Origin of the sequence: Arthrobacter sp. Soil736, from assembly GCF_001428005.1 — a bacterium.
Taxonomy (GTDB): domain Bacteria; phylum Actinomycetota; class Actinomycetes; order Actinomycetales; family Micrococcaceae; genus Arthrobacter.
This window is the reverse complement of record NZ_LMSB01000014.1, coordinates 1-57323: the sequence shown is the minus strand read 5'-3', so window position 1 is coordinate 57323 and position 57323 is coordinate 1. Positions and strand designations below refer to the sequence as shown.

Here is a 57323-nt window from a genome sequence, read left to right as displayed (position 1 = left end):
GAAGTCCGGGCCCCGATTGAGGTTATCCCGACAGGATCCATCGCCCTGGACGTGGCGTTGGGAATTGGCGGACTGCCGCGCGGCAGGATCGTCGAAATCTATGGACCGGAATCGTCCGGTAAGACCACCGTTGCGCTGCATGCTGTGGCCAACGCCCAGCGGCAGGGCGGCATCGCCGCCTTCATCGACGCCGAGCACGCCCTCGATCCCGAGTACGCGGCCAAGCTTGGCGTCGACACTGACGCCCTGCTGGTCTCCCAGCCGGACACCGGCGAGCAGGCGCTGGAAATCATGGACATGCTTATCGGCTCCGGCTCCCTTGACGTCATCGTCATCGACTCCGTGGCCGCGCTTGTGCCGCGTGCGGAAATCGAAGGCGACATGGGAGACAGCCACGTCGGCCTCCAGGCGCGCCTCATGAGCCAGGCCCTGCGAAAGATCACGGGCCGGCTGAGCCAGACCAAGACCACCGCCATCTTCATCAACCAGCTCCGGGAAAAGATCGGTGTCTTCTTCGGCTCGCCGGAAACCACCACCGGTGGTAAGGCGCTGAAGTTCTACGCCTCCATCCGTATCGACGTCCGGCGGATCCAGACGCTGAAGGAAGGTGCTGACTCCGTTGGCAACCGGACCAAGGCGAAGATCGTCAAGAACAAGATGGCCCCGCCCTTCAAGATCGCCGAGTTCGACATCATCTACGGCCAGGGCATCTCCCGCGAGGGCGGCATCATCGACATGGGCGTGGAGCACGGCATCATCAAGAAGTCGGGTTCCTGGTTCACCTACGACGGCGATCAGCTCGGCCAGGGCATGGAGAACTCCCGCCGCTTCCTGCGCGACAACCCTGAACTGGCTGCGGAACTGGAGCGGCTCATCAAGGAAAAGCTGGGCGTCGGGGTGGCCCCCGCGGCCGCTGACGCCGCGGCTTCCCCGAAGCTGAAGGCCGTTGACGGGTTCTAGCAGCAAGCGCCGCGCCGCGTCCGCCGGTCAGGAGTCAGCCCCGCCGTCAGCATTCGCGGAGGGCAGGTTCGCGGAGGACAGGGAGCCTGACCCTGCTGCGGTGGCGCGCGCCATCGTGCTGCGGCAGCTGACCAATTCGCCCAAGAGCAGGCTGCAGCTCGAGCGCAAGCTGGCGGAGCGCAACGTGCCCAAGGACGTCGCCGCCGCTGTCCTTGACCGCTTTGAAGAGGTCAGGCTGGTCGATGACGCGGAGTTTGCCGAGATGTGGGTGCGGAGCCGCTCACAGACCCGCAAGCTGGCCAAGGGTGCCCTCCGGAGGGAACTGGCGGAAAAAGGCATCGACGGGGACACCGCGGCGTCGGCCTTGGAACAGCTCAGCGACGACGACGAGGAAGCGGCGGCCCGCCAGTTGGTGGAACGCCGCCTCCGGGTGGGAACTGACCTGTCAGACCGCGCCGAGCGGGACAAGGCCACCCGCCGGCTGGCGTCCATGCTCGCCCGCAAGGGGTACCAGCCGTCGCAGGCTTTCCGCATCGTGGGCGAAGTGCTCGACGCCGCATCAGGCAGCTGAGGGTCCGGCAGCCAAGCTTTGCGCGGCTCAGTCGCCAGCAGTTCGGGCGCAGGCAGCTGGGGCATGAGGGAGCCGGGCGCAGCCGGTACGCTTAACGGGTGAGTCTGACCTATCCTTCCCCCGCATCCGGCACCGTTCCAGCAGCAACCGACGCTTCGGCCGCGCCCCGCACATACCAGGTGCGAACGTTCGGCTGCCAGATGAACGTCCACGATTCCGAGCGGATGGCAGGGATGCTGGAGGCCGCCGGCTATGTTCCGGCCGAAGGCGCCCAGGCCGACGTCGTCGTGTTCAACACCTGCGCCGTACGGGAAAACGCGGACAACAAGCTGTACGGCAACCTGGGCATGCTGGCGCCCATCAAGGCAGCCAACCCGGGCATGCAGATTGCCGTGGGCGGCTGCCTGGCCCAGAAGGACCGCGAGACCATCCTGAAGAAGGCGCCGTGGGTGGATGCCGTTTTCGGGACGCACAACGTGGGCGCCTTGCCGGCACTCCTGGACCGGGCACGCCACAACAACGAGGCCCAGCTCGAGATCCTCGAGTCTCTGGACGTCTTTCCGTCGACGCTGCCCACCAAACGCGACTCCGTGTATTCGGGCTGGGTGTCCATCTCCGTGGGCTGCAACAACACCTGCACGTTCTGCATCGTCCCGGCCCTGCGCGGCAAGGAAAAGGACCGCCGGCCGGGGGACATCCTCGCCGAGGTGCAGGCCCTGGTGGATGACGGCGCCATCGAAGTGACGCTCCTTGGCCAGAACGTCAACTCGTACGGCGTGGAATTCGGCGACCGCCAGGCGTTCTCCAAGCTGCTGCGCGCCTGCGGCGAGATCCCGGGCCTGGAAAGGGTCCGCTTCACGAGCCCGCACCCGGCAGCGTTCACCGACGACGTCATTGACGCCATGGCCGAAACAGCCAACGTCATGCCCCAGCTGCACATGCCGCTCCAGTCGGGCTCCGACAAGGTCCTCCGCGACATGAAGCGGTCCTACCGCTCCGCGAAGTTCCTCGGAATCCTGGACAAGGTCCGGGCGAAGATTCCGCACGCCGCGATCTCGACCGACATCATCGTCGGCTTCCCGGGGGAGACGGAAGAGGATTTCCAGGCCACCCTGGACGTCGTCGAAAAGTCACGTTTCGCCACGGCCTTCACCTTCCAGTACTCCAAGCGGCCCGGCACGCCGGCCGCGGACCTGCCGGATCAGCTGCCCAAGGCTGTGGTGCAGGAACGCTTCGAACGGCTCACGGCCCTGCAGGACCGCATCGCCGCGGAGGAGAACGCGAAGCAGCTCGGACGCCGCGTCGAGGTCATGGTCACCGCCCAGTCCGGCCGCAAGGCGGAGGAAACCCACCGGTTGTCGGGCCGCTCGCAGGACCAGCGGCTCGTCCACTTCTCCGTCCCCGACGGTGCCCCGGCGCCACGCCCGGGCGACCTGGTCACGGTCACCGTGACGGAAGCGGCAGCCTTCCACCTGGTCGCGGACCCGGCAACGCCCGCCGACTACGCCCTGCGGCGTTCGCGCGCGGGCGACGCCTGGGACAGGGCGCAGGCCGACTCCTGCGGCGCCCCCGCCCCGGGTGCCACGGGCACCGCGGGGAAGACCGGGGTCTCGCTGGGCATGCCGTCCCTTCCTGTCCGGAGCCGCCAATAACGTGGGCGACACTTCCGGAGCCGTGAGTTCCCGGACGCCCAGTCCGGACGGGCCGCCCGTCATTGCCGTCGTCGGGCCCACCGGCTCGGGAAAGTCCGACCTCGCCGTCGAGCTCGCCCTGGCACTGGACGGCGAAGTCATCAACGCCGATTCCATGCAGTTCTACCGGGGCATGGACATCGGGACGGCCAAGATCACCGATGCCGAGCGCAGGGGAGTGCCGCACCACCTGCTGGACATCCTGGACGTCACCCAGGAAGCGTCGGTGTCCGACTTCCAGCAACTGGCGAGGGCCGCCGTCGCCGATATCCACAGCCGCGGAAAGCGGGCCATCCTGGCCGGAGGCTCCGGGCTGTACGTGCGCGCCGCCCTCGATGTCCTGGAATTCCCGGGGACCGATCCGGAGATCCGCGGCCGGCTCGAGCAGGACCACGCCTCCGTCGGGACGGCTCCGCTGCTCGAACGCCTGCGGGCCGTCGACCCGGTGTCCGCCGGGCGGCTCGGTGACGGCCGGCGCATCATTCGTGCGCTGGAGGTCTTCGAGCTGACAGGGCGGCCGTTCAGCTCCTTCATGCCCACGCGCGAGTACGTCCAGCCAGCCGTGCAGATCGGTCTGGCGGTTGACCGGGAGGTGCTGCGCGGACGGCTGGCCGAACGCGTTCACCGGATGGTGGAGCGCGGACTGCTGGCCGAGGTTGAACGGCTCGAAGCAGCCGGGCTGCGCCGGGGCAGGACCGCGCCCCGCGCCCTTGGCTACGCCCAGTTCCTCAAAGTGCTCGACGGCGAGGCGGACGTCGCCCAGGCCACCGAGGAGACCATTGTGGCTACAAGGCAGTTTGCCCGGCGCCAGCTCACCTGGTTCCGCGCGGATCCCCGCATCAAGTGGCTCGACTGGCAGGACCCCGCCCTCACGGCCAAGGCCGCGGCGCTGTGCTCCTGAAGCCCGTTTTCCGGACCCCGGCGGCGTGAAGGTAACCTTGAACCATGGATGAAACCCTTGCAGAAACAGCCGAGTCAGCCACCTCGCAACTGAGCGGCCTCCGCTTCTCCAAGGGCCACGGAACGGGTAACGACTTCGTCCTCATCGCCGACCCCGAGGGCACGCACTCCATCTCCCCTGAGCAGGTTGCCCACCTGTGCGATCGCCACCGCGGCATCGGCGGCGACGGACTCATCCGGGCCGTCCCCTCCCGGCTCCTCGACGAAGGCCGGCAGCTTCTTGCCTTGCACCCCGACGCCGAATGGTTCATGGACTACCGGAACGGAGACGGCTCGCTGTCGGAGATGTGCGGCAACGGCGTGCGCGTGTTCGTCCACTTCCTCCTCGCCGAAGGCCTGGCGGAGCTCCCGGCGGGCGGTTCGATGGCCATCGGCACCCGCGGCGGCGTCAAGACCATTGTCCGCACGGGTGACGGATACGCCGTCGATATGGGGCCGTGGGAGTTCATCTTCCCGGCTGAGGCGGCGGCGCGCGCCATGGATTCCCTCGTCGGCGCCGACGGCCTGGAAGTGCCCCGCCCGGCGTTGTCCGTCAGCATGGGCAACCCGCACACGGTTGTCGCGCTGGCCGAACTCTCCGAGCTGGAGGGCATGCGGCTCTTCACGGCACCGCACGTTGACCCCAAGCCTGCCCACGGCACCAACGTCGAGTTCGTCGTCCCGGCGGAGCCGCTGGTCCATGACGGCGTCGGCACGGTGACCATGCGTGTCCATGAGCGCGGCGTCGGCGAAACGCAGTCGTGCGGAACCGGAGCGTGTGCTGCGGCGGTGGCAATCCGTCACTGGGCCGGACAGGGCGCACCGGACGCCTGGCGCGTGAAGGTGCCGGGCGGCGTCGTCGGGGTTAAATTCTTCACTGTGGCCGACGGCCGCGAGCACGTGGAGCTCAGCGGCCCGGCAACGATCGTTGCTACCGGGACGCTTTCCTGACGCGCAGGATCCGGAAAGCCTTCGACGTGCTCTCCCGGCTCACCGTGAACGAGTCATCGAGCACCTCGACCAGCCAGCGCTGAAGGGAATCCGAGCCCAGGTTCTTCTGCACCACGAGCCAGGCGGAACCGCCAGGGGCCAGCCGCGGCAGCCAGAGCAGCAGCAGTGAATGCAGTTCATCCTTGCCGATCCGGATCGGCGGGTTGGACCAGATCGTGTCGAAGCGCAGGTCCGGATCAACAGCCTCCGGAGTGCTGGCCGTGACGTTGTCCAGGCCAAGCAGGGCAGCGTTCCCGTTGGTGAGCGCGATGCAGCGCTCATTGACGTCCACGGCGTAAACCCGTGCATGCGGAGCGCGCAGCGCCATCGTCAGGGCAATCGGCCCCCACCCGCAGCCGATGTCCAGCAGGTTCCCCTGCGGGGCCGGCGCGGGCACGTCCGCCAGCAGGACCGCCGTGCCTTTGTCGATTCCGTCGGGGCTGAAGATGCCGGCGGAGGTCTGCAGGTTCCGCGTTTCACCCGCCAGTTCCACCGTGAGTGGCTTGCGGGTGAAAGGCCCCGCGGGCGAGGCGCTGAAATAGTGGGCAGACTCCATAACTGGCCAGATTAGTGGGCCAGCCGCCCACATGGGAAACCGGACCATGCGGTCTGCTAGGCTGGAACGCATGTTCTTGATCTTTGAGTAGCCGGCCCCGTCGGACCTCCCCGAATAGCCCGCCATTCCGGCGGTCGCCTCGGGCGCAGACGACCCCTCCCGGAGCGATGCAGGTATTGACCTTCCGCCCCGCGCGCCGCAGCACCCCCCACTCAGATCAACTAACCGGCCCCCGGGCGTACCCGCCGCGGCCTCACAGGAGCCTCTCCATGACCCCTCGCCGTCAGCCCAGCGCGAATACCGCGCCCAAGGGCAGCAATCAGCACTATTCTGAAGATGCAGAACCTTTTAAGGAGACCATGACCAGTCAGCAAAACTCCGGATCCGAGCCGGCAGCCCAGGACATGAGTCCTGAGGAAATCCAAGCTGTCATCGACCGGATTCTCGCCAAGGACGTCCCGGCGAAGAATGCCGCGCCGGGAAGCGGCGCCGGTGCCGGCAGCAGGGCAGTATTTGGCAAGGCCCAGGCGATTTCCCGGCTTGATGAGGAACACAGCCTGTTCGACGGCGATCAGCAGGATCTCGAGGAACGCCGGGCACTGCGCCGCACGGCGGGGCTGTCCACCGAACTCGAAGACGTCACCGAAGTCGAGTACCGGCAGCTTCGCCTGGAGCGTGTGGTCCTGGCCGGGCTGTGGACGGAAGGCACGCTGGCCGACGCCGAGAACTCTCTGCGCGAACTGGCCGCCCTGGCTGAAACCGCGGGCTCTGAGGTGCTCGACGGCCTAGTCCAGCGCCGCGCCAAGCCGGACCCCGGCACGTTCCTCGGCTCCGGCAAGGCCCTGGAACTCAAGGACGTGGTGATGTCCACCGGCGCGGACACCGTGGTGGTGGACGCGGAGCTGGCACCGTCGCAGCGCCGCGGACTCGAAGACATCGTCAAGGTCAAGGTCATCGACCGCACGGCGCTCATCCTCGACATCTTCGCCCAGCACGCCAAGAGCCGCGAAGGCAAGGCCCAGGTGGAGCTGGCGCAGCTGGAATACCTCCTTCCGCGCCTCCGCGGCTGGGGCGAGTCCATGTCCCGCCAGGCCGGTGGCCAGGTGGGCGGCGCCGGCGCCGGCATGGGGTCCCGTGGTCCTGGTGAAACCAAGATCGAACTGGACCGGCGGCGGATCCGGACGCGGATGGCCAAGCTGCGGCGTGAGATCGCCGCGATGAAGCCGGCCCGGGAAACCAAGCGGGCCAACCGCCGTCGCAATGCCGTGCCTTCGGTCGCGATTGCCGGGTACACCAACGCCGGAAAGTCCTCCCTGCTGAACCGGCTCACGGATGCGGGCGTCCTGGTGGAGAACGCGCTGTTCGCCACCCTGGACCCCACCGTCCGCAAAACCGAAACCGCTGACGGGCTGGGCTACACGCTGGCGGACACCGTGGGCTTCGTGCGTTCGCTTCCCACGCAGCTGGTGGAGGCGTTCCGTTCCACCCTTGAGGAGGTCGCGGATGCGGACCTGATCCTCCACATCGTGGACGTCTCCCACCCCGATCCCGAGGGGCAGATCGCCGCGGTGCGCTCCGTCTTCGCCGAGGTGGACGCCCGCAAGGTGCCCGAAATCATCGTGCTCAACAAGGCGGACGCAGCAGACCCCTTCGTCGTGGAGCGGCTCAAGCAGCGCGAACCGCGCCACGTGGTCGTGTCCGCGCGCACGGGCCAGGGCATCCCCGAACTGCTGAAGGCCATCAGCGAGTCCATTCCGCGGCCCAGCGTCAAGCTGGAACTGCTCGTCCCGTACCACCGTGGCGACCTGATCAGCAGGCTCCACGACTCCGATGCGGAGATCCTGAGCCTGGATCACGAAGAGGGCGGCACCCGCGCCGTGGTCATGGTCCGGGAAGGCCTCGCGGCTGAACTGGAATCCTTCATCAGCAATGACTGAGCGGGCGGCGGACCACGCCGACGCCACAGCCGGCGAGCAGTTCGTCATCGAACTGCTCGACCGCGCCGTGGCCGGCATGGGCGGTCAAAGCCGCAGCGGCCAGCACGAGATGGCGCGGCAGGTGGCGCGGGCGATCGAGACCGGGGACCACCTGCTTGTCCAGGCGGGCACGGGAACCGGAAAGTCGCTCGCGTACCTGATCCCGCTGATCGCCCACTCGCTGGAAAGCGACAAGCCAACACTGGTGTCCACCGCCACCCTGGCACTGCAGACCCAGATCGTGGGCAGGGACCTTCCCCGGCTGCTCAAGACCATCACGCCTGCCCTTGACCGGCCCGTCAAGATCGCGCTCGTCAAGGGCCGGTCCAACTACGTGTGCCGGCACAAGCTGGAGGGCGGCTTCCCCTCGGAGGAGCCCTCCGAAGGCCAGCTCTTCTCCCTGGGCGAAGACACCAGCGTGCCGCACTTCGCAGCCGCCATGGGCGGGCCGTCGTCGCAGCTCGGCAAGGAAGTGGTCCGTCTCCGCGAATGGGCGGAGAAAACCGCCACGGGCGACCGCGACGAACTCCTCCCCGGCGTGACGGACCGGGCCTGGCGCCAGGTCTCGGTCACCTCCATGGAATGCCTCGGGGCGCAGAAATGCCCTCTGGCGGCGGAGTGTTTCAGCGAACTTGCGCGGCACAACGCAGCCGAGGCCGACGTCGTGGTCACCAACCACGCGATGCTCGCGGTCAGCGCCTTTGAGGGCCTGGCCGTCCTGCCCGAATACGACGTCGTGGTGGTGGACGAAGCCCACGAGCTCCAGGACAGGGTCACTGGCGCCGTCTCCGGACAGCTGTCGGTGGCCATGGTCCATGCGGCTGCCTCGGGCGCCCGCAAGCACACCGGCATCACCGTGGACGCGCTCAACACCGCCGCCGCGAACCTGGAACTCGCCGTCGCCGGGGTGCCCAGCGGCCTGCTCCCGAACGGGCTCAATGCCGAGCAGCTGGACTGTGTGGACCAGCTCCGCGAGGCGTGCCGGGCCGCGTTGTCCGATTCCAAGGGGGACAGCAGCAACACGCCCGACGGCGGCCGGCAGCTCGCGCGGTCGCGCCTCCTGGTGATCCTGGAGCTGTGCGAGCGGCTGATCGCGGCGCGGGAAAACCGCGAGGTGGTGTGGTTCTCGCGGAACAGCACCTTTGACCCGCAGCAGGGCTATTCGGCGCCGGACGAATCGTCGCCCGCCCTCATCAACATCGCCCCGCTCAGCGTCGCGGGCCGGCTGCGGGAAGGCCTGTTCGCCGGCCACACCGTGGTGCTGACGTCAGCCACCCTTGCGATTGGCTCCGCCTTCGAACCCGCTGCCGGCGGGCTTGGCCTCGTGGGCGAGGGCGCGCCGAGCTGGACCGGAGTGGACGTTGGCTCGCCCTTCGATTATCCGAAGCAGGGCATCCTGTACGTTGCCGGCCACCTGCCCAAGCCTGGCAGGGGCACCTCGCCTGAGGCCCTCGACGAACTTGAGTCGCTGATCCGTGCCTCCGGCGGGGGAGCCCTGTGCCTCTTCTCGTCGAGGCGTGCCGCCGAGGACGCGGCCGAGGCGCTGCGGCCCCGGCTGGATGTCAGCGTCCTGTGCCAGGGAGATTCCACCATGACGGCCCTGGTCAAGCAGTTCGCCGACGAGCCGGACACGTGCCTGTTCGGGACCATGTCCCTCTGGCAGGGTGTGGACGTCCCCGGCGGATCCTGCCGGCTCGTGGTGATTGACAGGATCCCGTTCCCCCGGCCCGATGATCCGCTGATGACCGCACGCTCGCGTGCCGTGGCCCAGGCCGGCGGCAACGGGTTCATGTCGGTGTCGGCCACCCACGCGGCGATCAGGCTGGCCCAGGGCGCGGGACGACTGATCCGGTCCACTGATGACAAGGGCGTGGTGGCGGTGCTGGATTCACGGCTGTCCACCGAGCGCTATGGAGCTTTCCTCCGTGCCGCGCTCCCGCCGTTCTGGCCGACGACCGACCGGAAGATCGCCGTGGCTGCCCTGGAGAGGCTGGCCGGCGCACGGTCCTAGGGGTTTACGGGCACCTGCACGCTGACGGGTAGGCCCTACAGCGAACGCAGTACTGAGACCACTTTGCCCATGACCACGGCGTGGTCGCCCAGAATGGGTTCGTACTGGGTGTTTTGCGGAAGAAGCCAGGTGTGCCCGTCCCGCTGGCGGAACGTCTTGACGGTCGCTTCGTCGTCGAGCAGGGCAGCGACGATGTCGCCGTTGACGGCGTCGCTTTGCCGCCTGACCACCACCCAGTCGCCGTCGCAGATGGCGGCATCCACCATGGAATCGCCGGCCACCCTCAGCATGAACAGTTCGCCATGGCCTACGAGCTGGCGGGGCAGCGGCATGAAATCCTCCACCACCTGGTCCGCAAGGATGGGTCCGCCTGCCGCGATCCGGCCGACCAGCGGCACCATGGCCGTGTCCATGGCGCTGGGCAGTTCGGAGACTGATCCGCCTCCCACGCTGTGGAGTGCGGCGTCCTTCTCCGCCCCCTGGGCCTTTGCTCCGCCCGCGTCGAGGGTGAGCGGCATGAGGACTTCCATGGCCCGCGGGCGCTTGGGGTCCCGCCGCAGGTAACCGAGCTTTTCCAGCTGCGAGAGCTGGTGGGTGACGCTGGACAGGCTGGCCAGGCCAACGGTGTCGCCGATTTCCCGCATGGACGGCGGGTAGCCGTTCTCATTGACTGACCGCTGGATCGTTTCCAGGATCCTCTTCTGGCGGACGGTGAGTCCCTTGGGTGTCCGCTGAGACCGCTGGCTGCGCTGGGGAGCCGTGCCGCCGGAGGCTTGTGCTGCCATGTTTGCCAACGCCTTTCCATTCCACCCGGCATCCGTGGCTGCAGTCGCCGGGAACTTCCGGACTGAAATTGTCAGACCCTGCTGATCAACTGCAGATGTGGTTGTTCTTTGATTCCAAACGTAGGCCAGCCCTACGCGTTTTTCAAACATTTGTTCTAGCGAGTCTCGACTTAATTCGTTGATAGGTGCTAAAACTTAGGAAAGTAAAGTTCGAACATGTGTTCTAGTCCAGCTGCGAAGCGACCGGGTTATTCGAATATCCCGGCGACCGGCCGGCGGGCGGGCACAAACCGGGCAGCACAGATTGGTCCAGGAGGGCTCAGGTCATGTCAGCTTCAACAACAGTTCAGTGCTCACGTCCGCAGGGTATGAAAACAGCGGTGCGGCAAAGTTCCCGGCACAGTCCACAACAGGGTCCACAGCAGGGTCCACTGCACGGTGCGCCGGTCAGCGGCCAGGCGGTCAAGCCGCCGCGGCTCCGTCTCACGCGCCGCGGCCGGATCGTCCTGATTGGCCTGCCGATCGTTCTGCTGGCTGCTCTTCTGCTCTCCCTGGCCGGCCTGCTGAACTCGCCGGCCAAGGCGGCTGACACCGCCAGCGGATTGGCCGTCACGCCAACGGTGTCCGTCACGGTCCAGCCAGGGGAATCGCTGTGGGCCATCGCCGGGGCCGTGGACCCCAGCCGGGACCCGCGCGATGTCATCGCGGATATTGTCCAGCTGAATGATCTGGCAGGCGGCCGGGTCATGCCGGGTCAGCAGCTGTTTGTACCGTCCAAGTAGGCGGCGTTCCTGCGGAGTTCGGACCCGCCAAATCGTCACAGTTTCAGGCGTGCCGTTCGCGGCACTTAAACTGTTCAGGTGAGTGACCAGCTTGAGCGACTTAACCGATTGCCCCTCCGGACTAACCTGCGGGGGCTGACACCCTACGGTGCGCCGCAGCTTGACGTCCCCATCCTGCTCAATGTCAACGAGAACACTCACGGCGTGCCGGCTGATGTCAGGGCCGCCATCTCCGAAGCCGTGACGGTGGCCGCCGCGGGCCTTAACCGCTACCCGGACCGCGAATTCACCGAACTCCGGGAAGCCCTTGCCGAATACCTCGGCCACGGGCTCGGCGCCGAAAACATCTGGGCGGCCAACGGCTCCAACGAGGTGCTCCAGCAGATTCTCCAGGCTTTTGGCGGGCCGGGGCGTACGGCCCTCGGTTTCCCGCCCACGTACTCCATGTACCCGCTGCTCGCCAGCGGAACCGATACCGCCTACATTGTCGGCAAGCGCGCCGGGGACTACGGCCTGAGCGCTGAGGCCGCTGCCCGCCAGGTCCGGGAGCTGCAGCCGAACATTGTGTTCCTCTGCTCACCCAACAACCCCACCGGCACCGGCCTCGGCCTGGATGTGGTGGAGGCGGTCTACGAGGCCGGCGAGGCCAGCCAGACCATTGTGATCGTGGATGAGGCCTACCACGAGTTTGCCCACGACGGCACTCCCAGTGCCCTCACCCTGCTGCCGGGCCGCGAGCGGCTCATCGTGTCCCGGACCATGAGCAAGGCGTTCGCCCTCGCCGGCGCCCGGCTCGGCTACATGGCGGCGGCACCGGAAGTGACCGACGCCCTGCGCCTCGTGCGCCTGCCGTATCACTTGTCGGCCATTACCCAGGCAACCGCACTCGCGGCGCTGCACCACCGCGAGGCGCTCATGGCGGACGTCCAGGACATCAAGCGGCAGCGCGACCGCATCGTCACCGAACTGACGCGGATGGGACTGCGACCGGCGGCATCGGATTCCAACTACGTCTTTTTCGGCGGGCTGGACAACCCCCACGAGGTCTGGCAGGCGCTGCTGGACGCGGGCGTGCTGATCAGGGACGTCGGCATCCCCGGGCACCTGCGCGTCACGGCCGGAACTGAGACGGAAACCACAGCTTTCCTGGAGGCGCTGGAGAGCATCCTGGCCAGGCAGGCTGCCCTTCCGGCCTAAACTTGAGCGTAGACCAAGCAACGTCTGAACTCTCCTTCGTCAAAAGGACACCTATCACCATGAGCGACACCGGAATCAAGGCTGCCGAGGCCCGGACTGCACGCCTGGAGCGTGCCACCAGCGAATCTTCCGTGCTGGTGGAGATCAACCTCGACGGCACCGGAGTGTCGGACATCAGCACCTCGGTCCCGTTCTATGACCACATGCTGACCGCGCTGTGCAAGCACTCACTCATTGACATGACGGTTAAGGCCACCGGCGACATCCACATCGACGTGCACCACACCGTCGAAGACGTCGCCATCACCTTCGGTGAGGTGCTGCGCACGGCCCTCGGAAACAAAGCCGGCATCCGCCGCTTCGGCGAGGCCACGGTGCCGCTGGACGAAGCGCTTGCGCACGCCGTCGTGGATGTTTCCGGCCGGCCGTACCTGGTGCACGGCGGTGAACCCGCGGGGCAGGAGTACCACCTGATCGGCGGCCACTTCACGGGATCACTGACCAGGCACGTCTTCGAGGCCATCACGCTGCACGCGGGCATCTGCCTGCACATGAACGTCATCGCCGGACGCGATCCGCACCACATTGTCGAGGCCCAGTTCAAGGCCTTCGCCAGGGCGCTGCGTGCGGCCGTGGAGCCGGACCCCCGTGTGGAGGGCATTCCGTCCACCAAGGGTGCCCTGTGACCGGCAAAGTGCTGCGGGAGGGCGCCATCATCGATCCCTCAGCCACGGTCAAGCCGGCGTCCCCGGAAGGCAAGCCGACTGTCACGGTCCTGGATTACGGTTCCGGCAATGTCCGTTCAGCCGTCCGTGCCCTCGAGCGCGCCGGCGCCGAGGTCATTCTGAGTTCCAAGCCCGAAGACGTTCTCAACGCGGACGGGCTGCTGGTGCCGGGCGTCGGTGCCTTCGAGACCGTGATGCGCGAACTCAAGGCAGTGGACGCCATCAGGATGATCGGTCGCCGGGTAGCCGGAGGCCGTCCTGTCCTGGGCATCTGCGTAGGCCTCCAGGTGCTGTTCGAGGCGGGCGTTGAACACGGGACCGAAGCCGAGGGCATGGGGGAGTGGCCCGGCAAAGTCGAACTCCTGCCCGCAGACGTCGTTCCGCACATGGGATGGAACACCGTGAAGGTCCCCGAAGGCTCCAGGCTCTTCGAGGGCGTGGAGTCCGAGCGCTTCTACTTCGTGCACTCCTACGGTGTCCAGAGCTGGGACTTCGACGTCGTGCAGCCCCGCATGGCCGCACCGCTCGTGACGTGGTCGGAGCACGGCGCGCCCTTCATCGCCGCCGTCGAGAACGGACCGCTGTGCGCCACCCAGTTCCACCCGGAAAAGTCGGGGGATGCCGGCGCACGGCTCCTGAAGAACTGGGTGGACGGGCTCCGCAGCCACCACCAGCGGCACGCATCGCCAGCGGCGGATGCCACGCCGGCGGACACCACGCCGGCTTCGCCAGCGGCGGATGCCTAGATGTGGTCCATCGTGCTGATGGGCCTGGCCGGCCTGCTGGTCGGCGGCGCGCTGTCCTTTCGGCAGCAGAAGAAGCCGTTCTGGACGCAGATCAGCTTCTACGTGCTGGCAGGCATGTCGCTGCTGGCCGCGTACCTGCTGACCCTGCCCGCCCAATAGCAGCAACGGCCGGAACCACCCGCCACAGCGCTGGACGGAAACAACAGCGCTTCATGGAAATCAGCGCCACACGAGAACCGAGGACACGAGATGATCAGCCAAACCGAGCTTCCTGTACTGGAACTGCTCCCCGCAGTCGACGTCGTGAACGGCCAGGCTGTCCGCCTGGTGCAAGGTGAAGCCGGCAGCGAGACGAGCTACGGCACACCGCTGGAGGCGGCCCTCAACTGGCAGGAGCAGGGCGCGGAATGGGTCCACCTGGTGGATCTGGACGCTGCGTTCGGCCGCGGCTCCAACGCCGAGCTCCTGCGTGAAGTGGTGGGCCGGCTGGACATCAAAGTCGAGCTGTCCGGCGGGCTGCGCGACGACGAGTCGCTGGAAAAGGCGCTGGACCTGGGCGTGGCCCGCGTGAACCTCGGCACTGCCGCCCTCGAAAATCCGGACTGGACGGCGCGGGCCATCGAGCGCTTCGGCGACAGGATCGCCGTCGGACTGGACGTCCGCGGCACCACGCTCGCGGGCCGCGGCTGGACCAAGGAAGGCGGCGACCTCTGGGACGTCCTGGGCCGCCTCGAGGAGGCCGGCTGCGCCCGTTATGTGGTCACCGATGTCACCAAGGACGGCACGCTCCAGGGCCCCAACGTCGAACTGCTGCGGCAGATGGTCGAGAAAACCGGCAAGCCCGTGGTGGCGTCCGGCGGCATCTCCAGCCTTGATGACCTGAAGGTCCTCCGCTCGCTGGTTCCGCTCGGCGTCGAGGGTGCCATTGTCGGCAAGGCCCTGTACGCCGGGGCATTCACCCTGCCGCAGGCCCTCGACGTCGCCGGCCGCCGCTAGGCAGCGCCCCGTCATGGCCGAGCACGGGCGGATGCCCGACGGTGCGGAAGGCACTGAGGAGGAACAGTCTCCGGTACGCCGCCTTCCCGGGCACATCCAGGCTGCCCTTGCGGGCGCCGGCGGCGCTACCGATTCTGCCGGCCAGCCCTGGGCGGGCCGCAGCCTCGAGGGTGAGAACGCCAGCATCCACAACTTCGAGGACGACGACGGCACGGCGGACGCAGGGTATCTCGCCGCCGTTTCGGGCCTCCTCACGGCCGACGGCGACGAGGCCGCCGTCGTAGCTTCGCTTGCCACGGCGCGCGTTTTCGTTCCGATTGTGGCCCAGCTGGCCGAGGAAGCCGAAGGCGTGGACGGGCTCCATGCCGACAAGCAGGCGGACATGGCACTCGTGACGCTGAAGGCGCCCGACGGGCGGCTGGCCATGCCGGTGTTCAGCTCGGCCGAGGCCCTGGCCGCGTGGCACCCCGAAGCGAGGCCTGTTGCGGTTTACGCGGCGCGGGCGGCGCTGTCCGCCGTGGCCGAAGGCGCTGAGTTGCTGGTCATGGATCCGGGGTCCGAGGTGACCTTCGTCGTGCGGCGCCCGGCCGTCTGGGCACTGGCTCAGCAGAAGCAGTGGGTTCCTGCCTACCGCGATGCCGAGCTGGCGGCACTGCTGCGCTCCGCCGCCGAGACCCGGCCGGCCGTCCGCGGTCTTGAAGTCCTTCCCGGCGGTGGCGTGGCGGCATCGACCGCCTCAGGCCGCCGGATTGACGGTGGCGGACCGGGGCCGGAACTGCGCGTCGTGCTCTACCTTGAGGACGGACTGGATGCCGCCGCGGTCCAGTCCCTCGTTGCCGGGCTGCAAAACGACTGGAGCCGGAATGTATTGTTTGGTGAGCGTGTTGACTCGATCGAAGTCAAGCTAAGGCGCGCCGCGCAGTAACCGGCGGTCCCAAGATGGTCCGTCCTGCTGCTGCCCGGCCGCGGAACTAAGGACCTACCTGTGAATTTCACCCTGTACCGGGAGCTGCTGGCCGTCAGGCCCATCCGGCGGCTCCTGGTCGTCGGCATGATCGCGCGCATACCTCATTCGGCAGCCGGCGTGCTCCTGACCCTGCACATCGTTCTGACCCTTGGAGAGGGCTACGCCGCCGCCGGGGCAGCAGCGGCCGTCATGACCATCGGCATTGCGCTGGGCGCCCCGTGGCGGGGGCGGCGCGTGGACACGGCGGGACTCCGGACGGCGCTCATACCGTCTGTCGTGTCCGAGACCGTCATCTGGTCCATCGTGCCGCACGTCTCCTACCAGTGGCTGTTGCCGCTCGTGTTCGTCGGGGGACTGCTCACACTCCCCATTTTCAGCGTCGTCCGCCAATCGCTGGGCGTGCTGGCGGACGGTGACCAGCGCAGGACCGCCTTCGCCCTGGATGCCATCAGCACGGAGGTGGTGTTCATGATCGGGCCGGCCGCCGGAGCGATCGTCGCCACGAGCGGCCATTCGGTCGTCGGACTGACCATCGTCGGCGTCTCTACCTCCCTGGCCGGCCTGTTCCTGATGTGGTTCAACCCGCCCACCCGCAGTGCGGACCGCGATGAGGCGTGCGAGGCGGACGAGCAGGAGGCGGCCGAAGTTGCCGTCGTGGCGGCCGCCCCCGCCCACCTCCACGAAGCTGCCGCCGAGCTCGGGCCCGCGGCCGCCGGCAGCCGCCGCCGGGCGGGTCTCCGGCGCAAGGTCGCCCACAACTTCACCTGGTTTACCGCGGCCGTAGCCGCGGTCTTTGCCGTCGCCTCCGGGGCGGGCATGGTGCTGAGCGGCACCGATGTGGGCATCGTGGCAGCACTGGAGACCGGAGGGCACCAAAGTGAAATCGGGGTTGTGTTCCTCTTCTGGTGTGCGGCGTCGGTCATCGGCGGCCTCGTCTACGGTGCCATGCACCGCCCCGTGTCGCCGATCCTCCTGCTCCTGGGGATGGCGGCGCTGACCATCCCGATGGGGTTCGCCACAGACACGTTGACGCTGAGCCTGCTCTCCCTGCTCCCGGGCCTCCTCTGCGCGCCGGTGCTCTCGGCGGCGTCGGAAAAGGTCGCTGACCTCGTGGACGAGGCGCGGCGCGGTGAGGCGATGGGCTGGTACGGATCGGCGCTCACGGCCGGAGTCGCCCTGGGCGCGCCGCTCGCCGGAGTGTTCATCGACGGCGTCGGCCCGTGGGGCGGGTTCGTTTCAGTGGGTGTGGCCGGCGTTCTGCTGTGCGCCGTCGGACTCAGGCTGCAGCGCCGCCGCCGGCGGCGCGCCGCCAGGGCCTAGCCGGGCGCCAAGCGCCAGCCCTGCACCAGCCCGAGTCCAAGGTCAGCCCGCCGCCAGTCTGAGGCGATTGCTTCCCGACACAGAACGACGGCGGGCCGCCCCTCTCAAGGTCAGCCCGCCGTCGTCGTGGTTTGTTCGTGCGGAACTTAGTTCACGGCTCCCGTGTATTTTTCACCCGGGCCCTTGCCCGGAGGATCGGGGATGATCGACTCTTCACGGAAGGCGAGCTGCAGGGAGCGCAGGCCGTCGCGCAACGGTCCGGCGTGCTGGGAACCGATCTCCGGGGCGGCGGCGGTCACGAGGCCGGCGAGGGCCGTGATGAGCTTCCTGGCCTCGTCCAGGTCCTTGAGCTCTTCCGCATTCTCTTCGGCAGCCAGGCCGAGCTTCACGGCAGCGGCGCTCATGAGGTGCACGGCGGCAGTGGTGATGACCTCGATGGCCGGAACTTCGGCGATGTCCCGGACCTGCTGTGAAACATCGGCCTGGTCACCGGGGGCCTGGTAAACGTGTGAATTACTGTCTGGAGTGCTCATACGGTAAGCTTGTCACAGACCGACTGGATGTCGTTATTTTGCCGTGGATGAGACCCACTGCCGCAATGTGCGGTAAGCGGGTATCGTTCTGTAGAATTGATAATCAGTTTGCAAGCGGAGTTCTCTCCCACCCGCGTCAGCCGTTTACCCGAGTAGTTACGGGAAGCAAGGTTGCCGGGTAAAGGTCGGGCGTTTTCATCAGGCAGGAGCCTGGGAAACCGCGTGCAGTCCCTGCGGGGCCTGCACATCCGATCCTCGAGGCCTTCGATTGCTCCGGCAATTGGGGGCCTTCTCTATTTTGCCGGTGGAATACCCATCACAAACACAGGAGCTTTAACATTAGCGAGCCAAGAATCAATGAGCGTATCCGCGTCCCAGAGGTGCGGCTGGTCGGCCCTGCCGGCGAACAGGTAGGAATCGTCCGTATTGAGGATGCCCTGCGTCTGGCTGCCGAGTCCGATCTTGATCTCGTTGAAGTTGCACCGCAGGCCAAGCCTCCGGTGTGCAAGCTGATGGACTTCGGCAAGTACAAGTACGAGGCCGCAGTCAAGGCCCGTGAGGCCCGCAAGAACCAGACCAACACGGTTCTGAAGGAAATCCGGTTCCGCCTGAAGATCGACACCCACGACTACGAGACCAAGCGCGGCCACGCCCTGCGCTTCCTTGGATCCGGGGACAAGGTCAAGGCCATGATTCAGTTCCGTGGCCGCGAACAGCAGCGCCCGGAAATGGGTCTGCGCCTGCTTCAGCGTTTCGCGGAAGATGTCAATGAAGTCGGCGTGGTGGAGTCAAGCCCCCGCATCGACGGCCGCAACATGGTCATGGTGATCGGTCCGCTGAAGAACAAGGCGGAAGCCAAGGCCGAAGCCCGCCGTGCAACGCAGCGCGCTGAAGCCAAGGCCCAGAACGAAGCCAAGGCATCCGGACGCATCGACACCTCAGGTGACGATCAGGCACCCCTGACGCAGTCCCTTGCTGACCTTCTGCCGGAAGGCTTCCAGGTTTCCACGGAGGAAACTGTGCAGGAAGCCCCGGCAGCAGCTGAAGCGGCCGCTCCGGAAGCCGCCGTCGAAGCGCCTTCCGCTCCGGCCGAAGCAGCTCCGGCTGCCGAAGCTCCCGCCGCGGAAGCACCCAAGGCTGCCAAGGAGGCCGAGCCGAAGCGCGAGGCACCCCAGGCTGCTGCTCCCAAGGTCTCAGCGCCCGTCGCTCCCAAGGCGGCAGCGCCCGTGGCTCCCAAGGCTGCAGCGCCTGCTGCTCCCAAGGCGGCAGCGCCCGTGGCTCCCAAGGCCGCAGCGCCTGCTGCTCCCAAGGCGGCTGAGGCTGAGAAGGCTGCTGCTCCGGTAGCGCCCAAGCCTGCAGCTGTTCCTGCTCCGCCCAAGCCGGTGGCCAGGCCGGCCGCGCCGAAGCCCGCTGCGCGCCCCGCGCCGCGTGCCATGCCGAAGCCGGCAGGTAAGAAGACCACTTAGTTCACAACTGCGGAAGGTATCGCCTTCAGGCAGTCAGCAACCAGCATGCCGCCCGCAGGGGCGGCTGCACGAAAGAACTGCGGACATTGTCCGCGGATACGTTAGGAGATCGGTTCCCATGCCGAAGATGAAGACCCACAGTGGTGCTAAGAAGCGCTTCAAGCTGACCGGCAGCGGCAAGCTGCGCCGCCAGCAGGCCAACCGCCGCCACTACCTCGAGCACAAGTCCTCCAGGCTGACCCGCCGCCTCGCCGGCGACAAGATCGTCTTCAAGGGCGACGCCAAGGTCATCCGGAAGATGCTCGGCATCTAATTTCCAAGCACTCTGACTGACTGCCACCTGGCACCAGTCAACTACCAATAAGCCTTCTCAGGCCGGCCGGGTTACCGGCAGTAGACGCTTGGGATCAGAATTTTGAAGGAGTACGCACGTGGCACGTGTGAAGCGGGCGGTAAACGCCCACAAGAAGCGCCGGGTTATCCTCGAACGCGCCAAAGGTTACCGTGGACAGCGCTCACGCCTGTACCGCAAGGCCAAAGAGCAGCTGCTGCACTCGTTTGTGTACAGCTATGGCGACCGCAAGAAGAAGAAGGGCGACTTCCGCCGCCTGTGGATCCAGCGCATCAACGCTGCATCCCGCGCCAACGGCCTGACTTACAACCGCCTGATCCAGGGCCTGAAGGCCGCTGAGGTCGAGGTTGACCGCCGCATGCTGGCCGAGCTGGCCGTCTCCGACGCCAACGCCTTCGCCGCGCTGGTCAACGTCGCCAAGGACTCCCTGCCTGCCGACACGTCAGCTCCCGCCGTGAAGGCTGAAGCGGCTCCGGCCCCCAAGGCAAAGGCTGCTAAGAAGCCCGCCGCCAAGAAGCCTGCTGCGAAGAAGCCGGTTGCCGAAGCTGCCGAGTAGTACAGCAACTGGTGGTTCAAGGACCGGTGGCAACTGCCACTAAGGTTCTTATATGAACGAAACCGGGCGCCCGCAAGACTTTCCACTCTCCAACCCCCGAGCCGATCGGGTGAGGGATGTGGCTAAGCTTGCAGGGCGCCCGGCCCGTTTAAGGCGCCGCCAGTTTTTGGCCGAGGGCCCGCAGGCGGTCCGTGAAGCCTTGATTTTGGACCGCAAACGGACAGCGGCGGGAGAACCGGGGATTGTCCGCGAGGTCTTCGCCAGCGAGGCATGCCTGGACCGGTATCCCGAGTTCGAGGACCTGGCTGCGGGAACCAGCGCACGGCTGGCAACGGAGGAAGTCCTGGCGGCCATGGCGGACACCGTGACACCCCAGGGGATCATCGCCGTCTGTGACTTCGTCGACGTCACGCTGGCGGATGTGCTCGACGCCGGTCCGCGGCTGATTGCCGTGCTCTGCCAGGTTCGGGACCCAGGAAACGCCGGCACTGTCCTCCGGGCCGCGGACGCCGCCGGCGCGGATGCCGTAGTCCTGACGGGCTCCAGCGTGGACATCTACAACCCCAAGGCCGTGCGCTCGACGGCCGGATCCCTGTTTCACCTGCCTGTGGTGCTGGGCGCCGACGTGGAGGACCTGGTGGCGCAGTGCAGGTCCCGCGGCATCGGTGTCCTGGCCGCGGACGGCTACGGCAAGCTCAACCTCGACCGGCTCCAGGACGAGAGCGCTGCACGGCGTCTCGGAGCGTCAACGGCCGGCTCCGAGTACGCCCTCGAAAGCCCCACAGCCTGGCTCTTCGGCAACGAAGCCCAGGGCCTGTCCGAGGCCGAGCTGGCACTGGCCGACCACCGGGTGGCTGTTCCCGTCTACGGCGCGGCCGAAAGCCTGAACCTGGGAACGGCGGCCACCGTCTGCCTTTACGCGAGCGCCCGTTCCCAGCAGCCGATCCAGTCCCAGCAGCCTGCATAGGCCAGCCGGTCACCGGGGGATCGGCGCCCATAGCGGCAAACAAAAAGCGGCAGATAAAAAAGCGGGGACCCACCAACCGGTGGGTCCCCGCTTCTCATGTGCAGCTGGTATGCCTTCCGGCTGACCAGCGCCTAGTAGTCTCAGGTGGTCTTGTTGCGTCCGGTAATTGCCCCGTAGACACCGGCGACGACCAGGCCGCCGATAATGGCGAGGATCCAGGTGCCGAGGTCGAAGAACGCCAGGTCACCCTTGCCGAAGAGAAGGCTGCCGATCCAGCCGCCAACGATGGCGCCTACGACGCCCAATACCAAGCTGGTGACCCAGCCGCCGCCAACCCTGCCGGGCATAACGGCCTTAACAATTGCGCCTACGATCAGGCCGAGAATAATCCAAGCAAGAAAACCCATTGTCTCCTCCTTCATATTCGTCGGGATCGATTGGTGTCAGTCCCGATATGGCTTCAAGCTAACACAGCGCGCGATTATTTGTCAGCACGCTTAGTTTCAAGGCTTTCGTGGCGGCGGCGCGTCATGGCTGGTGCACCGCCGCGGATCGTCCGGGTACGGTATTTACTAGACGGCCCCGGTAGGCGGCCGTGTCCATTCCCTTGTAATTTCCCGTGAAGAGGTGAAGCTCCCTTGGCTGCAACTGGCGGTACCAAGGCGATCGTCGCGGCTCTGGCTGCAAACCTGACCATCGCTGTCTTGAAGTTCGTCGCATTCATTCTGACGACGTCGTCCTCCATGCTGGCCGAAGCCATCCACTCGGTGGCCGACTCCGGAAACCAGCTCCTCCTGCTCGTGGGTGGAAAGCGTGCCAAGAAGGCCGCAAGCGAGGAGCACCCCTTTGGCTACGGCCGCGAACGCTACATCTACGCGTTCATCGTCTCGATTGTGCTGTTCAGCGTCGGCGGCCTGTTTGCCCTGTATGAGGCGTGGGAGAAGATCCAGCACCCGCACGCCATCGAAGGCGACTTCTGGTGGGTCCCGCTCGCCGTGCTTGTGGGCGCGATCATTGCCGAGTCCTTCTCGTTCCGGACGGCCATCATCGAGTCCAACCACATCCGCGGTAAGCAGACGTGGGTCAAGTTCGTGCGGAACGCCAAACAGCCCGAGCTGCCGGTGATCCTGCTGGAAGACCTCGGCGCCCTGCTCGGCCTTGTGTTTGCACTGTTCGGCGTCGGCCTGACGTTGATCACGGGAGACGGCATCTGGGATGCCCTCGGCACGGGCATGATCGGCCTGCTGCTCGTGGCCATCGCCGTGGTCCTTGCCATGGAAACGAAATCGCTGCTGCTCGGCGAATCCGCGACGCGGGACGATGTTGCCAAGATCAGGACAGCGATCGAGTCCGACGGCGCGGGCATCATCCACCTCAAGACCCTCCACCTCGGGCCGGAGGAACTGCTCGTGGCCGCCAAGATCACGGTGGGCGCCGCGGAGTCCGGACTGGACATTGCCAGGCTCATTGATGCTGCCGAAGAGCGTATCCGCACGGCCGTGCCGATTGCGAGGGTCATCTATCTTGAGCCTGACGTGGACCGTGCAGAACTGCCCAGCGGACAGGCGTTCGCGGGGGACGCCGGGGCCTGACAACCAGGGCGCTTGTCCGTCTTTCCGGCCGCTGGCCGCGTAACCGCTGGTTACGGGGTCAGCGGCTTTTTGCGTTCCAGCCAGCCGCTGAGAATTGCGACGCCGAGTCCCAAAACCGCCAGCAAGGCCCCCACGAGGGCGGGCGCGACGTAGCCCCAGCCCCAGGCGATGACCAGGCCGCCCAGGAAGGCGCCGAGGGCGTTTGCCACGTTCAGTGCGGCGTGGTTGAGCGAGGACGCCAGCGACGGCGCATCCGGCGAAGCGTCCAGCAAGCGTGTCTGTAGCGCGGGGACCAGCATGGAGCCGGCGGTTCCCACGACGAAGACCATCACGAATGCCGACCAGGGCCAGTGCACGGCGACGGCGTAAACGACCAAGGCAACCGCGATGGCCGGCAGGACCCGGTAGATGGTCCCCATGACGGACTTATCCGCGATCCGGCCACCCACAATGTTGCCTGCCACCATTCCCAGGCCATACAGGGCCACGACGAAGGGCAGGAGGGCCGACGGGATGCCGGCGACCGACGTCATGGTGTGGGCGATGTAGGTGTACGTTGCGAAGAACCCGCCGAACCCGACGATGCCGATCATGAGGGCGAGCCAGACCTGCGGGCGTTTGAGCGCCCCCAGTTCCCGGCGGATGCTGGCGTCGGCGTGCACCTTCTGGAAGGGAACGAATCGCCAGATCAGCGCAAGGGTCACCAGACCGAGAGCTCCCACCAGGACGAAGAGCAGCCGCCAGCCGAAGGTCTGGCCGAGCCACGTGGCGAAGGGCACGCCGATGACATTGGAAACGGTCAGTCCGGCCATGACCATGGAGATGGCCCAGCCCCGCTTCGTGGGTGCCACGAGCGAGGCCGCAATCACGGCTGCCACGCCGAAGAAAGCTCCGTGCGGCAGGCCGGCGGCGAACCGCGACACCAGCATGCTGGCGTAATCGGGGGCGATGAAGGAAGTCAGATTGGCGATGCTGAAGAACAGCATGAGTCCCAGGGCCAAGTGCTTGCGTGGAAGCTTCGCACCGACGGCGGCCAGCACCGGAGCGCCGATGACAACCCCCAGGGCGTAGGCGGAGATCAGGTGACCGGCTTCCGGCGTGCTGATGCCGAGTCCCAGCTCCACCTCTTTGAGCAGCCCCATCGTGGCGAACTCCGTGACTCCGATGCCGAAGCCGCCCATGGCCAGCGCGAGGATGGCCAGTCCGAGGTGGGTGGTGCCGGCCTTGGGCTTGCCGGGCGCCTGAACAGTAGTAGTCATGTGCCTTCTTTTTCGGGAACGTAAGGTGGTGAACCGCCTCAGCGGGCCGGACGGGACCGGCAAAAAGGGCGCAACAAATCTTATTTTTTGGATCTGAATTTTCAACGGCGAAGGCGCGGCCGGTATTCCCGCTCTTTCCATTCTGCCCCATGGTGCCCCATAGACTGGGGCCGTGACTGAACTTATCAAGGTGGTGGGCGGCGCCGTCCTCGATTCGCTGGCGGATCCCCGCAGGCTCCTCGTTGCCCGGCGGACAGCACCCCCGCAGTTTGCCGGCATGTGGGAATTTCCCGGCGGCAAGGTGGAGCCCGGCGAGGCTCCCGACGTCGCACTGCACCGGGAGCTCCACGAGGAGCTGGGTATCAGTGTCCGGCTCGGCGCTGAGCTGCAGTCTCCGGACGGTGCCGGCTGGCCGCTCAATGAGCGCGCTTCCATGCGCGTATGGTTCGCGGAGATCGCGGAGGGCGAGCCCCGGCCGCTCGAGGACCATGACGAACTCCGATGGATCAGCCTCCGCGCGTGTGACGAAGCCCTCACGCTGCCGTGGATCCCGGCGGACCTCCCCATTGTCCGGGCGCTGCTGGAAACGCTGGCCGCCTCGGTGCGCGCTGACTCCCTCCCCGGAAATTAAGTGGCGCTGATTTCCGGCCAGCTGAACTGACTGAGGGCAGGACGGTTCACCGTCCTGCCCTTTGCTATGGCCGGAGGAATTGTCCCCTCAGAAGAGTGTCGGCTGGGCCGCCGCCGGCGAAGCACCGGCCTGGCCCGTCCTGCCGGCACCGTCCAGGGGCAGGCTGCCGGCCGGGTACTGCGCCTCTTCGCCCCGGGGGTCGTCGACGTCGCGGTGGCTGAACCCGTGCGAACCGGAAAAACCATGGCGGGCCTTGAAATAGCGAATCCTGCCGGCTAGCCACTCCCGGTATTCCTTTGAGGCGTAGGAACCCGTGCCGTACAGCCTGCGGTACCGGGCGGCCAGTTCCGGATGGCGGGCGGCGATCCACTGCATGAACCATTCGCGGGTGCCGGGCTTCAAGTAGAGCGCTCCGGCGGTGACGCCGGTGGCGCCGGCGGAGGCCAGGGCGCCGAACAGCGAGTCCAGGGCTTCGTCGCTATCCGAAAGCCAGGGCAGGATCGGCATGGCCATCACGCCGCAGGGCAGCCCGGCGTCGCGAAGCCGGGATACCAGCTTGAGCCGGGCCCGCGGGCCCGGGGTGCCAGGCTCCACGGCCTCCGAGAGCCGCTCGTCCGTCATGGCCAGCGAGATCCCGATGCCCACAGGGACCTGGGCGGCGGCGTGCTTCAGCAGCGGAATGTCGCGGGCCAGCAGGGTCCCCTTTGTCAGGATGGACAGGGGAGTGCCGGAGTCGGCCAGTGCCCCGATAATTCCCGGCATCAGGCTGTAGCGGCCCTCGGCGCGCTGGTACGGGTCCGTGTTGGTGCCGAGGGCGACCTGCTGCCGCCCCCACGACGGCTTGGCCAGCTCCTTGCGCAGCACTTCGGCAGCGTTGATCTTGACCACCACCTGGCTGTCGAAATCGAGGCCGGCGTCGAAGTCCAGATAGGTGTGGCTCTTGCGGGCGAAGCAGTACACGCACGCGTGGCTGCAGCCGCGGTAGGGGTTGACGGTCCATTCAAAGGGCATCCGGGAACCGGCAGCCACCTTGTTGAGCACCGATTTGGCAGTGACCTCATGGAAGGTGACCCCGGCAAAATCAGGGGTGGAAACGGACCGCACAAGCCCTGCCAGCGGCAGCAGCGGTTCCGCGGCCGGGGCGGCGGTGCCCGTGCTGTTTCCGCCCTGCGCTCCGCCTTGCGCTCCGCCCTGTTCTCCGAGCCGTGGTCTGAGTGCCTGTGCGTCCCATCTCATGAACTCTATTCGAAGGTATGTTCGAATATAAGTCAAGGTCCGGCCCCGGCGTTTCGCGGTCCGTGCCGTCCTGCCGCCAGCCCCCGTATCGATGCACGGCGGGGAGCTACGCTTGGTCCATGATCCTCCTCACCGGGTTTGAACCGTTTGGCGGCCAGCCCGTCGTGGGGGGCGGCCGTGCATGCCCGGACCATACTCCGGGGAGAAGGCGTGGCCGTCGAGGCCGTTGAACTGCCGTGCGTCTTCGGTGAGGCAGTCACCGCCCTCGGCGAAGCCCTCGATGTGCTCGGGCCGGACCTGGTGGTGTGCATAGGCCAGGCGGGCGGCCGCGGCAGGGTGTCGCTGGAGCGGATCGCCATCAACTGCGATGACGCGCCGATTCCGGACAACGCCGGGAACCAGCCGGTGGACTGCCAGGTCGTAACGGACGGGCCGGCCGCGTACTGCAGTTCCCTGCCGGTGAAGGCGGCGCTCCAGGCCGTGACCATGGCCGGATTTCCCGCGGAGGTTTCGCAGACGGCGGGAGCCTATGTCTGCAACCACACCTTCTATGCATTGATGCATGCGCTCACGTCGCGACCGGGCGCCCGCGGCGGGTTCGTCCATGTCCCGTTTGAACCCGGTCAGGTGCCGGCGGGAAGCGCCGCCCCGTCAATGCCGGTGGAATCGATGGAGGCGATCGCCGTCGTCGCCCGCACATCACTGGCGCAACGCCCGGACCGGAGGCTGGCCGCGGGCAGTACCCATTAGGCCAGTCCACCCGCCAGGTCAGCGCGTCCGGTGCCGGAGCTCCCACTGCGCCGCGATGGTGACACTCACGCTGGCCGCGCCAGCTTCCACGGCGACCGCGTCGGTGGCAAACGCGCGCTGCATCTCCGCCACCGGGACGGGGGCGGAGGACGCGGGGTGCTCTGAGACAGTGACGACGTCGCCCAGTTCAGCGTTGGCCAGCGCGGCGAACTGCGCGGCCGAGGATGCGGCGTCCTGCCAGGCCGCCTCGCGCGCCAACGCCGTGACGGCCGCCGCATCCGTGAAGCCCAGCTGAAGCCCATCCAGCCTCACGTCGTTCCCTCCTGCCTCCACGGCCGCGGCTATGCCCTCGGCTGCGGCCGCCAGGTTCCGGAGACGCACGCTCAGCACGCTGGACGCCACATAGCCGGTGGCTCTCTGGCCCTGGCCTTCCTGCCAGATGACATCGGCGCGGACGTTGAGTCCGGACGTGCTGATGTCGCGATCGTCGACGCCGTGGCCGCGCAGCGCCGCTGCCACGGCCGCGGACGCCGCGCCTGCAGCAGGAAGGCCTCTCCTGCGTTCTCCCTCCGGCACTCCACACCGACGGAGATGGTCAGCTGGTCCGGGGCGGCTTCGGCCGTTCCGGTCCCCGTGACCGTGACGGTCCTGGACATCTCACCCACTCAGGCCTCCGTCCCGCCGGCATTGCCGCCGGTGGTCCTGCCGGCAGTTGGGCCTGCCGTCCGCCGCGGCGGCCGGCGCGGTGACCGATTCCGCCTGCGGTCCACGTAGCCGCCGGCTTCCAGGCCGGCCCGGCGTTCAAAGAGGTTCCCCGACGCCGGATCGCCGTTCCGCAGCACGGACCAGACTGCGGCTAGGAAGTAGAACACGAGGAAAGGCGCACCCAGGCACCACGCGTATTGGGTGCTGTGCCGCTCTTCATGCTGCAGGAGGACGGGGTTGGCGAAGGCTGCGTCCGGACCGGCGCGGTAGATGATCACGTTGCCCACGGCAAAGGCCCCCGCGAAGGGCAGCCTCCACCCGTAGCCGGTGGCGATCACCAGGCCGCGCGGACCGCCAACCGTCCTGGTCCGCGCCAGCCCGGCCAGCAGCAGCCCGAGCGCCGTGGAGCCGTTCAGCACGTTCGCGAGTTGCCGCAGCCGCTGTCCCGGGGTCATGAAGCCATGCTAGCGGCAGGTGCCTGCGCTACACACGAGTGCAGTACGCGATGCCCCGTTCGGGCAGCCCGGCCCCGTCAATTAGACTGGGAACAGTGCCTGCCGGCCAACCTCCGGCGAGCCTGCCCTTGTCATTGGGTGACGTCATTGGATGACTTCATGCAATGACGTGCCAGTGACGGACGCGCCGCCGGGGAACCGGCACTGCAGCACCGGCCATTGGCATCACCCGACTCGTAGCTAAGAACAGTAGATGACTGAAACTTTGCCGGGCGCTGCCATCCCGAACCCTCTGGATGAAGCCGCCATCGCCGCCGCCGTAGACCAGGCCATCACCGCCATTGCCGGTGCCTCCACGCTCGATGAACTCAAGGCTGTCCGCCTGGCCCACACCGGTGAGAAATCGCCGCTGAGCCTCGCCAACCGGGAGATCGGCGGCCTTCCCAAAGACCAGAAGGCCGCCGCCGGCAAGATCATGGGTTCCTCCCGCGGACGCGTCAACAAAGCGCTCGCCGAACGCACCGCCGAGCTCGAGGCAGAAAACGATGCCCGCATCCTGGTCGAGGAAACCGTGGACGTGACGGCCGCCCCGCGCCGCCGCCGCGCCGGAGCCCGCCACCCCCTCTCCACGCTGCAGGACCGCGTTGCTGACATCTTCGTGGGCATGGGCTGGGAAATCGCCGAGGGCCCGGAAGTCGAATCCGAGTGGTTCAACTTCGACGCACTGAACTTCAAGCCGGACCACCCCGCCCGCGAAATGCAGGACACCTTCTTCGTGGAGCCGCCGGAAGCCCACCTGCTGATGCGCACCCACACCTCGCCGGTGCAGGTCCGCTCCATGCTGGAACGCGAGCTGCCCATCTACGTGCTGTGCCCCGGCAAGGTGTTCCGCACCGATGAACTCGACGCCACGCACACGCCGGTGTTCCACCAGTTCGAAGGCCTGGCCATCGACAAGAAGCTCAGCATGGCAGACCTCCGCGGCACGCTGGAGCACTTCGCGCGCCAGATGTTCGGCGACGAGGCCCAGATTCGCCTGCGTCCCAACTACTTCCCGTTCACCGAGCCGTCCGCCGAGCTGGACATCTGGCACCCGGGCGCCAAGGGTGGCCCGCGCTGGATCGAATGGGGCGGCTGCGGCATGGTCAACCCCAACGTGCTGCGCGCCGCCGGCATCGATGCGGACATCTATTCAGGTTTTGCCTTCGGAATGGGCATTGAGCGCACGCTCATGTTCCGCAACGAGGTCGGCGACATGCGCGACATGATCGAAGGCGACGTACGTTTCAGCGAGCACTTCGGGATGGAGATCTAACAGTGCGTATTCCCCTTTCCTGGCTGCGCGAATTCGCGCAGGTACCGGCCGGAGCAACGGCCGAAGACGTCATGGCGGAGCTCGTCAAGGTCGGCTTTGAAGAAGAAGCAGTCCACCGCCCCACGGACGGACTTAAGGGTCCCGTCGTGGTGGGTCAGGTCCTGAGCCTGGTCAAGGAACCGCAGACCAACGGCAAGACCATCAACTGGTGCCAGGTCCGCGTTGTCCCCGAAGGCCAGGAGCAGACCCTGACCGGCAAGGGCATCGACCCCTCCGGCGTGCAGGGCATCATCTGCGGGGCCCACAACTTCGTGGAAGGCGACAAGGTGGTGGTCACGCTTCCGGGCGCCGTCCTGCCCGGCGACTTCCACATCTCGGCCCGCAAGACCTACGGGCACCTGTCGGCCGGCATGATCGCCTCCGTCCGCGAACTGGGCATCGGCGAGGACCATGACGGCATCCTGGTGCTCTCCCGGATCGGGCTGGATCCGGAAATCGGCAGCGACGCCATGGAACTGCTGGGCCTCTACGACCAGGCCGCCGAGATCAACGTCACGCCTGACCGCGGTTATGCCTTCTCGATCCGCGGCGTGGCCCGCGAATACGCCCACGCCACCGGCACGGTGTTCACGGACCCCGCATCCAAGGTGCAGGCGCCGGCCACACTGTCCGGCGGCTACGGCGTCAAGATCAACGACGACGCGCCCGTCTACGGTAAGCCCGGCTGCGACCGGTTCGTCGCCCGCACCGTCCGCGGCGTGGACGCCACGCGGCCAACTCCGCCCTGGATGTCCTCACGCCTGCGCCTGGCCGGCATCCGCTCCATCTCACTGCCCGTGGACATCTCCAACTACGTGATGCTTGAACTCGGCCAGCCGCTGCATTTCTATGACCAGGACAAGCTGTCCGGGGACATCGTGGTCCGGCGCGCCGTGGCGGGGGAGAAGCTCACCACCCTTGACGGCAAGGAGCGCGCGCTTGACCCCGAGGACCTGCTGATCACGGACGCCTCCGGCCCGATCGGCGTCGCGGGCGTCATGGGCGGCGCGTCCACCGAGGTCTCGGACGCCACCTCCACCGTCCTGATCGAGGCGGCCCACTTCGAGGAAGTGTCCATTGCCCGCTCACGCCGGCGCCACAAGCTGCCGTCGGAGGCCTCCAAGCGCTTCGAGCGCGGTGTGGACTGGCAGGTGGCAAACGTCGCCGCGCAGCGCGCCGTCGACCTCCTGGTCGAGCTGGCCGGCGGGACGGCAGATGAGGCGGGTACCGACGTCGGAACCGCCCCCGACGCCGTCACGATCGACCTGCCGGCGGAGTTCCCCGCCGCGCGCATCGGCCTGGACTTCACCGAAGAGCAGATCGTCACCTGCCTTGAGGATCTTGGCGCCGCAGTCGAAAAGAGCGACGCCGGCTGGACAGTCTCTGCCCCGAGCTGGCGGAACGACCTGGAAACCAAGGAGGACCTCTCCGAGGAGATTGCCCGCCTAGTGGGGTACGACAAGATCCCGGCCACCCTGCCCGTGGCGCCTCCCGGCCGCGGCTTCACCCGTGTGCAGCAGCAGCGCCGCCGCCTGGTCCAGGCGCTGGCGGATGCCGGGCTGACCGAAGTCCTGTCCTACCCGTTCGTATCGAAGACCGCCAACGATACCTTCGGCGTGGCCGAGGCGGGGGGCCCGAGGACTGCGGTCAAGCTCGCGAACCCGATCAGCGAGGAGCATGGCTACCTGCGCACTTCGGTGCTGCCGGGGCTCATCGAGGTGGCCAAGCGCAACCACTCCCGCGGGTTCCGCGACCTGGCGCTGTTCGAAGCCGGCCTCGTGTTCCTGCCCGGCGACACCGTGGGCACGGCCAGCATTCCGCCGCTGGGCGTCAAGCCTTCCGACGAGGTGCTGGATGCACTGTACGACGGCGTTCCGGACCAGCCGCTGCACATCGCCGCCGTGCTGACCGGCCACGATTCGCCCGCTGCCGCGGGCCACACGCCCAGGGCATGGGACTGGGCGGATGCCTTGGACATTGCCCGCCAGGCCGGCGACGTGCTCGGCGTTGAGATTGTGGTGAGCCAGGGCCATCACCAGGCGTTCCACCCGGGCCGGGCCGCGCAGCTTTCACTGCGTAGCGGCGACGTGGTGGGCTACGCCGGCGAGCTGCATCCGAAGCTCCTGGCCGCCCACGACATGCCGGCGCGTTCCGTGGCCCTGGAGTTCAACGCGGACGCACTGTTCGAAGCCGCGGCCGACGTCATTGTGGCCCGCCACATCTCCACCTTCCCGGTGGCCACCCAGGACGTGGCGCTCGTGGTGCCGCAGGACGTTCCGGCGGACGACGTGCTGGCCGCGCTGCGGGAGGGAGCCGGGGAGCTCCTGGAAGACGTGGCGCTTTTCGACGTGTACGCGGGCAAGGGCATCGAAGAAGGCAAGAAGTCGCTGGCCTTCGGGCTCCGGTTCCGCGCCGCGGACCGGACGCTGACTGCCGACGAGGCCTCGGCTGCCCGGGAGAACGCGGTCGCCATGGCCGCCTCGCGGTTCGGTGCGGTCCAGCGATAGGCCGAGCACAACCGGCTTGAGTAAACCACGGAAGACCACGCCCGCCGGCGTGGTCTTCCGTGCTTCCCCGGACGGTTCCGCGGACGCTCGTGGCAGCCGTCGTGTCGCCCCCGTCCGGACTCCGGCTCGGCGTGGACATCGTGAAGGGCTTCAGGCTCCAGGCTTCAGGCTCCCGGCATGGCCGGAAGTGCCTCTTCGTACAGCCACGGGTGCAGCAGGGATTCCGAGTCCAGGCCGGTCACACGGTCGGCCGTCAGGATGAATTCGGCGGTGGATACGGAGCCATGGGTCCTGGTCCGGGTCCATTCCTGGAGCAGCGCGAAGAAAGCCATGTCCCCGCAGGCCAGGCGGAGCGCGTGAAGCGCCAGCGCACCGCGCTTGTAGACCCTGTCATCGAACATGAGCTCAGGGCCAGGGTCTCCCACGAGCAGGTCCTGGAGGCTGGAGCGAAGTCGCCGCCAGGCGGCGGCGGCCCGGTCCTGCACGGTCATGATGCCGGCCTCCTCCGACCAGATCCATTCCGCATAGCAGGCAAATCCCTCGTGCAGCCAGATGTCGCTCCAGGTGCTGGCCGTCAGGGAGTTCCCGAACCACTGGTGGGACAATTCGTGCGCGATGAGGCGCTGGGACTCCCAATCGGAGCGGAGATGGTTGCGGCCCAGGATGGACAGCGACTGCGCCTCGAGGGGAATTTCCAGTTCGTCCTCCGTCACCACCACCGTGTACTCCTGAAACGGATAGGGGCCAAAGCAACTGACGAAGGTGCGCATCATGTCCGCCTGGCGCGTCAGCCCGGCCAGCGCAGAATGCGTGAGCGTTGCCGGGACGGCGGCGAACTGGGCCACCCCGCCGGACGCCGGCAAGGTCAGGAGCTCGTACCGGCCGATTTGAACCGTGGCCAGGTACGTGGCCATGGGCTCGGTCTGTTCATAGACCCAGGTCTGCCGGCTCGACCTGGTGGTGTGTTCCACGAGCAGGCCGTTGCACACCGCCCGGTACCCGGCGTCGGTGGTGACGGAAATGCGGTAGCTTGCCTTGTTCCGCGGGTGGTCGTTGCAGGGGAACCACGACGGCGCGCCGTTGGGCTGGCCCGCGACCAGCACGCCGTCGGTCAGTTCCTCCCAGCCCACTTCGCCCCAGAGGCCCTTGCGGGGCGCCGGATTTCCTTCATAGCGGATGTCAAGGGTGAATTCCGCTCCCGGGTCCAGGTCCTGCTCACAGTGCACCACGAGCTGCTCCGCCCGCTGGGTGAACCTGCGCACCCGCGAGCCGTTCAACTGGATTTTCAGGGCCCGGAGGCCGGTCATGTCGAGGACGACGGCGGACGTCCGGCGGCCGGCGACGGCGTGCAGCACCGCGCGGCCGTTCAGGCGGTTGCTGGCGAGTTTGTAGTCAAGGTCCAGTTCGTAGCGCACCACGCGGTATGCATCCGTCCCGTGCCCCGGAACGTAGGGGTCGCTGGTGCCGGCGGCGCCGGGCAGGACAGCCGCCGGACCGGGGGATTCTGCGGGACTCATAAAGCGCGTGCCTCACTCAAGCTGTCGTTGGCCAGTCCGGGCATGCCCGGACTGGCCATTATTTCAGGCGGGGTGCCGGAACGGACGGCCCCGTCCAGGGGCTCACCGGGTTGCCCATCCAGTAGGTCCCTGCCGGAACGGTCTCACCCCGCATCACCAGGGACGCCGGACCCACCGTGGCGCCCTTGCCCATCCGCGCCTGCGGCAGGATGACGCCGTGCGGGCCCATCGTTGCCCCGTCCTCGAGCGTAACAGTGTCAATGCTCATGATGCGGTCGTGGAAGAGGTGGGTCTGGACCACGCACCCGCGGTTCACTGTCGAGCTGGCGCCGAGCGTCACCAGATCGGCCTCCGGCAGCCAATAGCTTTCACACCACGCGCCGCGGCCGATGCTGGCGCCGAGGGCGCGCAGCCACCACACGAGGGCCGGGGTTCCGCTGGCAGACCTGGCGAACCAGGGCGCACTGACCATTTCAATGAAGGTGTCCACCACTTCATTGCGCCAGATGAACGAGCTCCACAACGGGTGCTCGCCGGTCTTGATCCTGCCCACCAGCAGCCATTTGGCCGCCACGGCGCTTCCGGCAGCCACGCCGCCGGCGAGCAGGATAACCAGCCCGCCGAGCGCGGCCGCGGCACCGTAGTTGAACATGGCTGCCAGCCAATCAAACATGACCATGACCCCCAGGGCCAGGGCAACGGTCAGCATCACCGGCACGAAGCGGCACAGCTCCCAGAGGGTCCTGGCCACCTTGAGCCCGAGCGGCGGCTGGAACGTCCGGGTGTCATCGGACGCCACCGCTGTCCGCCGCAGCCTGACCGGGGGGCTGCCGAGCCACGAGGTGCCGGACTTCGCCTTGCTGGGCGTTGCGGACAGTACCGCAACCAGGGAATTCTTCGGAACATTGCGTCCGGCCGCGGTCATTCCCGAGTTGCCCAGGAAGGAACGCTTACCGATCTTGGCCGGGGCGATCCGCATCCAGCCGCCGCCCAGTTCGTAGGATGCCACCATCGTGTCATCGGCCAGGAAGGCGCCCTCGCCCACCGTGGTCATCTTCGGCAGCAGGAGGACGGTGGAGGCCTCGACGTTCTTGCCGATCCTGGCCCCCAGCAGCCTCAGCCAGACCGGAGTGAAGAGGCTGGCGTAGATCGGGAACAGCAGGTCGCGTGCCAGGTCCAGGACGCGCTCGGTGGCCCACACCTGCCAGCCGATGCGGCTCCGGACGCGGTAGTAGCCCTCTTGTAGGCCCACGCCCAGCAGGCGCGTGGTGCCTAGAATCAGCAGGGCGTTGAGCAGGAACCAGGTGAGGGAAGCCAGCGGCAGCGACGCCAGCAGCTGCGGCCACGCGCTCACCAGGGATTCGCTTCCCCTGATGAACAGGAAGACCACCAGGGCAGCCGACACCGCTGACGCGTAGGGAATCATGGCAAGGACCGCGGAGGCGGCAGCGAAGGCTGCGAACCAGAGCCTGCCGATGAGCGAGCTGACCGGCTGGACGGACGGCCAGTCCTGTTTGGCCTTGCCTCGCCGTTCGGCGGGGGAGCCGGCCACAACCTGCCCGGCCTTGACCTTGCCCAGGACTGCCGAGCCCGGTTCCACCTGGGCGCCGGCGCCGATGCCCGCCCCCGGCATCAGCGTGCTGCGGGCGCCGACGGTGGCTTCGGCCCCCACGTGCACGCGGCCGATGTGCACAATGTCGCCGTCGATCCACCACCCGGACAGGTCCACCTCGGGCTCGATGTTGCTGCCGCTGCCCAGGGTGAGGAACCCGGTGACGGGAGGCAGCGAGTGCAGGTGGACGTTGTTGCCGATCTTGGCCCCCAACGCCCTTGCGTAGTAGGGAACCCACGGAGCGCTGGCCAGGCTGATGGCGCTTGCGAGATCCTGGATCTGCTCGGCCAGCCAGAGCCGCAGGTGCACCCTGCCGGAACGCGGATAGGTCCCGGGGACTAGGCCACGGAGCAGCACCCGCGCCGCGGCCACCGAGATGGCCATTCGGCCAGGCGGGCTCACAAAGACCAGCCAGGACACCGCAATCCACGACCAGGACAGCGTGGGAGCGGCGGCAAAGCCTGCGAACGCGGCGAGCAGGTTGTTGGCAGCCATCAGGTAGGTGAGCCAGCGCATGCCCACGAGGATGTGCAGCGGGATGCCCATGAGGGTCTGGAAGACCTGGGATTTGAGGGCAGTGGGCCGCACCGGCCGGTCCGGTGCCGGGCCCGCGGCGGCGCCTTCGGGCAGGGACTGCCGGGCGGTGTCAATCAGGGCGCCGACGCGCGGGGTGGCGTAGATGTCCGCGACCGTGATGGTGGGGTAGCGCACACGGAGGGCGGAGACGAGCTGGGCTGCCGCCAGCGAGCCGCCGCCGTGGGCGAAGAAGTCTGCGTCGAGGCTTGCCACGTTGCTGCCAAGGACCGCCCTCCACTGGTCAACAATCCATTGGGCGTCGTCCGGCAGGTTCAAGGGGGCGGCCGCGGCGTCCGCGGCTCCGGCCCCTTCGAGCGGCCACGGGAGGGCGTGCCTGTCCACTTTTCCGCTGGTCTTCGTGGGCAGGCTTTCGACGACGGTCAGCATCGGGATGAGCGGTGCAGGCAGCGTGGCGAGAAGCTGCTCCCTTGCGGCCGCCAGGTCCAGTTCGGCGTCCCCTGCCGCCGCCAGGTATCCCACGAGGACCTGGTTGCCGGCCGCAGTGGTGCGGACCGCGGCGGCGGCGCCCGCCACACCCGGAAGGGACTGCAGGGCGGCATCGATCTCGCCGAGTTCGATCCGGCGGCCGCCGAGCTTGACCTGTTCGTCGGCACGTCCCATGAAAATCAGGCCGGCCTGTTCGTAGCGGACGAGGTCGCCGGAACGGTAGGCGCGGCGCCAGCCCAGCGAGGGCATGGGGGCGTACTTCTCCGCGTCCTTCAGCGGGTCGAGGTAGCGGGCCAGGCCGACGCCTCCGATGATGAGTTCACCGATTTCCCCTTCGGCCACGGGAACGTCGCCGGAATCAACCACCGCGAGGTCCCAGCCGTCGAGGGGCAGGCCGATCCTGACCGGCCCGCCACCGCCCAGGGGCGCGGCACAGGCAACGACAGTCGCCTCGGTGGGGCCGTACGTGTTCCAGACCTCACGGCCCTCCACGGCAAGGCGTTCGGCGAGTTCCGGCGGGCAGGCTTCGCCGCCGAAAATCAGCAGCCGGACACTCTCAAGGGACTCGGCCGGCCACAAGGCCGCGAGCGTGGGGACGGTAGAGACAACGGTGATGCCGTGGCTGATGAGCCACGGCCCGAGGTCCATGCCCGTGCGGACCAGGGCGCGGGGAGCAGGCACGAGGCACGCGCCGTGGCGCCAGGCCAGCCACATCTCTTCACATGACGCATCGAAGGCCACGGACAGGCCGGCGAGCACCCGGTCCTGCGGCCCCACGGGTTCATCCTGCAGGAAGATCCTGGCCTCGGCGTCCACGAAGGCCGCCGCGGACCGGTGCGGCACGGCCACTCCCTTGGGCGTCCCCGTGGAACCGGACGTGAAGATGACCCACGCGTCGTCGTCGGGATGTGCGGTGCGTGGCCCGGGAAAGGGCCGCGGACGCTTCTTGTCGGTGACGATGTCTCCGCGGGCGCGCAGGATCCCCGCCACCCCGGCCTCACCGAACACCAGCTTGGCGCGCTCGTCGGGATCGTCCGCGTCGACCGGGACATAGGCCGCACCGATCAGGAGGATGGCCAGGATGGAGATGTAGAGCTCGTTCGTGCCGGAAGGGATCCTGACGCCAATCCTGTCGCCCGCGCCGAGGCCGGCCAGGTGGAGACGGCGGCCGGCAGCCCGCACCTCGGCCATGAGCTGCGCGTAGCTCAGGGACCGGTGGCCGTCGTCCAGGGCGGACGCGTCCGGAAAACGGGCTGCGCTGTCGGCCAGGATCTCCAGCAGCGTCCGCTGCGGCGGCGCCGCGGCAGCACCCGGCAATTGGGGTGCGTGCACGACGGCGGGCGTCGCTTCGCCCGTCAGGGCGCCGACGGTGCCGGTGGTCTGCGGTAGCTGCTCATTCACAGGTGGAATTCTTTCCCGGCAAGATGAACGGAAGGTGTCGCGGTTTGCCCGGCGTTAACCAGGCGCCGGCACAGGGTCTGCCCGCTTAGGGAACCAGCAGCACTTTGCCGGTGGTGCGGCGGCCCTCGAGGTCCTCATGGGCCTGCCGGGCCTCGGCCAGCGGATACGTGCCGCCGATCCGGACGTTGAGTTCCCCGTTGGCTGCGGCCGCGAAGATCTCTCCGGCGCGCCAGTGCCGCTCCTGCTCATTGAGCAGGAAATGCGCGAGCGACGGCCGTGTCAGCGTCAGCGACCCGCCCGCATTGAGCCGCTGAGGCTCAAAAGCGGGGACGGGGCCGGAGGCGGCGCCGAACAGCACCAGGGAACCCCTGGTGCGCAGGCAGGACAGTGAACCGTCGAACGTGTCCCTTCCGACGCCGTCGTACACCACGTGAACGCCGGCACCGTCCGTCAGCTCCCGGACGTGGTGTGGGAAGCCGTGGTAGCGCAGCACATGGTCCGCGCCGGCTTCCCGGGCGAGCGCTTCCTTCCCATCAGTGGAAACGGTGGTGATGACGCGTGCCCCCTTGGCTTTGAGCAGCTGGATCAGCAGGAGGCCGACTCCGCCGGCGCCGGCATGCGTCAGGACCGTGTGGCCGGGTTCCACGCGGAAGGAGGAGTTGATGAGGTAGTGGGCAGTCATGCCCTGCAGCGGCAGTGCCGCCGCGGTGAGATCGTCGAGCCCGTCCGGCACGGGAAGGGCCTTGCCGGCATCCAGGACGGTATAGCCGGCGTAGCAGCGCGAACCTTCAGCCGTGGCCACCCTGTCTCCGACGGCGACCGTGGTGACACCCTCGCCGATTTCTTCGACCGTGCCCGAGGCTTCGCAGCCGGGAGTGAACGGAAACGGCACTTTGTACGTGCCGTTCCGCTGGTACGTGTCAATGAAGTTGACGCCGGCTGCCGCGACCTTGACAAGGAGCTGGCCCGGACCCGGAACCGGGCGTTCCACCTCCGCGAAATCCAGGACTTCCGGTCCGCCCGGCTGCGGGGCAACGATGGCGTGCGTCATTGAAACTCTCCTTCTCCGGCCCGGGACCTCCGGCACCTGATCCTCACCTCATCCTAGGGACCGGGGCGCTGAAGGGCGAAGTCGGACCTGTGCCGGTCAGAAGCGTGGCTCAGTAACGCCGGGCGACAGTGGCCATGGGGCATTCGAAGCGGCGGCCGGCGGCAAGGCCCACCTCGTTGAGGTAGCGGACGATGATGCCGTAGGACGCCGTCAGCGTCGTCTCGGTGAAGGGAATGCCGTGGGTGTCGCAGTACTGCCGCACGATCGCCGTCGCCTTGTGCAGCTGCGGGCGGGCCATGTCGGGGAAGAGGTGGTGCTCCACCTGGCGGTTGAGGCCGCCGAGCAGGATGTCCATGAACCGGCCGCCGGAGATGTTCCGGGAGGTGAGGACCTGCCGGCTAAGGAAATCGACGCGGCTGTCCGCCGGAAGGACCGGCATGCCCTTGTGGTTCGGCGCAAACGAGGCGCCCATGTAGAAGCCGAAAACAGCAAGCTGCACGCCGATGAAGGCGAAGGCCATGCCGATCGGAAGGAAGGTGAAGGCGAGGACCGGAAGAACACTGAGCCTGGCCAGGAGGATGGGGAGTTCAACCCAGCGGTGCGTGACCTTGGCGCGGCGGAAGATAAAGCGGACCGAATCAATCTGCAGGCCCAGGCCCACGAGGAACAGCAGCGGGAAGAAGAACCAGCCCTGGTTGCGCGTGAGGAAGGAGAGGCGGCCTTGGCGGCCGGCGGCGGCTTCGGTGTGGAACGCCAGGGCGCCCGTGGCGATGTCCGGGTCCTTGGAGATGACGTTCGGGTGGTTGTGGTGCGCCCCGTGCTTCTGCTCCCACCAGGAGTAACTGATGCCGGCCACGGAGGTGGCGATCAGCCGCGCCGACCAGTCGTTGGCCTGCCGGGAGGCAAAGATCTGGCGGTGCCCCGCTTCATGGGCCAGGAAGCTCAGCTGCGTGCAGATGATCCCCAGTGCCGCGGCGATGAGGAGCTGGAACCAGCTCTGCCCGATCAGCGCGAAGCCAAACCAGGTGGCCGTCATCAGAACCACCAGGCTCGAGAAAACGGTGATGTAGAAGCCCTGGCGCCGTTCCAGCAACCCTGCGGCGCGGACCGATTTCAGCAGCTCCGAATAGCTTTGGGTCACGGGGTTGGACTGGATGATCCTGGATTGCCGCACCCGGGATTGCGGGCGCTCAGAAGTGATGGTGGGCGTCATGTACGGCTTGCCTCGTAACTGTTACGGGCAACGCTGCAGCCGACATTCGGCCCGCGCGGTCTGGACTACCCTCTGTCAAGCATACGCCGGGAGCGCTTGTCCAAATATTTCGGGAGGTGCCGGAGGCGGATAGTGGGGTGATTCCGGGCGCACCAACGCGCTGCATAAATATCGGGACCTATGCATACTCTTGCTGTATAGTCGTTCCCATGACTATTTCTGTTGCCGTTTCCGGCGCTAGCGGTTATGCCGGCGGCGAAGTGCTCCGCCTCCTGGCCGGTCATCCGGATGTCACCATCGGTGCCATCACCGCGCACAGCAACGCCGGTTCCAGACTAGGCGAACTGCAGCCCCATCTCCATGGCCTGGCAAGCAGGATTCTTGAAGACACCACGGTGGACAACCTGTCCGGGCACGACGTCGTGTTCCTGGCGCTCCCGCACGGCGCCTCGGCGGAAATAGCCGCGCAGCTGCCTGAGGGCACCGTGGTGATCGACGCCGGAGCGGACCACCGCCTGGAAGACGCCGCAGCGTGGGAGAAGTTCTACGGCTCCGCGCACGCCGGCACCTGGCCGTACGGGCTGCCGGAGCTCCCCGGCCAGCGCGAGAAACTCAAGGGCGCCACGAGGATCGCCGTGCCCGGCTGCTATCCGACGTCGGCGCTGCTGGCGCTCACGCCCGGTTTCGCCGCAGGGCTGCTACAGGCGGAGGACGTCGTCATCGTCGCCGCTTCGGGCACGTCCGGGGCCGGGAAGGCCGCCAAGGTGAACCTGATCGGCGCCGAGGTCATGGGGTCCATGAGTCCTTACGGCGTGGGCGGCGGCCACCGCCATACGCCCGAAATCGAGCAGGGGCTCGGCAACGCCGCAGGGGAGCCCGTGACGGTGTCCTTCACGCCAACGCTGGCCCCCATGAGCCGCGGCATCCTCACCACCGCCACGGCCCGGGTCAAGCCCGGGGTGACGGCTGAACGACTGCGCAGCGCCTGGGCCGAGGCCTACGACGACGAACCGTTCGTGCATCTGCTGCCGGAAGGCCAGTGGCCCTCCACGAAGGCAGTCCAGGGATCCAACAACGCCGCCATGCAGTTGGCCTTCGACGACCACGCGGGACGCGTCATCGTCACGTGCGCCATCGACAACCTCACCAAGGGGACCGCAGGCGGCGCCGTGCAGTCCATGAATATTGCCCTCGGCCTGGCGGAGACCGCCGGCCTCAACCTGCAGGGAGTTGCCCCGTGACCGTTACAGCCCCGAAGGGATTTCGCGCCGCAGGCGTCACTGCCGGCCTCAAGGCCTCCGGAAACCCGGACCTCGCCCTTGTGGTCAACGACGGCCCGTCGAAGGCAGCCGCAGCCGTCTTCACGTCCAACCGCGTGGCCGCCGCCCCCGTCCACTGGTCCCGCCAGGTGGTGTCGGACGGCCGCGTGGACGCCGTCATCCTGAACTCCGGCGGAGCCAACGCCTGCACCGGACCGCAGGGCTTCCAGAACACCCACACCACGGCGGAGAAAACAGCCGAAGCCCTCGGCATTTCAGCCACCGACGTCTTGGTCTGTTCCACCGGGCTGATCGGCGAGCAGCTGCCCATGGACAAGATCGTCCCGGGAATCGACGCCGCCGCTGCCGTCCTCAGCGCGGACGGCGGAGCGGACGCCGCGACGGCCATCATGACCACGGACACGGTCCCGAAGCAGGCAGTCTTCACCGGCGTTGACGCCGAAGGCAATGAATTCACCATCGGCGGCATCGCCAAGGGCGCCGGCATGCTCGCGCCCGGCCTGGCCACCATGCTGGTGGTCCTCACCACCGACGCCGACGTCCAGCCGGAAATGCTCGACGTCGTCCTCCGCGACGCCACGCGCGTCACCTTCGACCGGGCTGACTCCGACGGCTGCATGTCCACCAATGACACCGTGGTCCTGATGGCCTCCGGTGCCTCCGGTGCAGTGCCGTCCGCCGAGGCATTTGGCGAGGGCCTTACCAGCGTGTGCGCCGAGCTGGCCCGCAAGCTGATCGGCGACGCCGAAGGCGCGAGCCACGACATCGCCATCCGCACGTTCAACGCGGCCAGCGAACGCGACGCCGAAATCGTCAGCCGTGCCGTGGCCCGGTCCAACCTCTTCAAGGCGGCCATTTTCGGCAAGGACCCGAACTGGGGACGCGTCCTGTCCGCGGTCGGAACAACGGACGCCGCCTTCGAACCCGACGAGCTGAACGTCTCCATGAACGGCATCCAGATCTGCCAGAACGGCAGCATCGGCCAGGACCGCAAGCTCGTGGACCTCGAACCGAGGGAAGTGCTTGTGGAGATCGACCTGCAGGCCGGCGGCGCGGAAGCCACCATCTGGACCAACGATCTCACCCACGAGTACGTCCACGAGAACAGCGCCTACTCAAGCTAGATCCACCAGCCACCCCTGGAGAACAGCAGCATGAACACCCAGACCCGCGAGACCACGTCCATGAGCGATGCCCAGGGCAAGGCAGGCACGCTGATCGAGGCCCTGCCGTGGATCCAGCGCTTCGCCGGAACCACCATGGTGATCAAGTACGGCGGCAACGCCATGGTTAACGATGAACTCCGCCGCGCCTTCGCCGAAGATGTCGTGTTCCTCCACCACGTGGGGATCCACCCCGTGGTGGTCCACGGGGGCGGCCCGCAGATCAACGCCATGCTGAGCCGGCTGGGCATCGAGTCCGAGTTCAAGGGTGGCCTGCGCGTCACCACCCCCGAGGCGATGGATGTGGTGCGCATGGTCCTGACCGGCCAGGTGGGCCGCGAGCTCGTGGGCCTGATCAACTCGCACGGTCCGTACGCCGTCGGCATGTCCGGTGAGGACGGCGGCCTGCTGCGCGCGGTCCGCACCGGCACGGTCGTTGACGGCGAAGAGGTGGACCTGGGCCTCGTCGGCGAGGTTGTGGGCGTGAACCCGGAGGGAATCGTCGACATCCTGGCCGCAGGGCGGATTCCGGTGATCTCCACCGTGGCCCCGGAGATTTTCGACGACGGCACGGGCGACGGCGGAGGGCAGCGGGTCCAGACCACCGGGCAGGTCCTCAACGTCAATGCGGACACTGCTGCTGCCGCGCTGGCCGAAGCGCTCGGCGCCTCCAAACTGGTGATCCTGACCGACGTCGAAGGCCTGTACGCGAACTGGCCGGACCGGTCGTCGCTGATTTCGTCGCTGACTGCCTCCGAGCTCCGGGAGCTTCTGCCCTCGCTCGAATCCGGCATGATCCCCAAGATGGAGGCCTGCCTCAAGGCAGTCGACGGCGGGGTGGAGCGAGCGCACATCGTGGACGGGCGGCTCGCCCACTCCATGCTGCTTGAAACATTTACGACGGCGGGGATCGGCACGCAAGTGGTCCCGGACGAGGAGACGAACGCATGAGCAACTTTGAACAATCCGCCCTCGTTGAGCAATCACCGGTGGTTGAGCTGGTCGAAACCAAGGGCCACTCCAGCGGCGCCGAATGGCTGGCCCGCTACTCGTCGTCGCTCATGGGCGTCTTCGGCACGCCGCAGCGCGTCCTGGTCCGCGGAGCCGGCTGCCTGGTATGGGACGCCGACGGGAAGGAATACCTGGACCTGCTCGGCGGTATCGCCGTGAACGCCCTGGGCCACGCCCACCCGTTCGTGACCTCGGTGATCGCCAGCCAGCTGGCCACGCTGGGGCACGTTTCGAACTTTTTCACGAGTCCCACGCAGATCGCCCTTGCCGAGAAACTGCTGGCATTGAGCAAGGCGCCGGCGGGCTCGAAGGTCTTCTTCACGAACTCCGGCACCGAAGCCAACGAGGCCGCCTTCAAACTGGCCCGCCGGAATTCCGGCGGCTCCGACGGCAAGCCCAGGACCAGGATCATCGCGCTGGAGGGCGCCTTCCACGGCCGGACCATGGGGGCCCTGGCCCTCACGGCGAAGGAAGCCTACCGGGCGCCCTTCGAACCGATGCCCGGCGGTGTGGTGCACATTCCGTTCGGCGACATTGAGGCCCTCCGCAACGCCCTGGACGACACCGTCGCCGCCGTCTTCCTGGAACCCATCCAGGGGGAAGCCGGCGTCCGGCCCCTTCCGGCCGGCTACCTGCAGGCGGCCCGCGAGCTCACGTCGCAGGCCGGTGCCCTGCTGATCCTGGACGAAGTGCAGACGGGCATCGGCCGGACCGGAAAATGGCTGGCCAGCGAAGACGCCGGGATTGTTCCCGACGCCGTCACCCTGGCCAAGGGCCTCGGCGGAGGCTTTCCCATCGGAGCCCTGGTCACGTTCGGCGAGAAGGCATCGTCCCTCCTGACAGCCGGACAGCACGGCACCACCTTCGGCGGAAACCCCGTGGCCACGGCCGCGGCCCTCGCCACGCTGCACGCCGTCGAAAGCCAGCACGTGCTGGACAACGTCCGGGCGGTGGGGGAGCACCTCCGCGCCGCCCTGGCCGACGTCGACGGTGTCACGGAGGTCCGCGGGGAGGGACTCCTGATCGGCTTCGACCTGGACGCCGAGGTTGCCCCGGCCGCCGTGACGGCCGCGCTCGACGCCGGCTTCATCATCAACAGCCCCGGGCCGCGGACCATCCGCCTGGCCCCGCCGCTGATCCTCACGGAAGATCAGGCCGACCGTTTTCTGGCCGCCCTTCCGGCCATCCTGCAAACCGCAAAGGAAGCACAGTGACTGCAGCAGTGACTCCCACACCCATGACCCGGCACTTCCTCAAGGACACCGACCTCAGCCCTGCCGAGCAGGCCGAAGTCCTCGAGCTGGCGGTCCGCATGAAGGCGGCGCCGTACAGTGTCCAGCCCTTTGCCGCGGACGGCAGCGGCCGCAAGACCGTGGCCGTGATCTTCGACAAGACCTCCACCCGGACCCGGGTTTCCTTCGCCACCGGCGTGGCGGACATGGGCGGCAACGCCCTGATCATCAACCCCGGCGAGGCACAGATCGGCCACAAGGAATCCGTGGAGGACACCGCCAAGGTGCTGGAGCGCATGGTCTCCACCATCGTGTGGCGGACGGGCGCGCACTCGGGCCTGGTCGCGATGGCGGAAAACTCCCGGGTTCCCGTGATCAACGCCCTCTGCGATGACTACCACCCCTGCCAGCTGTTGGCGGACCTGCTGGCCGTCAAGGAGCACAAGGGCGAACTCAAGGGGCTCACCATGGCCTACCTGGGGGATGCCGCCAACAACATGGCCAACTCCTACCTGCTGGCCGGTGTCACCGCCGGAATGCACGTCCGGATCGCCGGCCCCGAAGGCTACCTGCCGGCGGCCGGCATCGTGGCCGCCGCCCAGGAACGCGCCGCCGAAACCGGCGGCTCCGTCCTCATCACCACGGACGCCGCGGAAGCGCTCAAGGGCGCTGACGTCGTGGCCACCGACACGTGGGTGTCCATGGGCCAGGAGGCGGAAAAAGAAGCCCGGCTGCAGCTGTTCCGCGAGTACTCCGTCGACGAGGCCGCCATGGCGCAGGCGGCGGAAGACGCCGTCGTGCTTCACTGCCTTCCCGCCTACCGGGGCTACGAGATTTCGGCGGGCGTCATTGACGGCCCGCAGTCCATCGTCTGGGACGAGGCCGAAAACCGCCTGCACGCGCAGAAGGCACTGATGGCCTGGCTCATGCACCGGTCCGGACTGGCAGTTGTTGACGGGCTGGCGCCTGTCGATGGGCTGGCGCCGGGGGCAGGGCAGGCCTAGTTGTCCCTCCAGCCCCCGTCGCCGGGCGCGAGCCCGGCCACCAAGACAGCCCGCCAGGCGCGGATCATCGCGATCCTGACGGGCGAGTCGGTGCGCTCCCAGGCGGAGCTTGCCGCGCTGCTGGCCGACGACGGCGTGCAGGTCACCCAGGCCACGCTGTCCCGGGACCTTGTGGAGCTCGGTGCCGTGCGCGTGCGCGGCAAGGAGGGCGTCCTGGTTTATGCCGTCCCCGGCGAGGGCGGCGAGCGGGCTGCCAAGAGCGGGGTCAGCCAGGAAATCCTCGATGCGCGGCTGGCCAGGCTGTGCGGGGAACTGCTGGTGACGGCCGAGGCATCCGCGAACATCGCAGTGCTGCGGACGCCTCCCGGGGCCGCGAATTTCCTCGCCCTCGCGATCGACCATTCCGTGATGCCGTCCATCCTGGGCACCATAGCGGGGGACGACACCGTGCTGCTGGTTGCCCGGGATCCGCTGGGCGGACCCGAGCTCGCGGCGCGGTTCCTGCAGCTCGCCGAGGAAGCCGGCACCAGCCAGTAGCCGGCCGGTTGCCAGCCGCGTGTGGCGGTGTGAAAGGCTTTCACCGGGCGGCTTTTTCATCGAATTTATTCAGACAAGCATGATCAACAAAACAACTAAGGAGCATTTCAAGTGACTGAGCGTATTGTTCTGGCCTACTCCGGTGGCCTGGATACTTCCGTAGCCATCGGCTGGATCGGTGAAGCCACCGGCGCCGAGGTCATCGCCGTGGCCGTCGACGTCGGGCAGGGCGGCGAATCGCTAGAGACCATCCGCCAGCGCGCGCTGGGCTGTGGCGCCGTGGAGGCGTACGTGGCCGATGCGAGCGACGAATTCGCCAACGAATACTGCGTGCCCACGCTGAAGGCCAACGCCCTCTACCAGGGCCACTACCCGCTGGTGTCCGCCATCTCCCGCCCCGTCATCGTCAAGCACCTGGTCAAGGCGGCCCGTGAATTCGGCGCCACCACCGTGGCCCACGGCTGCACGGGCAAGGGCAACGACCAGGTCCGCTTTGAAGTGGGCATCCAGACCCTCGGCCCGGACCTGAAGTGCATCGCCCCGGTCCGCGACCTCGCCCTGACCCGAGACAAGGCCATCGCCTTCGCCGAGGACAAGGGACTGCCGATCGAGACCACCAAGAAGAACCCGTACTCCATCGACCAGAACGTCTGGGGCCGCGCCGTCGAAACCGGCTACCTCGAGGACATCTGGAACGCCCCCACTAAGGACATCTACGACTACACCGCGGCCCCGGAATTCCCGCCGGCGCCGGACGAGGTCACCATCTCCTTCGAAGCCGGTGTTCCGGTAGCGATCGACGGCGTCAAGGTCACCCCACTGCAGGCCATCAAGGAACTCAACCGCCGCGCGGGTGCCCAGGGCGTGGGCCGGATCGACGTCGTCGAGGACCGCCTCGTGGGCATCAAGTCCCGCGAAATCTACGAAGCTCCGGGCGCCATGGCGCTGATCACCGCGCACAAGCACCTCGAGGACATCACCATTGAGCGCGAACAGGCCCGCTTCAAGGCCACTGTCGGCCAGCGCTGGGCCGAGCTGGTGTACGACGGCCAGTGGTTCTCCCCGCTCAAGCGCTCCCTGGATGCGTTCATCGACGACACCCAGAAGTATGTCTCCGGCGACATCCGCATGGTGCTGCACGGCGGCCAGGCGATCGTCAACGGACGCCGTTCCGAGACCTCGTTGTACGACTTCGACCTCGCCACCTACGACACCGGCGACACCTTCGACCAGTCGATGGCCCGCGGCTTCATTGAACTGTGGGGCATGTCCGCCAAGGTTGCCTCCGGCCGCGACATCCGCGTCGCAGGAAAGTAGTCCCTGTGGCTGAGCCTGTCGACACCCGGAAATCGGAAGCAACCAACACGGGGGCATTGTGGGGCGGCCGGTTCGCCGGCGGCCCCGCGGACGCCCTCGCGGCGCTCAGCAAGTCCACGCACTTCGACTGGCGGCTGGCCCGCTACGACATCGCCGGATCCAAGGCGCACGCCCGCGTGCTGCACAAGGCCGGGCTGCTGGACGACGCCGAACTCGAAGGCATGCTCGCTGCCCTGGCCCAGCTCGATGACGACGTGGCCTCCGGCGCCTACCTGCCGGCGGAGTCCGATGAGGACGTGCACGGTTCGCTGGAACGCGGGCTGATCGAGCGCGCAGGAACCCAGCTCGGCGGCAAGCTCCGGGCCGGGCGGTCGCGCAACGACCAGGTGGCCACCCTGGGCCGCATGTTCCTGCGCGACCATGCCCGGATCATCGCACGCGGCGTCCTGGCAACCATTCAGGCGCTGGTGGACCAGGCCAAGGCCCACCAGGGAGTGGCCATGCCCGGCCGCACCCACCTGCAGCACGCGCAGCCTGTCCTGCTCAGCCATCACCTGCTGGCCCACGCCTGGGCGCTGCTGCGCGATGTGCAGCGGTTCCAGGACTGGGACAAGCGCGCAGGGGTTTCGCCCTACGGTTCGGGTGCCCTTGCGGGCTCCTCGCTTGGCCTGGACCCGGAAGCCGTGGCAGCGGACCTGGGCTTCTTCTCGGCGACGCACAACTCGATTGACGGCACCGCCTCCCGCGACGTCTTCGCCGAGTTCGCGTGGGTCACGGCCATGATCGGCGTGGACCTGTCCCGGGTGTCGGAAGAGGTCATCCTGTGGGCCACCAAGGAGTTCTCCTTCGTGACCCTGCACGATTCCTATTCCACCGGCTCCTCGATCATGCCGCAGAAGAAGAATCCGGACGTGGCCGAACTGGCGCGCGGCAAGGCCGGCCGGCTCATCGGCAACCTCACCGGGCTGCTGGCCACCCTGAAGGGACTGCCGCTCGCGTACAACCGCGACCTGCAGGAGGACAAGGAACCGGTGTTCGACGCCGCCGACACGCTGGAAGTTCTGCTCCCGGCCGTGTCCGGCATGATCGCCACCCTGAAGTTCAACACCGAACGGATGGAGTCGCTGGCACCCCAGGGCTTCGCGCTGGCCACGGACATTGCTGAGTGGCTGGTCCGCCAGGGCGTCCCGTTCCGCGAGGCGCACGAGCTCTCCGGTGCCGCGGTGAAGCAGGCCGAAAGCCGCGACGTCGAACTCTGGGACCTGACGGACGCCGAGTACGCGGCCATCTCGGAACACCTCACGCCCGAGGTCCGCACCGTCCTGAGCACGGAAGGCTCGCTCAACAGCCGGAACTCGCAGGGCGGGACCGCGCCGGCCGCCGTCGAACGCCAGCTTGCCGCGCTGGAAAGCGAGCTCGCCGGCGTCCGCGAGTACGCAGGCTAGTAGCAGCACGCTCTCTCACTTGTTGCAGCTTTTTGGCCGACCCTCCTGCACCACCTGCCGGAGGGTCGGCGGATTTTCTGCGAAAAGTGAGAGAGCGTTGTGCGTTTACCGCCGAAGACTCCCCACTATCATGGCGCCATGAGCGATGCCTTCCGCCAGTGGCTCCGCGAAGCCCTGGCCGCGGGCGTGCCGCAACCCCATGCGTGCAGCCTTGCCACCGCCGACTCCGACGGCCAGCCGTCCTCCAGAATGCTGATCCTCAAGAACATCGACGTCGACGGCTGGCACATCGCCACGTCCAGGGCCTCGCGCCAGGGCAGGGAGCTCGCCGCCAACCCGAAGGCGGCGCTGAACTTCTACTGGCCCTGGCAGGCCCGGCACGACCGCCGGCACATCAGGCACTTCTACGGCCCCGGCCGGGTGCGGGACCTGCGTTAAGGCTCATTAACTGTCCGCTACGATTGCCGTATGACCGCAATCACACCTGACACGGTACTCACCGAACTTCACGAAGCGGCCGACGCCGTTGCCTCCCTCGCCGCAAAGCTCACTGAGGAAGACGTCCCGGCGCCCTCCCTGCTGGCGGGCTGGACCCGCGGACATGTGCTCGCGCACATCACCGGCATCTCGAACGCCATGGCCCGGCAGCTTGAATTCGCCGCCCGCGGTGAAACGGTGGAGCTGTACGACGGCGGCTACGAAGGCCGCACGAATGCGATCGAAGCAGCTGCCGGCCATGGCATCGACGAACACCGCCGCGACCTCGCCGCAGCGCTCGAACGGGCCCTGCGTGCGTTCGACTCGCTGGAACCGGGCGGCTGGCAGGTTCCCATCTCCTACCGCGGGGGAGTGGTGCTCGACGGCGGCCTGGCCCTGTGGCGCGAGCTCGTGATCCATGCGTCCGACCTCGGCACCGGGCGCAGGCCTGAAACCTGGAGCAGGCAGTTCTGCGAACACCTCTTCGATTTCCTGTCGGCCCGTGTGCCGGAAGGACAGAAGTTCGTGCTCCAGCCCCTCGGCCTGCCGCCCGTGGCAATCGGTGCCGGCGGGCGCTCCACGGTCATCAGCGGAATGGTCACCGACATCGCTGCCTGGCTCGCCGGCCGCGAACCTTCACTCGGCAGCCTGCGCGCCTCCGCGGCGGCCGACGGCGTGGAGCTCCCGGAGTTGCTGCCGTGGCCGTCGGGAGTTCCGGCGTCAAAGTAGGGACCCGGCGGGGCACCTGGCCTAGCGAGCCTGTGCTGTGAGCGATTCCGCCGTGGGTGATTCGGCCGTGAGAGATTCCGCTGCGAGCGATTCCTTTTCGCGGGCCAGCAGGCTTTCCTTGACCCGGAGCCCCCACCGGAAGCCGCCGAGGGTGCCGTCCGTTCGGACCACCCGGTGGCACGGCACGAAAAGGGCCGCGGCATTGAAGGCGCACGCGCTGGCGGCCGCACGCACCGCTTTCGCGTTGCCGGAGAGTTCCGCGTACTCGGTGTAGGTCACGGGGGCTCCCGGGTTGACGGTACGCAGCATGTCCCAGGCGTGGGAACGGAACGGTCCTGATTTCTGCAGCACGGGCACGCTCATTGCCGGTGCCGGATCGCCGGCGTAGAAAGCTTCCACCGCCGCGGAAATGGGGCCGAGATCGTCAACGGCGTCGTAGGCCTCAGGAAGAAGCTCCGGATGGATCTGGCCGGTGAGTTTGCCGGCGTCCGCGGTCCAGCCCGAGGCAAGCACCACACCGTCCCGGGCAATGATGGTGAACGGGCCGTCCGGTGTGGCCATCGTGAGTAACTGGGCTTTCATGTCATCGCCTTCGTTGTCTGTGCTGTCTTGGCAGTGGTCTTGGGGGCGGCCGCTGCGGCGCGCCAGAGGTGCATGGTGGCATAGGACCGCCACGGGCTGACCTCGCTGAAACCGGATGTCGGGTCCCTGCTGTCTGCGCGGGCACCCTGTCCGCCGGAGCCCTCCCCGCCGGACAGAGCGCGGATTCCGTTGTGCACGGCGGCGTCGTTGGCCAGGAACACGTCCGGGGCGCCGATCACCCGCATCGCGACATATCCCACCGTCCAGGGTCCTACGCCAGCCACGGGCAGGAGTTTTGCGCGGAGCCCGCGGAGGTCATCCCCGTACCCCAGCTCCAGGTCTCCGGTGGCAAGGGCCTGGGCCGTTGCCACGAGTGATTCTATTCTGCGCCGCGGTCCGCGCAGCAGTTCGCCGCCCGCCTCGGCGATCTGCGCCGGCGTGGGGAACAGCCGGTCGAGCCCGTCGCCGGCCGCCATGCTGGGGCTGCCGGCGGCGGATAGCTGAGTGAGTGCTGTCCGTGCCGCGGCCACCGTGATCTGCTGGCCGATCATGGCGCGGATCAGGAGTTCCTGCGGGTCCAGGGCGCCGGGCATGCGGATGCCGGGAGCGGAAGCCACCGCCGCCGCGAGCCGGGAATCCGCGCCCAGCGCACCGTCGATGGCCACCGGATCGGCGTCGAGGTCGAAAAGCCGCCGGACCCGGCTTAGCAGCGACGGTAGATCCCGCAGGTCCACCGCGCCGATGGTGAGAACCAGCGGCCGGCCCGGAGCGCCGGCGTCGTAATCCACCCGAAAGCGGGCGTCGCCGTGCGGGAGCCTGAGCGAGCGAGCGTAGGAAACCGGCGTTCCTGCCTCGATCCCCGGGATGGCACGGAGTGCCAGGAAACTGAAGATGCCCGGATCGAAAGGTTCGCGGTAGGGAAGATTCAGGGTGAGTGCTGTGCTGGCTGCCGGTGTCGGGTGGTGGCGGGCGGTGCCGCGCAGGGCGGTCGGCGTCATGTCGAACACCTCGCCCACGGTCTCGTTGAACTGGCGTACGCTGCTGAAGCCGGCGGCAAAGGCGATGTCCGCCAGCTTCATGGTTGTGGACACCAGCAGCGTGCGGGCGGTCTGCGCCCTGCTGGCCCGGGCGAGGGACAGGGGACCGGCGCCGAGTTCATGGGTGAGGATCCGGTTCAGCTGCCGGGATGAATATCCCAGGCGCGCGGCCAGGCCTTCCACGCCGTCGCGGTTGATGACGCCGTCGTTGATGAGCCGCATGGCGCGGCCGGCAATATCGGAGCGGATGTTCCAGGCAGGTGTTCCCGGAACTGCTTCGGGCAGGCAGCGCTTGCAGGCGCGGTAGCCGGCGTCGTGGGCCGCAGCCGAGGTTTCGTAGAAGGTGACGTTCTCGGCTTTCGGCGTCCTGGCCGGGCACGACGGCCTGCAATAGATGCCCGTGGTCCGCACCGCCGTGTAAAACTGCCCGTCGAAACGGGTGTCCCGCGCATCGATTGCGCGGTAGCGCTGCCAAAAGTCCATGAACCCATCCTGCCAGCCGGCACGAGGCAGGGCTAGCGGAAATCGGACATGGGCGTGGAGGGTCTGACGGGCCGCCGGACTGGCCCTCTTTTGCGGCGGCGGCGCGGCCGCCCGGGGTGCCGTTCCGCCGGCGGGGGCTCAAAACCGGGCCAGTCCGGCACTCAAGCCCCGTCCGCTGGGGCGTTCGATAGAGTCGTGGCATGACCGTCAACAGCAGTCCGTCGGTGCCGGAGGACCATGTGCGGGAAGTGCTGTCCGGCGATGCGCGGGAGATCGCTCCGCTGCTTTTGGGCGCAATCCTTACGCACGACACCCCCGACGGGCCGGTCTCCGTGCGGATCACCGAGGTGGAGGCGTACATGGGGCCCGGTGACTCCCTGCACCCGGACCCCGGTTCCCATACGTTCCGCGGCCCCACACGCCGGAACGCCCCGATGTACGGCCCGGCCGGACACCTTTACGTCTACTTCACGTATGGGATGCACTACTGCGCCAACATCGTCTGTGGACCGGCCGGACACGCCTCCGCCGTCCTGCTGCGCGCCGGCGAGGTGGTGGCGGGCCGGGAGGCGGCGATGGTGAGGCGGCCGACGTCGAAATCGGCCAGGGACCTGGCCAGCGGCCCGGCCCGGCTCGCCCTTGCCCTCGGGCTGACGACGGCGGACAGCGGACGCGACGCGTTGAGCGCTCCCTTCGGGCTGCAGCTTCCCGCGGTTCCCGCCGCGGATGTCAGCTCCGGACCCAGGGTCGGCGTCTCCGGGGACGGCGGATCACACGACTACCCCTGGCGGTTTTGGCTGACCGGCGACCCCACCGTCTCCCGCTACAAGGCGGCCAAGATCCGTTCGGCGCAGTAAGTTTGTCCGGCCAACCAACGTAGGCTTGACGGGTGAACCAGCGCGAACAAACCCCCGCCCCCAAATCCGTCCCCGTGGACGAGCTGATCAGCAGCCTGTGCGCCACCGTGCCGGACTATCCGAAGCCGGGGATCATGTTCAAGGACCTGACCCCGGTATTCGCCGACGGCGGGGCTCTGCGGGCAATCGTGGACGCGCTGGTCGAACCCTTCAAGGGACAGTTCGACGCCGTGGCCGGAGTCGAGGCCCGTGGTTTCCTGCTCGCCGCCGCGGCAGCGTACGCCACGGGAAAAGGGGTAATTACCGTGCGGAAGGCAGGCAAGCTGCCCCGCCGGGTGTTCTCGGAGGACTACGCCCTGGAATACGGCACTTCCACGCTCGAGCTGCACACCACTGACCTGGCCGCAGGCAGCCGCGTGCTGATCCTGGACGACGTCCTCGCCACGGGCGGCACGCTCGGCGCGGCGGCACGGCTGTTCGAGCGCTGCGGCGTCCACGTCTCCGGGGTGGGCGTGGTCATGGAACTCGGGGAACTGCGCGGTCGGTCGGCCCTCGCCGGGCACCGCGTGCGCTCCCTGCTCCGGCTTTAGCGTCCGCCATGATTCCGCCGGCCTCGCCCGCCGGCAGCCACGGCCAGCCACCGCCGCCATGTTTTCCAAAATGGTTGTAGAATGGACGGTCTGTCTTTTGCGATAGGGGAACGTCTAGATGCACGATGCCGAATTGGCCCACGAACGGGACTATGTTGCCGGTTTGTATGCACGGCTTGATGAATTGCGCGAGGAAAAGCGCGCCCAGCTGGCTCAGGTTCGCCGTGCCGGTGCCGTGGGCACCATGCAGAACGTTTCCGAGCGCGACGCCTTCGCGGCCCTCTACGAGGACCGCCTGGCACAGCTCGACGCCGTCGACGACCGCCTGGTCTTCGGACGGCTTGACCTCGACTCCGGCGAGGCGCAGTACATCGGCCGTATCGGACTGACCACCGAGGACCTGGTCCGGCTCATGGTGGACTGGCGCGCGCCCGAGGCCGGGCACTTCTACCAGGCCACGGCGTTCGACCGCCAGGGCGTGCGCCGGCGGCGGCACCTGATCCTCCAGGGCCGCGAGGTCAAGGCCATCGAGGACGACGTCCTCGATGCCGACATGCTGGCCGACTCGGATTCCCTGCAGGGAGAGGGCGCGCTGCTGGCTGCCCTGAACTCCAAGCGCACGGGCCGGATGTCGGACATCGTCGGCACCATCCAGTCCGAGCAGGACCGCATCATCCGGTCCTCGATCTCCGGGGCCCTCGTGGTCCAGGGCGGGCCGGGCACCGGAAAAACCGCCGTCGCCCTCCACCGCGCCGCCTATCTGCTGTATACCCACCGGGACCGGCTCAAGACCGCCGGCGTCCTGCTGGTGGGGCCGTCGTCGTCGTTCATGAAGTACATCGAGCGGGTGCTCCCGTCGCTGGGCGAAACAGGCGTGGTGATGGCCAGCCTTGGCAGGCTGATGCCGGGCATCAATGCCGTGCCTGAGCCCGAGGCGGACATTGCTGCCATCAAGGGGCGGCTGGACATGGCCGATGTCATCGCCAATGCCGTGGGCAACCGGCAGCGCATCCCCGCCGAGAACCGCACTCTGGAAGTTGACGGGCGCAAGCTTGTCCTCACTCCGCGCCAGGTCCGCCGCGCCCGGGAACGTGCCCGCTCCACCGGAAAGCCCCACAACGAGGCCCGCGTGACGTTCGTCAAGATCCTCCTGCGGGAACTGACGGAACAGATGACGGAACTGGTGGAAGCCGGCAGCATCGGCAACAACGCCGACCGCTCCTACCTCGCCGAGGACGTCCGGAGCGCACGGGACGTGCGTGTCGCGCTGAACCTCTGCTGGATGCCCATGACGCCGGAAAAGCTGGTCAGCGAACTGTTGAGCAAGCCCGCCATCCTGGAAGCCTGCACGCCCAAGCTCACCGCACGGGAGCGCGAGCTGCTGCTGCGCGCCCCGGACGCCCCGTGGACCGAGTCAGACGTTCCCCTGCTCGACGAGGCAGCAGAGCTCCTCGGCGAGCTCGATGCCGCCGCAGGCCGCGGACTCGCCCAGCAGGAGCACGACCGCGCCCGCGACCTGGCCAATGCCCGGCAGACGCTGGTCAACATGGAGACCGCCGGCGTCGATGTCCTGATGTCCGCCGAGGAACTCGTTGAGCAGAACCAGGAGCGCGAGACCCGGCTGACGGCAGCGGAGCGCGCCACCAGCGACCGCACGTGGGCGTTCGGCCACATCGTGGTCGACGAAGCGCAGGAGCTGTCACCCATGCAGTGGCGCCTCCTGGTCCGCCGCTGCCCGCTGAAATCCTTCACCATCGTGGGGGACATCGCCCAGACCAGCTCCGTGGCAGGCGCAAATTCGTGGCAGGGCGCCCTTGCGCCGCTGTTCGGCGACCGCTGGCAGCTTGAGGAACTGACTGTCAACTACCGTACGCCGTCGCAGGTGGCCGAGGCCGCTGCGCGCATGGCCAACGCAGCAGGCCTGGTCGTGTCCGCGCCCAAGGCGGTCCGGGAGGGCCGCTGGTCGCCCATCATCGACCGGGTGGAGCCGGGCAGCCTGGTGAGCCGGCTCGTGGAGGTGCTTCCGGAGGAGCTGGACGCGATCGACGGCGGCCTGCTCGCGGTGATTGCCGACGGCGACCTTCTCGGCGAGGCCACCGCCGCGCTGCGCGCTGTATACGGCCGCCGGATCGGCACAGGTGCAGGCAGCTACGAACAGGACGTCGTGGTGATCAGCCCCCGGGAAGCCAAGGGACTGGAATTCGACGGCGTTGTGGTCCTGGAACCGTCCGTGATGCTGAACCACGAACACGGCCGGGTGGGGGACCTCTACGTGGCCATGACCCGGCCGACGCAGCGGCTCCGGCTGATCGCGGGCGCGGGCATTCCGTCGGGCATCGAACGCTGAGATTGTTCGGAGCGGTTCCGGGCGCCCGTGGCCGGCTTTGATGACGGGCGCCTGGTGCGCTGACGTGAGGGCCGCCTCGAGCCGCCGATCCTGCTAACTTAGAAGGCGTGTCACACCTAAACGACCTCGAATCCCAGCACAACGACCCCAGCTTCGCCAATGTATGGCAGGAGCTCAAATGGCGCGGGCTTGTCCACGTGTCCACCGATGAGGTGGAACTGGAGAAACTCCTCGCGGGGGACCCGGTCACGTATTACTGCGGATTCGATCCCACGGCCCCGAGCCTTCACCTGGGGAACCTGGTCCAGCTCCTCCTCATGAGGCGCCTTCAGCTGGCAGGCCACAAGCCCCTTGGCCTCGTGGGCGGCTCCACGGGTCTGATCGGTGACCCGCGGCCGACGGCGGAGCGCACCCTGAACACGAAGGACACAGTTTCCGAGTGGGTGGGCTACCTGCAGGCCCAGGTGCGGCGGTTCCTCAGCTTTGACGGCGCCAACGCGGCCCGCATGGTGAACAACCTTGACTGGACCGCGCCGCTGAGTGCCATCGACTTCCTGCGCGAGATCGGCAAGCACTTCCGCGTGAGCACAATGCTGCGCAAAGACGCCGTGGCGTCGCGCCTCAGCTCCGACGAGGGCATCAGCTACACGGAGTTCAGCTACCAGATCCTGCAGGGGATGGACTACCTGCAGCTCTACCGCGACTACGGCTGCGTGCTGCAGACCGGCGGTTCCGATCAGTGGGGAAACCTGACGAGCGGCACGGAACTCATCCGCAAGGTGGAGGGCAAGACCGTCCACGCGCTCGGCACCCCGCTCATCACCAACGCCGACGGGACCAAGTTCGGCAAGAGCGAAGGCAATGCCATCTGGCTGGATCCTGCCATGTGCAGCCCCTACGCCTTCTACCAGTTCTGGCTGAACACCGCCGATGCCGACGTTGTTGACCGACTCAAGGTCTTCACCTTCCTGAGCCGCGCCGAGATCGAGGCCATTGCGGTGTCCGTTGCCGAACGTCCCTTCGCACGAGAGGGCCAGCGCAAGCTTGCATACGAGGTGACCTCCCTGGTGCACGGCGTCGAAGCCACTGAAAAGGTCATCGCGGCGTCGGCTGCAGTGTTCGGCAATGGGGACCTGACTGCGCTGGATGAGCAGACTCTCGCCGCGGCGACATCCGAGCTTCCGTCGGCCGCGGTGGACGGGGCCGGCCTCGGGATCATTGATCTGCTGGTTGCGTCAGGGTTGTCGGAGAGCAAGTCGGCCGCGCGCAGGATCGTTGGCGAAGGCGGAGCGTACGTCAACAATGCCAAGGTGTCCGACCCTGATGCTGTGATACCCCGGTCCGAACTGCTGCACGGCAAATACCTGCTGTTGCGCAGGGGCAAAAAGAACCTGGCCACCGTGCAGGTAACCGGCAACTAGCACCACGATCTCCTCATTGCACGATTCTCCGCAGCCGATTTGCACGGCCGCGGGGGAGCGTGTAATGTCTTCTGAGTCGCCGCCGCTGAGTGGTGACAAACCCCCTTCACTGASAAGCAATTCTTCATGTGCAAAGCACTGAATGAAGAAAAGCTTCCAATGGTGCTGGGCGGATTCGTTTCACGGAAGTGAATAACGGGAAAACAAACCGGATTTGCAAAGTGAAAATGAATGAAATAAGCTATAAACATCGCAGCGAAGAAATGCGAAACAAAAGAAATTAGCGAATTGAATCGCGAATTGTTTCGAGAAGTATTCGAATGTGTCTGTTGTTTGAGAACTCAATAGTGTGCCAAGTTTGTTGATACCGGTTTATTTTATATGAATTGGTTGATTGTGCCGGACTCGTCCACCCCGTG

Annotated in this window: 52 protein-coding genes and 1 pseudogene (1 of these 53 running past the window's edge); 38 read left to right on the top strand and 15 right to left on the bottom strand. The window is 67.4% G+C overall.

The window, feature by feature from the left end:
- The 5 genes from recA to dapF all read left to right on the top strand — a co-directional run.
- Positions 1-960, top strand: the 3' portion of a protein-coding gene (recA, locus tag ASG92_RS10885) for a recombinase RecA (RefSeq protein ID WP_056627843.1). Its footprint begins 96 nt before the window's first position; the window shows 960 of its 1056 coding nt (coding positions 97-1056); its start codon lies off the left edge, out of view; the stop codon is at positions 958-960.
- Between the two features lie 100 nt (positions 961-1060).
- A complete protein-coding gene (locus tag ASG92_RS10880; protein WP_056627840.1) occupies positions 1061-1531 on the top strand; it encodes a regulatory protein RecX in 471 nt (156 codons plus the stop codon).
- A 98-nt stretch (positions 1532-1629) separates the two neighbouring features.
- On the top strand, positions 1630-3183 hold the full coding sequence (gene miaB, locus ASG92_RS10875; RefSeq protein ID WP_082579445.1) for a tRNA (N6-isopentenyl adenosine(37)-C2)-methylthiotransferase MiaB: 1554 nt from the start codon (positions 1630-1632) through the stop codon (positions 3181-3183).
- A 22-nt stretch (positions 3184-3205) separates the two neighbouring features.
- Complete coding sequence (gene miaA, locus ASG92_RS10870) at positions 3206-4123, top strand: tRNA (adenosine(37)-N6)-dimethylallyltransferase MiaA (RefSeq protein WP_056627889.1); 918 nt, start codon at positions 3206-3208, stop codon at positions 4121-4123.
- 44 nt (positions 4124-4167) lie between these two features.
- Positions 4168-5112, top strand: coding sequence for a diaminopimelate epimerase (dapF, locus tag ASG92_RS10865; RefSeq protein ID WP_056627838.1), 945 nt, complete (start codon positions 4168-4170; stop codon positions 5110-5112).
- Here the strand turns inward: dapF and ASG92_RS10860 are convergent.
- Complete coding sequence (locus ASG92_RS10860; RefSeq protein ID WP_056627835.1) at positions 5093-5707, bottom strand: methyltransferase; 615 nt, start codon at positions 5705-5707, stop codon at positions 5093-5095. The genes dapF and ASG92_RS10860 overlap by 20 nt on opposite strands.
- Before the next feature lie 359 nt (positions 5708-6066).
- Between ASG92_RS10860 and hflX the strand changes: the two genes are divergently transcribed.
- Positions 6067-7644, top strand: coding sequence for a GTPase HflX (gene hflX / locus ASG92_RS10855; RefSeq protein WP_056627834.1), 1578 nt, complete (start codon positions 6067-6069; stop codon positions 7642-7644).
- Positions 7637-9694 carry an ATP-dependent DNA helicase gene (locus tag ASG92_RS10850; protein WP_056627831.1) on the top strand — a complete coding sequence of 686 codons (2058 nt, stop codon included), beginning with the start codon at positions 7637-7639 and terminating at the stop codon, positions 9692-9694. Before hflX ends, ASG92_RS10850 begins: the two co-directional genes overlap by 8 nt.
- A 35-nt stretch (positions 9695-9729) precedes the next feature.
- Here ASG92_RS10850 and lexA read toward each other — a convergent pair whose 3' ends face one another.
- The gene (lexA, locus tag ASG92_RS10845; protein WP_056627887.1) at positions 9730-10479 is read right to left on the bottom strand and encodes a transcriptional repressor LexA; all 750 of its coding nucleotides are present in this window, start codon (positions 10477-10479) and stop codon (positions 9730-9732) included.
- Between the two features lie 431 nt (positions 10480-10910).
- Here lexA and ASG92_RS10840 point away from each other — a divergent pair, with 431 nt between their 5' ends.
- The 8 genes from ASG92_RS10840 (at position 10911) to ASG92_RS10810 (ending at position 17212) form a co-directional block, all read left to right on the top strand.
- A complete protein-coding gene (locus tag ASG92_RS10840) occupies positions 10911-11261 on the top strand; it encodes a LysM peptidoglycan-binding domain-containing protein (RefSeq protein WP_056627885.1) in 351 nt (116 codons plus the stop codon).
- Positions 11262-11339: 78 nt separating this feature from the next.
- On the top strand, positions 11340-12458 hold the full coding sequence (locus tag ASG92_RS10835) for a histidinol-phosphate transaminase (RefSeq protein ID WP_056627827.1): 1119 nt from the start codon (positions 11340-11342) through the stop codon (positions 12456-12458).
- A 59-nt stretch (positions 12459-12517) separates the two neighbouring features.
- Positions 12518-13144 (top strand): imidazoleglycerol-phosphate dehydratase HisB, encoded by a 627-nt coding sequence (gene hisB / locus ASG92_RS10830; RefSeq protein ID WP_056627824.1) that lies wholly within the window; start codon positions 12518-12520, stop codon positions 13142-13144.
- Complete coding sequence (hisH, locus tag ASG92_RS10825) at positions 13141-13929, top strand: imidazole glycerol phosphate synthase subunit HisH (protein ID WP_056627821.1); 789 nt, start codon at positions 13141-13143, stop codon at positions 13927-13929. The genes hisB and hisH overlap by 4 nt, the downstream gene beginning before the upstream one ends.
- Positions 13930-14088 carry a hypothetical protein gene (locus ASG92_RS29230; RefSeq protein ID WP_200951946.1) on the top strand — a complete coding sequence of 53 codons (159 nt, stop codon included), beginning with the start codon at positions 13930-13932 and terminating at the stop codon, positions 14086-14088. It begins immediately after the preceding gene.
- 90 nt (positions 14089-14178) lie between these two features.
- The gene (gene priA, locus ASG92_RS10820; RefSeq protein WP_056627819.1) at positions 14179-14925 is read left to right on the top strand and encodes a bifunctional 1-(5-phosphoribosyl)-5-((5-phosphoribosylamino)methylideneamino)imidazole-4-carboxamide isomerase/phosphoribosylanthranilate isomerase PriA; all 747 of its coding nucleotides are present in this window, start codon (positions 14179-14181) and stop codon (positions 14923-14925) included.
- A 31-nt stretch (positions 14926-14956) separates the two neighbouring features.
- Positions 14957-15850, top strand: a complete 894-nt coding sequence (locus ASG92_RS10815; protein WP_056627883.1) for an SseB family protein — start codon at positions 14957-14959, stop codon at positions 15848-15850.
- A 60-nt stretch (positions 15851-15910) separates the two neighbouring features.
- Positions 15911-17212 carry an MFS transporter gene (locus ASG92_RS10810; RefSeq protein ID WP_056627816.1) on the top strand — a complete coding sequence of 434 codons (1302 nt, stop codon included), beginning with the start codon at positions 15911-15913 and terminating at the stop codon, positions 17210-17212.
- 146 nt (positions 17213-17358) lie between these two features.
- On the opposite strand, the gene ASG92_RS10805 is transcribed toward ASG92_RS10810, so the two are convergent.
- Complete coding sequence (locus ASG92_RS10805; RefSeq protein WP_056627813.1) at positions 17359-17745, bottom strand: DUF1844 domain-containing protein; 387 nt, start codon at positions 17743-17745, stop codon at positions 17359-17361.
- 380 nt (positions 17746-18125) lie between these two features.
- Between ASG92_RS10805 and infC the strand changes: the two genes are divergently transcribed.
- The 4 genes from infC (at position 18126) to ASG92_RS10785 (ending at position 21086) form a co-directional block, all read left to right on the top strand.
- Positions 18126-19211 carry a translation initiation factor IF-3 gene (infC, locus tag ASG92_RS10800; protein ID WP_056627810.1) on the top strand — a complete coding sequence of 362 codons (1086 nt, stop codon included), beginning with the start codon at positions 18126-18128 and terminating at the stop codon, positions 19209-19211.
- Positions 19212-19329: 118 nt separating this feature from the next.
- Positions 19330-19524 (top strand): 50S ribosomal protein L35, encoded by a 195-nt coding sequence (gene rpmI, locus ASG92_RS10795; protein ID WP_009358635.1) that lies wholly within the window; start codon positions 19330-19332, stop codon positions 19522-19524.
- 118 nt (positions 19525-19642) lie between these two features.
- Positions 19643-20119, top strand: a complete 477-nt coding sequence (gene rplT, locus ASG92_RS10790; protein WP_056627807.1) for a 50S ribosomal protein L20 — start codon at positions 19643-19645, stop codon at positions 20117-20119.
- Positions 20120-20171: 52 nt separating this feature from the next.
- Positions 20172-21086, top strand: coding sequence for an RNA methyltransferase (locus tag ASG92_RS10785; protein ID WP_056627804.1), 915 nt, complete (start codon positions 20172-20174; stop codon positions 21084-21086).
- 140 nt (positions 21087-21226) lie between these two features.
- On the opposite strand, the gene ASG92_RS10780 is transcribed toward ASG92_RS10785, so the two are convergent.
- Entirely contained in the window at positions 21227-21493 is a 267-nt protein-coding gene (locus ASG92_RS10780) for a GlsB/YeaQ/YmgE family stress response membrane protein (protein ID WP_056627801.1), read from the bottom strand.
- A gap of 231 nt (positions 21494-21724) precedes the next feature.
- Between ASG92_RS10780 and ASG92_RS10775 the strand changes: the two genes are divergently transcribed.
- Positions 21725-22678, top strand: a complete 954-nt coding sequence (locus ASG92_RS10775) for a cation diffusion facilitator family transporter (protein WP_056627798.1) — start codon at positions 21725-21727, stop codon at positions 22676-22678.
- A gap of 50 nt (positions 22679-22728) precedes the next feature.
- Here ASG92_RS10775 and ASG92_RS10770 read toward each other — a convergent pair whose 3' ends face one another.
- Positions 22729-23937, bottom strand: a complete 1209-nt coding sequence (locus tag ASG92_RS10770; RefSeq protein WP_056627797.1) for an MFS transporter — start codon at positions 23935-23937, stop codon at positions 22729-22731.
- 172 nt (positions 23938-24109) lie between these two features.
- On the opposite strand from ASG92_RS10770, the gene ASG92_RS10765 reads away from it, so the two are divergent.
- Complete coding sequence (locus tag ASG92_RS10765; protein ID WP_056627794.1) at positions 24110-24568, top strand: (deoxy)nucleoside triphosphate pyrophosphohydrolase; 459 nt, start codon at positions 24110-24112, stop codon at positions 24566-24568.
- An 87-nt stretch (positions 24569-24655) separates the two neighbouring features.
- Here ASG92_RS10765 and ASG92_RS10760 read toward each other — a convergent pair whose 3' ends face one another.
- A complete protein-coding gene (locus ASG92_RS10760) occupies positions 24656-25804 on the bottom strand; it encodes an Rv2578c family radical SAM protein (protein WP_056627791.1) in 1149 nt (382 codons plus the stop codon).
- A 210-nt stretch (positions 25805-26014) separates the two neighbouring features.
- Here ASG92_RS10760 and ASG92_RS10755 point away from each other — a divergent pair, with 210 nt between their 5' ends.
- The gene (locus ASG92_RS10755) at positions 26015-26554 is read left to right on the top strand and encodes a pyroglutamyl-peptidase I (RefSeq protein ID WP_346762989.1); all 540 of its coding nucleotides are present in this window, start codon (positions 26015-26017) and stop codon (positions 26552-26554) included.
- Between the two features lie 18 nt (positions 26555-26572).
- Here ASG92_RS10755 and ASG92_RS10750 read toward each other — a convergent pair whose 3' ends face one another.
- The 3 genes and pseudogenes from ASG92_RS10750 to ASG92_RS10745 form a co-directional block, all read right to left on the bottom strand.
- Entirely contained in the window at positions 26573-27130 is a 558-nt protein-coding gene (locus tag ASG92_RS10750; protein ID WP_346762988.1) for an SIMPL domain-containing protein, read from the bottom strand.
- Between the two features lie 15 nt (positions 27131-27145).
- Positions 27146-27210 (bottom strand): annotated as a pseudogene (locus tag ASG92_RS30445) (SIMPL domain-containing protein); the annotation flags it as partial.
- A 9-nt stretch (positions 27211-27219) separates the two neighbouring features.
- Positions 27220-27714: a hypothetical protein gene (locus ASG92_RS10745; RefSeq protein WP_056627789.1), complete on the bottom strand. Its 495-nt coding sequence runs from the start codon at positions 27712-27714 to the stop codon at positions 27220-27222.
- 253 nt (positions 27715-27967) lie between these two features.
- Here ASG92_RS10745 and pheS point away from each other — a divergent pair, with 253 nt between their 5' ends.
- Together pheS and pheT are read left to right on the top strand one after the other, a co-directional pair.
- On the top strand, positions 27968-29029 hold the full coding sequence (gene pheS, locus ASG92_RS10740; protein WP_056627786.1) for a phenylalanine--tRNA ligase subunit alpha: 1062 nt from the start codon (positions 27968-27970) through the stop codon (positions 29027-29029).
- 2 nt (positions 29030-29031) lie between these two features.
- A complete protein-coding gene (gene pheT, locus ASG92_RS10735; protein ID WP_056627783.1) occupies positions 29032-31575 on the top strand; it encodes a phenylalanine--tRNA ligase subunit beta in 2544 nt (847 codons plus the stop codon).
- A gap of 164 nt (positions 31576-31739) precedes the next feature.
- Here the strand turns inward: pheT and ASG92_RS10730 are convergent, their stop codons facing one another.
- The 4 genes from ASG92_RS10730 to ASG92_RS10715 form a co-directional block, all read right to left on the bottom strand.
- Positions 31740-33092, bottom strand: coding sequence for a M1 family metallopeptidase (locus ASG92_RS10730; RefSeq protein ID WP_056627780.1), 1353 nt, complete (start codon positions 33090-33092; stop codon positions 31740-31742).
- Positions 33093-33150: 58 nt separating this feature from the next.
- Positions 33151-37086 carry a Pls/PosA family non-ribosomal peptide synthetase gene (locus ASG92_RS10725; RefSeq protein WP_056627880.1) on the bottom strand — a complete coding sequence of 1312 codons (3936 nt, stop codon included), beginning with the start codon at positions 37084-37086 and terminating at the stop codon, positions 33151-33153.
- A 127-nt stretch (positions 37087-37213) separates the two neighbouring features.
- Positions 37214-38179, bottom strand: a complete 966-nt coding sequence (locus ASG92_RS10720) for a quinone oxidoreductase (protein WP_056627777.1) — start codon at positions 38177-38179, stop codon at positions 37214-37216.
- A 109-nt stretch (positions 38180-38288) separates the two neighbouring features.
- On the bottom strand, positions 38289-39392 hold the full coding sequence (locus ASG92_RS10715) for an acyl-CoA desaturase (RefSeq protein ID WP_056627775.1): 1104 nt from the start codon (positions 39390-39392) through the stop codon (positions 38289-38291).
- 209 nt (positions 39393-39601) lie between these two features.
- Between ASG92_RS10715 and argC the strand changes: the two genes are divergently transcribed.
- The 10 genes from argC to ASG92_RS10665 all read left to right on the top strand — a co-directional run bounded on the left by argC (position 39602) and on the right by ASG92_RS10665 (position 49587).
- Positions 39602-40633: an N-acetyl-gamma-glutamyl-phosphate reductase gene (argC, locus tag ASG92_RS10710; protein ID WP_056627772.1), complete on the top strand. Its 1032-nt coding sequence runs from the start codon at positions 39602-39604 to the stop codon at positions 40631-40633.
- The gene (gene argJ / locus ASG92_RS10705; protein ID WP_056627769.1) at positions 40630-41796 is read left to right on the top strand and encodes a bifunctional glutamate N-acetyltransferase/amino-acid acetyltransferase ArgJ; all 1167 of its coding nucleotides are present in this window, start codon (positions 40630-40632) and stop codon (positions 41794-41796) included. The genes argC and argJ overlap by 4 nt, the downstream gene beginning before the upstream one ends.
- 30 nt (positions 41797-41826) lie before the next feature.
- Positions 41827-42786 (top strand): acetylglutamate kinase, encoded by a 960-nt coding sequence (gene argB / locus ASG92_RS10700; protein ID WP_056627767.1) that lies wholly within the window; start codon positions 41827-41829, stop codon positions 42784-42786.
- Positions 42783-44060, top strand: a complete 1278-nt coding sequence (locus ASG92_RS10695; RefSeq protein WP_056627765.1) for an acetylornithine transaminase — start codon at positions 42783-42785, stop codon at positions 44058-44060. Before argB ends, ASG92_RS10695 begins: the two co-directional genes overlap by 4 nt.
- Positions 44061-44083: 23 nt before the next feature.
- Positions 44084-45082, top strand: a complete 999-nt coding sequence (gene argF, locus ASG92_RS10690; protein ID WP_056627762.1) for an ornithine carbamoyltransferase — start codon at positions 44084-44086, stop codon at positions 45080-45082.
- On the top strand, positions 45083-45619 hold the full coding sequence (locus ASG92_RS10685; RefSeq protein WP_056627760.1) for an arginine repressor: 537 nt from the start codon (positions 45083-45085) through the stop codon (positions 45617-45619).
- Positions 45620-45730: 111 nt separating this feature from the next.
- On the top strand, positions 45731-46936 hold the full coding sequence (locus ASG92_RS10680; protein WP_056627757.1) for an argininosuccinate synthase: 1206 nt from the start codon (positions 45731-45733) through the stop codon (positions 46934-46936).
- Positions 46937-46941: 5 nt separating this feature from the next.
- The gene (gene argH, locus ASG92_RS10675) at positions 46942-48381 is read left to right on the top strand and encodes an argininosuccinate lyase (RefSeq protein ID WP_056627755.1); all 1440 of its coding nucleotides are present in this window, start codon (positions 46942-46944) and stop codon (positions 48379-48381) included.
- Positions 48382-48519: 138 nt separating this feature from the next.
- A complete protein-coding gene (locus ASG92_RS10670; RefSeq protein ID WP_082579441.1) occupies positions 48520-48819 on the top strand; it encodes a pyridoxamine 5'-phosphate oxidase family protein in 300 nt (99 codons plus the stop codon).
- 30 nt (positions 48820-48849) lie between these two features.
- Complete coding sequence (locus ASG92_RS10665) at positions 48850-49587, top strand: maleylpyruvate isomerase family mycothiol-dependent enzyme (RefSeq protein WP_056627753.1); 738 nt, start codon at positions 48850-48852, stop codon at positions 49585-49587.
- 21 nt (positions 49588-49608) lie between these two features.
- Here ASG92_RS10665 and ASG92_RS10660 read toward each other — a convergent pair whose 3' ends face one another.
- Both ASG92_RS10660 and ASG92_RS10655 read right to left on the bottom strand, forming a co-directional pair.
- Positions 49609-50169: a methylated-DNA--[protein]-cysteine S-methyltransferase gene (locus ASG92_RS10660; RefSeq protein WP_056627750.1), complete on the bottom strand. Its 561-nt coding sequence runs from the start codon at positions 50167-50169 to the stop codon at positions 49609-49611.
- Complete coding sequence (locus ASG92_RS10655) at positions 50166-51689, bottom strand: AlkA N-terminal domain-containing protein (protein ID WP_056627747.1); 1524 nt, start codon at positions 51687-51689, stop codon at positions 50166-50168. Before ASG92_RS10655 ends, ASG92_RS10660 begins: the two co-directional genes overlap by 4 nt.
- A 200-nt stretch (positions 51690-51889) precedes the next feature.
- Between ASG92_RS10655 and ASG92_RS10650 the strand changes: the two genes are divergently transcribed.
- The 4 genes from ASG92_RS10650 (at position 51890) to tyrS (ending at position 56904) form a co-directional block, all read left to right on the top strand.
- Positions 51890-52546 (top strand): DNA-3-methyladenine glycosylase, encoded by a 657-nt coding sequence (locus ASG92_RS10650; protein WP_056627745.1) that lies wholly within the window; start codon positions 51890-51892, stop codon positions 52544-52546.
- Positions 52547-52578: 32 nt separating this feature from the next.
- Positions 52579-53136: an adenine phosphoribosyltransferase gene (locus ASG92_RS10645; protein WP_056627742.1), complete on the top strand. Its 558-nt coding sequence runs from the start codon at positions 52579-52581 to the stop codon at positions 53134-53136.
- A gap of 118 nt (positions 53137-53254) precedes the next feature.
- Positions 53255-55483 carry an AAA family ATPase gene (locus ASG92_RS10640; protein WP_056627739.1) on the top strand — a complete coding sequence of 743 codons (2229 nt, stop codon included), beginning with the start codon at positions 53255-53257 and terminating at the stop codon, positions 55481-55483.
- 107 nt (positions 55484-55590) lie between these two features.
- The gene (tyrS, locus tag ASG92_RS10635) at positions 55591-56904 is read left to right on the top strand and encodes a tyrosine--tRNA ligase (protein WP_056627736.1); all 1314 of its coding nucleotides are present in this window, start codon (positions 55591-55593) and stop codon (positions 56902-56904) included.
- The last annotated feature ends 419 nt before the right edge of the window (positions 56905-57323 follow it).

Bases quoted from the DNA above. Each gene is read 5' to 3' on its own strand.
- ASG92_RS10760 (WP_056627791.1), bottom strand. From the start codon at position 25,804: ATGAGATGGGACGCACAGGCACTCAGACCACGGCTCGGAGAACAGGGC.
- ASG92_RS10815 (WP_056627883.1), top strand. From the start codon at position 14,957: ATGCCCGACGGTGCGGAAGGCACTGAGGAGGAACAGTCTCCGGTACGC.
- argB (WP_056627767.1), top strand. From the start codon at position 41,827: ATGAACACCCAGACCCGCGAGACCACGTCCATGAGCGATGCCCAGGGC.
- ASG92_RS10805 (WP_056627813.1), bottom strand. From the start codon at position 17,745: ATGAGCACTCCAGACAGTAATTCACACGTTTACCAGGCCCCCGGTGAC.
- rpmI (WP_009358635.1), top strand. From the start codon at position 19,330: ATGCCGAAGATGAAGACCCACAGTGGTGCTAAGAAGCGCTTCAAGCTG.
- ASG92_RS10650 (WP_056627745.1), top strand. From the start codon at position 51,890: ATGACCGTCAACAGCAGTCCGTCGGTGCCGGAGGACCATGTGCGGGAA.
- ASG92_RS10785 (WP_056627804.1), top strand. From the start codon at position 20,172: ATGAACGAAACCGGGCGCCCGCAAGACTTTCCACTCTCCAACCCCCGA.
- ASG92_RS10640 (WP_056627739.1), top strand. From the start codon at position 53,255: ATGCACGATGCCGAATTGGCCCACGAACGGGACTATGTTGCCGGTTTG.
- hisB (WP_056627824.1), top strand. From the start codon at position 12,518: ATGAGCGACACCGGAATCAAGGCTGCCGAGGCCCGGACTGCACGCCTG.
- pheS (WP_056627786.1), top strand. From the start codon at position 27,968: ATGACTGAAACTTTGCCGGGCGCTGCCATCCCGAACCCTCTGGATGAA.
- ASG92_RS10770 (WP_056627797.1), bottom strand. From the start codon at position 23,937: ATGACTACTACTGTTCAGGCGCCCGGCAAGCCCAAGGCCGGCACCACC.
- dapF (WP_056627838.1), top strand. From the start codon at position 4,168: ATGGATGAAACCCTTGCAGAAACAGCCGAGTCAGCCACCTCGCAACTG.
- priA (WP_056627819.1), top strand. From the start codon at position 14,179: ATGATCAGCCAAACCGAGCTTCCTGTACTGGAACTGCTCCCCGCAGTC.
- ASG92_RS10730 (WP_056627780.1), bottom strand. From the start codon at position 33,092: ATGAGTCCCGCAGAATCCCCCGGTCCGGCGGCTGTCCTGCCCGGCGCC.
- lexA (WP_056627887.1), bottom strand. From the start codon at position 10,479: ATGGCAGCACAAGCCTCCGGCGGCACGGCTCCCCAGCGCAGCCAGCGG.
- ASG92_RS10670 (WP_082579441.1), top strand. From the start codon at position 48,520: ATGAGCGATGCCTTCCGCCAGTGGCTCCGCGAAGCCCTGGCCGCGGGC.
- ASG92_RS10660 (WP_056627750.1), bottom strand. From the start codon at position 50,169: ATGAAAGCCCAGTTACTCACGATGGCCACACCGGACGGCCCGTTCACC.
- ASG92_RS10850 (WP_056627831.1), top strand. From the start codon at position 7,637: ATGACTGAGCGGGCGGCGGACCACGCCGACGCCACAGCCGGCGAGCAG.
- ASG92_RS10715 (WP_056627775.1), bottom strand. From the start codon at position 39,392: ATGACGCCCACCATCACTTCTGAGCGCCCGCAATCCCGGGTGCGGCAA.
- ASG92_RS10655 (WP_056627747.1), bottom strand. From the start codon at position 51,689: ATGGACTTTTGGCAGCGCTACCGCGCAATCGATGCGCGGGACACCCGT.
- ASG92_RS10745 (WP_056627789.1), bottom strand. From the start codon at position 27,714: ATGACCCCGGGACAGCGGCTGCGGCAACTCGCGAACGTGCTGAACGGC.
- hflX (WP_056627834.1), top strand. From the start codon at position 6,067: ATGACCAGTCAGCAAAACTCCGGATCCGAGCCGGCAGCCCAGGACATG.
- ASG92_RS10860 (WP_056627835.1), bottom strand. From the start codon at position 5,707: ATGGAGTCTGCCCACTATTTCAGCGCCTCGCCCGCGGGGCCTTTCACC.
- ASG92_RS10695 (WP_056627765.1), top strand. From the start codon at position 42,783: ATGAGCAACTTTGAACAATCCGCCCTCGTTGAGCAATCACCGGTGGTT.
- ASG92_RS10780 (WP_056627801.1), bottom strand. From the start codon at position 21,493: ATGGGTTTTCTTGCTTGGATTATTCTCGGCCTGATCGTAGGCGCAATT.
- argC (WP_056627772.1), top strand. From the start codon at position 39,602: ATGACTATTTCTGTTGCCGTTTCCGGCGCTAGCGGTTATGCCGGCGGC.
- argF (WP_056627762.1), top strand. From the start codon at position 44,084: ATGACCCGGCACTTCCTCAAGGACACCGACCTCAGCCCTGCCGAGCAG.
- ASG92_RS29230 (WP_200951946.1), top strand. From the start codon at position 13,930: ATGTGGTCCATCGTGCTGATGGGCCTGGCCGGCCTGCTGGTCGGCGGC.
- ASG92_RS10720 (WP_056627777.1), bottom strand. From the start codon at position 38,179: ATGACGCACGCCATCGTTGCCCCGCAGCCGGGCGGACCGGAAGTCCTG.
- ASG92_RS10665 (WP_056627753.1), top strand. From the start codon at position 48,850: ATGACCGCAATCACACCTGACACGGTACTCACCGAACTTCACGAAGCG.